We start from the raw sequence: 57671 nt of genomic DNA, 5'->3' as shown, positions 1-57671 counted from the left end.
AAAAGTAATACTTTAAATTTAGAATTTTTTCTGAAATTACCTGTTATATTCTCAAAATTTTGAGTTATAGTATACTTCTCATCGAAAGTATCATAAATAAAATTCCCAAAATGAATCACTCAGTATCCCCGTTTACATGAGACATCATAAAAGTAATGTTATATTCAATATATGATTAATATAAAAAATAAGAATTCCATGTCGTATGACATGTATTTTCTTATATATTTTTAACAATATAAAATACATAATACTTACTAACTTATACAGAAAATAATCGAAGTTCTGCATATGCTCGAAATATCTTCATCTATAGTATATTTAAATAAAGCCTTTTCACTCATCATGTTCGTGTTATTATGAATAGCATGATTGCTTATCTAGACCTCATCTCATAGCAAAAAGCTGCAACTATTTTATTTAAAAATTGCTCTATCACCGCTAATTTCTATGTTATCTTCCGCCTTTATTGCGAAGCGATCTTTATTAGGAAAGGTAATAAAACACCCCTTCATGCAAATTGTAGCAACTTGATGTGCATCTAATGAAATATTAAAAGGTACACTCCCTTCAACAATAATGAGAGATTGTACCTTTAAATCAGTATTTTTTATAGTCGCTGCAAAAGATGACACGGTCCCAATATTCCATAAAGCTGCTATTATAACAGCGTGAATACACCTTAACATTCCAAGATTCCTTCTTCAGAAAAGCGTTTATATAATACAAAGCGAAGAGCATTGGTCACCTTAGAAGGTGAAGTAATATCAGATACATAAATAGCCAAATTAAATGAAAATTTTTTACTATCAAACGCAGTAAAACTGACTTGTGGTGCGGGATTCTTTAAAACCCCCTCTGTTGTAGAAGCAATCTCTAACAAAATTTCAACGACACGCTCTGGAGCAAGACTCGAGGTAACAATCACAGGGACATCAACCCGCCCCATTTTATTACGTCGTGTCCAATTACTAACATTGTTATTAATGAGGCTTGAATTGGGAATAATAATCGTTTTACGCTGAAGTGTTTCAAGTTCTGTTGCACGCACACTGATACGTTTAACAATACCGCCTACAGCTCCAGATTCCACATAATCCCCAAGTTTAAACGGTCTCCCGATCAAAATAATCAGCCCAGATACAAAGTTTTGAACAATATTTTGCAATCCAAAACCAATACCAAGTGAAAGTCCACCAGCAATAAGTGCGAAATTTTTGAGATCCAAGCCAGCCATTGACATTCCTAGCAAAGCCGACATAACAATGCCACCATAACCTATAACAGTTTTAATAGAATTACGGACACCAGAATCAAACTCTCCATGCAGCAACACCGTTTCATCTAGCCAACCAATAAATCGACGAATAAGAAGCCAGCAAACACAAAAAGCAACAATTCCAGTTACAAGAGAAGTCAAAGAAATAAAGACATTTCCAATTTGAAAACCAGTGACAAACTGCCATAACATTGCCCGTAAGTCAGCATAAGAAAACCCAAAGCGTACTGCAATTGGCATTGCACAAAATACAACCACAGTTACATTGAGGAAAATGCTCAAAAGAGCCCCCAACTGATTCATGGTTTTCTCTTCCAAGCGTAACCATTGCATCAAAGAATGACCAATGATTGTTTTCATAAATTGTCCTTTAGTTCCAATTGCTTGTGCGCTTTTTATCCCTAAGTACATTAAAGTTAAAAATGCCCCACCAATCATAACTTGCTGCACAATAAAGCGTGCCAGACCAACATAGCCCCAAAAATTAATCACAATCAGAAATAGTCCCAATGTGATAAGAGAAATGCGTATATACAGTGGCCAGAAGGCCTTCTCTTGATCTTCGCGTCCAGAAACACCGCCTCTAAAATGCAAAGGCACAAATGATATAATCAATAACAGAATCGCAACCAACAAAACAGCAATAAAGCTTTTAGCAATGGTTAAAGAAAGAGAAGCCGAAACGATTTGATAAATACTATCGAAAACAGTATCAACAGCTAAAACGCCACCTAGAGCGGTTATCAAAAAAACCAACTGATATGCTGTAGACGATGTAATATTGAGAAGGCGCCCACGCGCCATATTTGATGGTAAAAGCACAACAGCCAAACGATTCATCAAAAAGACGAAAACAATTTGATATCCAATCATCTCAAATACTGTTGTAAGTTTGCCTAGATCTAAATGAAAACGACGAAATAAAAACAACACGAGATAGATGCAAACAGCACATACGAATGAAGGAAGAAGAACCGAAATAAAAGCAACTAATAAGCTTTGTAAATAAGATATCTCTTCATGATCTTTGGTAAAATGACCACGCACATGTACCAAAATCTTTCGAGAAAAATAAAAAAGGATGAGAGCAGTAAAAAGTGGAATCAAAAAGGCAAGAAAAAACTGTAACAATTTGAAATAGAAGATAAAATCCCACCAAGACTTTAACAATAAAAGAAAATCAGACGAAGCTTCTTTCGTTTTCTGGGCAAGATTTAGAACCAAAGGTACGGAAAACTCAAGCCTATGTGTCAATGTAAGTTTAAAAAGCTCTCGAGACTGAGAAAGCGCAAGCTCAGCTATTCTATTTGCTGTTAAAAAGATTGCTTCAAACTGAAGCACCACACTATTAATCTTCGCTTTTTGCTCTATCAAGAGCGCACGCTCCTCACTTATTTTTTTTAAACTTTTCAGGTCACTATGGATTTCAGTTAACTGGTCAAGAACTGCATTAATATCATTGAGAGGCGCACGCAAAACCAATGCCTCTTCTATAGCCTGCTTACTAATATCCTGTGCACGTACCCTCAGCTCTACCAAAGCACGTTCATCGTCCGGTTTATTTTCAAAGTCTTTTTCTAAAGTTCTTGTACTTTGTTCAAGCTTTTCAATAATGACCTGTTGTTTTTGGATAATTTCATCAATTAAGTAAGGGGTTATTGATTGTCCAATGATGACATTTTGTGATCCAATGTGCCCCCATGCCCAAGAGCTGAATACAGTGATAATCAAAAAAATAAAGAAAACGATGCGTAATTTTTTTCTAAAAAATGCGTACATATTTACCTTATATGTAAAAGAGGAATCTACCCCCTCTGTAAAATATGGTATAAAATAAACATTTTCAACTTTTATAGAATAATCTTATAATAGCTTTTCCTTAAACAATAATATTGATAATAAGGAAAAAGATAAAGTATAAGCTGTGAACTGAATAAGATTAAAACAAAGGCGCTCTGGCATGTTTTTTTTGCACCTCTATTGCAAAAAAGAAAATTTTCTCTTCCTTACGACTTGGCTGCTCCTGTCCAGCCTTGGTGTATGGCTGACCAATAGTCTACAAGCACGAGCTTCTTGGAGCAAACAAGTACAAACAAGCCATATTGCTAAAATGAAGAGACTTAATCCAGAAAAAAAGTGTGACCAATTAAGTCTTACAATAACTGAAGATAAAAAGTTTTTAAAACACGACATAGATCCTATTCTGTCCCTCAATACTTTTCGCAACATTATAAGATTAAAGAAGTTTTTAATCAAAAGCACAGCCGTTTGTATACAAATTGAAAATCTGAAAACACAATATTTTTCCAATAAACGCGCTCCTCCTTTTTTTTGAATTATGCAATATTCATCTTCTCTTACCCTTGCCTTTAATAACGATTAAATTATCTATTAGCGGGATATATCATGCGCACACCTGGTTGGTTAACAGCTTTTTATTGTTTCATTCTTTTAAGCAGCATTTACATTGCTTTGCCTAATTTATTTTCGCAAGAACAGGTTAAAAACTCACCATTCTTGCCCGATAGCCGTGTAACACTTGGTCTTGATCTTCAAGGCGGATCTTCTCTCCTTCTTGAAGTTGATAGCAAAACATTAAAACGCGATCAATTACGCCTCGTTTTAGGAAACGTTCGTAATATACTGCGTGAAAAACAAATCCGCACCTCTAGTGTTCGTATTATCGAAGACAGTGTTGTTGTACTTGTTTCAGATCCATTAGAAAGTGAAAAAGCACTTTCTGCTCTAAAGACATTAATAACTCCTATACACAGCAGCTTTGGTGCAACAAACAATGATATAGCAATCAATGCTCAAAATAACACGATCCGTATAACCTTAACAGAAGCGGCAATTAAGGATCGTATAAGCAATGCTATTGAACAGAGCTTAGAAATCATCCGTCGCCGTATAGATCAAGTTGGTGTTACAGAACCAGCTATCCAAAAGGTCGGAGCGGATCGCATTATGGTTCAATTACCGGGGTTACAAGATCCAAAGCAATTACGTGACCTTTTAGGGACAACCGCTAAGATGAGCTTTCATCTAGTGCCCTCTAACGTTGATATAAATAATCCACCTGCAGGCGTTTCAATCCTCCCAGGATATAATGATGAAACACAACGCTACGCAATTTATGATCAAATTGCCTTAGATGGAAATGTTTTGAAAGATGCTCGTGCGGGTTTTGACCCACAAATACCAGGACGCTCTCTCATTTCATTCACGATGAATTCTGCTGGTGCAAAAATATTTGCAGAAATAACGCGACAAAATATTAACCGCCCTTTTGCAATTGTTCTTGATAATAAAGTCCTCACTGCTCCCACCATCAATAGCGTTATCCCCAACGGACAAGGTCAAATTACAGGAAATTTTGATCCTAAAGAAGCCTCAACTCTCGCTGCTCTCCTACGTGCTGGTTCTTTGCCTGCACCATTGACCGTAATTGAAGAGAGAACCGTAGGCCCCAATCTTGGTGCTGATGCCATTCAAATGGGACTTTACACCGGTATCATCGGCTTTATTCTTGTTGCTGTTTTTATTTTTCTTCTCTACAGAGTTTGGGGGGCGATTACAAATATAGCACTTGCATTCCACACTATTTTAACATTTGCTGCGCTTAGTCTTCTCGGTGCAACACTCACATTACCAGGTATTGCTGGCATTATTTTAGGTATCGGTATCGCTGTTGATGCCAATATCCTTATCAATGAACGTATCCGTGAAGAAAGCCGAAAAGGTGTCAGTGCCTTTGCAGCCTTAGATCGTGGCTTCAAACATGCTTTTGCAACCATTGTTGATGCCAATGTCACTGCAGTCATTGCAACTATTTTACTGTTTTTGTTTGGCACTGGTCCTGTTCGTGGTTTTGCTGTAACAATGTTACTTGGGATTATCATCTCTATGTTCACCAATATCACCATTGTGCGCATTATGATGATCGGGACCATTCGTAAATGGAAAATTAAAACACTCCATATTCAATCAATTTTCAACATCATTCCACAAAGCCCCTCTTTTCACTTCATGAAAGCGCGCTTCGTTGGTATTGGTGTATCCATTATTTTATCTATCGCTTCTATCGTCCTATTTTTAAAACCTGGATTAAATTTTGGAATTGACTTCATTGGCGGTAGTCAAATGAGCATTACCTCCAAAGAACCAGCAAATTTAGCAAACTTACGTTCTAAGCTTTCCTCTCTGAACATTGGTGAAATTACGCTGCAAAATATGGATAATGCAAACACTGTGTTAATTCGTATGCAAAAACAAAGTGGCAGTGAAGCACAGCAAAGCATCGCCATTGATAAAGTTAAAACAGCAGTACAAAATATTTACCCAGATGTTACATTCGACCAAACAGAGGTTGTTGGTCCCAAAGTTTCAGGCGAACTTGCCACCGCTGCTTTTACAGCTGTTATTCTTGCAGCAATTGCCATGTCACTCTACATATGGTTTCGTTTTGAATGGTTCTTTGCAGTTGGTGCAATTGTAACGCTTATCTTAGACACCACTAAAATGATTGGTTTTTTTGCTTTATTTCAATTTGATTTCAATTTGACAGCTATAGCTGCTCTCTTAACAATTGTTGGTTATTCTATAAATGATAAGGTTGTCGTCTATGATCGAATGCGTGAAAATATGCGCCTGTATAAAAACATGCCATTACGCGAACTCATTGATCTCTCAATTAACCAAGTCTTTGTACGCTGCCTCTTTACATCAGCAACCACAGTTCTTGCTATGTTGCCTATGGCGATATGGGGTGGAAGTGCTGTTCATAATTTTGCCATACCTATGGTTGTTGGAATTATTATTGCAACATCATCCTCTATTTTTATTGCCGCTCCCATTTTACTCCTTCTCGGAGATTGGTGGCGTAAACGAACTCATCGTATAAAAGCTGAACAGAAATGAACATGCTATACTCATCATATAATATCCTCTTCTCTCCACATAAAAAGGTTATAGTTATTTTCATAATATGATAAAAAGCCATAAATAATCCATGATTCATGATACACCACTAATTACAACGATTGTTGCAGGTTTATGTTTAGCATTTCTTTTAGGAATGATTGCCAGTCGTTTGCGCATATCACCCCTTGTGGGATACTTGTTAGCTGGTGTTATTGTGGGGCCTAACACAGGTGGTTTCAAAATAGATTCCGCTATTATTAACCAGCTCGCTGAAATTGGTATCATTTTGCTCATGTTTGGTGTTGGTCTGCATTTTTCGTTAAAAGATCTTTTATCCGTCAGAGCGATCGCAATCCCTGCTGCCATTGGACAGATGGCATTTTCTACTTTTTTAGGCCTATGTCTTGGTTTGATTATGGGATGGGGGTTTAGTGGTAGTATGATCTTCGGATTAGCTTTATCGATAGCCAGCACAGTTATTTTACTACGTGCTTTGCAAGAACGCCATCTGATTGAAACAGAAAAAGGACGTATTGCTGTTGGATGGTTGATTATTGAAGATTTAGCAATGATCCTTATACTGGTTCTCATACCATCATTAGCAAACATTCTCAGCAATACAAAAGAAGAAGCACTTGATCCTCTTGTTCAATGGTTAGACTTAAATATTTGGGGAATTTTTGGTCTAACGATTCTCAAAGTTCTTATATTTATTGCACTTATGCTCATTGTTGGGCGACGCATTATTCCGTGGTTACTAAAAATGAGTGCACAATCAGGATCACGTGAACTGTTTCGTCTTAGTGTCTTTGCTATTGCATTAGGCGTTGCTTTCGGAGCCGCCCATTTATTTGGCGTTTCTCTTTCTCTTGGTGCTTTTTTTGCAGGTATGGTTATGAGTGAATCAGAATTAAGCCACCATGCAGCCGAAGAATCCTTACCACTACGAGATGCATTTTCTGTGCTCTTTTTCGTTTCTGTAGGTATGTTATTTGACCCTGGGAAATTATTGACTCATTTTTTCCCTCTCCTCGCAACATTATCCATTATTATTTTTGGAAAATCTGTTTCTGCTTTCTTCATCGTTAAAGCTTTTCGCTATTCTAATGCAACAGCTTTAACCATTTCTGCAAGCCTTTCCCAAATCGGAGAGTTTTCTTTTATCCTTGCAGGCTTAAGTTTAAGTTTAGGACTTTTAAACAATGATGCTCATGATTTAATTCTTGGAGGTGCAATTCTTTCTATTTTGCTCAATCCCCTTGTTTTTATGATCTGTAGCAAAATTAAAAAACGTCTAGAAAAGACTCCTGCAAATTTACGAAATGCGCCAACAGTCATTGATATTGATCCGCAAGACCCTGATCAAGAAATTTTACCAACGACCTTAAAAATAAACCATATTGTGATTATTGGCTATGGTCGCATTGGTAAATCTATAGCATTATCATTGATAAATAAAGGAGCCTCTATAGTGATAGTGGAAGAATCAAAGCGCCTCACTGATCAAGCAATTATAGATGGATTTGAGGTCATTTGTGGCAATATCATTCAACAAGAGACAATGCACGCAGCGAATATAAGTAATGCATACAAAGTTGTTATTACAATGCGAAGCACCATTGAAGTCGGAGAATGTATAGTAAATATACGTGACATGAAGAAAGACATTCAGATAATCACGCATGCACTATCCCATGTAGAAACAACTTATCTCATTGAGATAGGTGCAAATGTTGTAGTAACTGACGATGAGGAAATTGCTAATAGTATTATTGAGCATATAACAGAACCAAAATCTGTACAGAATGTGCGCAACCATGAATTGAATTTACAGAAAACATAGAGTGGATAAAGAAGCGTGAAAATAAAGCAGTTCATATGGCCGTTCGTTGGTATTTTAGCAATGCTGGTATCTATCCGCATTCTTTATATAAAACTCTCTGCTATTTCTTTTAGTGATGTATTAGAGCGCTTGAGTAATTTAAGTTCTCAACACTGGTTATTAGCCTGTTTATGTTCTCTTTTAGCTTATGCTGCACTTGCTGGATATGACCGAATTGCTTTACAACATCTCGGCCATAAAATTTCTTGGTTTTTTATCGCTATATGCTCTTTCACAACCTATGCTCTTTCACACAATATCGGTGCTTCAGTCTTTTCTGGTGCAGTAGTGCGTTATCGTGCCTATAAACTGAAGGGATTAAATGGTACAGAAATTGCAATACTGGTGGGCTTTTGCTCTTTTACTTTTGTCGTAGGTACAATCTTACTTTTTGGAATCGTTTTGATTCTACAGCCAGAAATTATCACTCTTATCCATAGTGAACTTCCTGAATGGCTTGGAACAACAGTTGGTATCATTTTGCTCGGCTGCATAGCGCTCTACACTTTTGGCAGCTGGCTGCAATTAAAACCTTTACGCTTGAGCAAAAAAGTTCAGCTTTCTTACCCTCGACTAAGGATTGTTATTCAACAACTTCTCATTAGCCCTTTAGAACTCTTAGGTGCAGCTGGAATTATATACGCGGTTCTCCCCCATAATGCAGATATTCATTTTATATCTGTACTCGGTGTTTTCCTAGCCTCCTTCACAATAACCCTTCTCTCCAACGCCCCCGCCGGAGGAATTGGCGTTTTAGAGGCATTATTCATAACAGGTATGCCGAGTGTGAACCCAGCCGATGTCGTTGCAGCACTTATTGTATTTAGAATGCTTTATTTAATTATACCATTTATTATTTCATTGTTTGTCGTCGCCATTTTTGAAACTCAACAATATCGGAAACGCCCACCCAAAGTACCAACAAAGTAAATAAGAAATCAATTTTTTGCTATCTTAAGGCACAGCAACAATAACCATGTAGATTTTGATTTCATAGACCAATCAATACAAGGTTAATTTCAGTTATGTTTATTCTTAAAGTGCCTCTCTTTTCTTGCCAATCTCATAATATAAAAAAATATTGCTATATAAAAAAATATTGCTCCGTCTTCCTTAGAAGAAAACTAATCTCCTTATATGACTCATCAATGATCGTTTAGATTATGCGGTGAAATTTTCTCGAATTTGCAATGCCATGATTATCCCTTTATGGATTTATGAGCATTATAGATGAGCAGCCATAAGGCGTTTCAACGTTTTTCTCTATATTCCTAGAAACTTAGAGAAAGCTTTGATTTTATCTCTACAGCATCTGAGTTTTAGTAGACAAACGGCACAGCAAACGTTTAGCATCGTTTTTTACCGTAAAGCACAATTTCATCGTTCAAAACTTGAAACTTTATGAAAGCTTATTTACCAGTGTTTAGCAGATTAAACCATTGAACATTGAGACTGATCTAAGTTTATCAGAGGCTCTGATCAAGCAAAGGCTTTTTTATCTTGATCCACCTTATGAGATGTTAAAGATTACTATGAATTTTTTAAGCGGGAGAATTATCAGACGACCAAGATAATTATTTCCAAATCAAAAGGGAAAAATTCTTCTATCTCTCAATGATGTACATCATATTTCAAAAGTCTGTAGTCAGTTTCCTTTAAAAAAGACCGATATATCTTAACCATATCATTCAAGGAATTCGAATCCTACTCGAGAATTCACTCGCTTAAATTACGACTTGTAGCAGACAAGAAAAAGATTTCTTTAAAAGAAGGTGAAACATCTTTTGAAAATTAAAAATTTTTTGAGATCCGTTTGAAAAAATAAATAAACGCAAAACCTAGAAAAAACTAAAGTAATCTACAATTCATTCACGGCACAAAACGCAATGGTGGGTGATGAGGGGATCGAACCCACGACCCGCTGATTAAGAGTCAGCTGCTCTACCGACTGAGCTAATCACCCACTGTTTCTCAAAAATGAGAATAAGTAGGTTCTATAATGCTCTTGAAGAAGGATGTCCAGATAGTTTTCTGTTTTTTACGTAAAAACAGTAAACTATGTAGCTAAATTGGATGTACAGTTAAAAATATAATTCGTCCCCTTGATCTTATATAAAAATAGAACCATTATTAAGGATCTTTGTGAAAAATATTCTAACATAGAAGAAGTTGTGGGTTGGAGGATTGTCACACATAATGCCTGAGAAAAATCCAGAGGAACCTTCTTGTGATTGCAAGTGGTATGAGGTACTGTTCCGTTTTATAAATTTTATCACCAATCATGTGCGTTTATGCAACTCTTTGCAATTTTTTACTTTGAACGCAAACGATTCATGTTCAATATTTTGTATTCATTATGATGATAAAAACTCATGAATATATTTTTTCGATTGTATATTTTTCAATTTTTAAAGGATGAACTATGATGGAGTGGATCGCTGATCCCCATGCGTGGTTTGGCTTGATCACGTTGATTTTTCTCGAAATTGTCTTAGGAATAGATAACCTTGTCTTTATTGCAATTTTAGCTGAAAAATTACCACTGCATTTGCGTAATCGTGCACGCTTTATAGGTTTGACTTTAGCATTAGTTATGCGGCTTTTTCTCCTTACCATTATTGGTTGGGTGATGAATCTTGATACAACCATTTTTTCATTCTCATCTTTTGTGTTTAGTTGGCATAGCCTCATTTTAATTTTTGGTGGCGCTTTTTTACTCGCAAAAGCAACGCTCGAATTACATGAAAGATTAGAAGGGGTATCGCATGAAAGAAAAACAGGAATTGCTTATGCGGTTTTCTGGCAAGTCATTGTTCAAGTCGTGGTGTTGGATGCTGTTTTTTCCTTAGATAGTATTATTACCGCAACAGGCATGATTGTAAAAGAACAAGCTATGGTTATGTATATAGCAGTTATTTTTGCTATGGGAGTGATGATGTGGGGATCTGGCATCCTTATGCGTTTTATTAATCGTCATTCTACCATTGTGATCCTTTGTCTTGGTTTTTTGATGATGATTGGCTTTTCCCTCATTGTTGAAGGATTTGGTTTTCATATTCCAAAAGGGTATTTATATGCTGCTATTGGTTTTTCTGTCCTCATTGAAGCCTTTAATCAAATTGGACGTCGTAATCGTGAAAAGATGATTACGACAAATGATTTACGAGGTCGGACAGCGGATGCTGTTTTAAGACTCTTAGGTGGAGGGAATAAAGACAGTAACCTTTCAGAGACTGTTGATGTAATTGCTGAACAGGCAGCAGCTTCTGAGTTATTTCGCCCCGAAGAAAAAGAGATGATTCGTGGTGTTCTTGATTTAGCTGATCGCCCTGTGCGTTCTATTATGTCACCACGAAATGAGATTGAGTGGCTAGATTTAAATGGTGATGAGAATGAAATGCGTGAAGAATTACAACAGGTTAAACATAGTCGCCTTATTCTTGCACGTGAAAAAGTGGACGAATTTGTTGGTGTTGCTTTGACAAAAGATCTTCTTTTAAATTTGGCTGAAGGAAAAAAGATTAATTGGAAAAAAGCGATGCGAGAACCGCTTGTTGTTCATGAAAATACAAGTGTTTTACGGTTAATGGAGCAATTACGTCATTCATCGATTCAACTTGCCATTATTGTGGATGAGCATGGATCTTTTGAAGGAATTGCAACACCAACCGATATTCTTGAAGCCATTGCAGGTGATTTTCCTGATGATGATGAAGAACCCATGATCGCAGAACAACTTGAAAATGGTAGTCTTCTTGTTGAAGGATATGCCGATATTCGTCGTTTAAGTGGTTATCTTGGGCGTAATCTTGTTGATGAAGCAGACCGTTACACCACTCTAGCAGGATTTATGCTTTGGCAGTTTGGTCATTTGCCGAATGAAGGAGAAAGCTTTGAAACTGATGGCTTACGTTTTAAAGTAATCGAAATGGATCGGCGAAATGTATCTAAAGTCCTTATTTCTCCAATCGTACAGTCCTAAAAAGTATATTATTCGATAGAAAGGAAATGAGAAAGTTCTTTTTTTATTTATAGAAAATAGAGAATTCTTAATATTAACAATATGAAAAAAAATCTTTATTAATGATCTTCTAAGAACAATAGGTAACAACAAAATAAATGTTGCATTTCACCTGTGAGGCTTGCCGAATGCTTAATACAAAACTATCGTCATTTAAGCGATTAAAACAGCTGGCTTCCAAGCTTCCACATTGCGTGTAGGGATCGAAGATAAAACCTTAACTGAAACAATCATACTTATGAAGGTTAAGTGAGAATAAACCATCATGCCCTAAAAATAAAAATTTATAATATGATCAGACACAACATTGATTTATCATTATAAATCGTCGTTTTCAACTTGGGATACAGCCCCGAATATTACGAAGCTACTCTCATCATAACTCTTCTCACATTAAATCAATCAAAACCATATCCTGACACAGGACAAATAGAACTGGTGCAGAAATAAAAGAATTAAAAACTGTACAAGATAAGTAAAAATGCCTCTTATCAGTCGTATCAGTACAAAAACTTTTGCAATACCCATAAGCTGACAAATAGAATGATGATGTAATCCTGTACCTTCACAAGCGTAAATATAGAGGACTCAATAGCTTCATCTCTATAACATTCATACGTACTCTCACAAAATAGGTTTGAGTGCTAAAGATTTCTCTAAAAAAGTATGTGAATTAAGAATAGAATAGCGTCCTCTTTTGCATATGTTCATGCCCCTCTTAAGGAATGAGAAACATAAAAAAACATGAAATCATATTCTTCCCCTTAGATGAAAAATATCTTCAAAATACACAATAAAAAAATAACTACATATCTGCATGAGTTTTGTTCTCATTTACGGAATGAGTGAGCTTCATAATAGCTCATTATATTTTTAACGATAATATAAAAATCGTTAAAAATATATCTTTATGATTGACAATCTCAACATTTAAGCCAACCATACCTCTGCAAGTAAAAGTTTCTTACGTGGGGGAGTGCAAATATTATAATATTTCCATTAACTTTCTTGATTTTTATCTAAAGTGCGTTGGCATAAAGCAATAGTGGTACATATCACTTCATCCAAGTGCACATGATTGATCATTTGAATATATCCCCTCCAATATCGCAATATATTTTTGAACTATGTAATTATAAGGAAAAAGTTTATGCAGAAAAAGATTCCATCAATCAATTGCCATCCCTTTCCTGCCTCACGCAAAATCTACCAACAAAGTTCTCTCTTTTCTGATGTACGTGTCCCACTGCGTGAAATCTCATTGACCGATGGAAGTGGTGAAGAGCCTTTAAGCACCTACGATACCTCTGGGCCATACACCGATAAAGATATGATTATTGATATTACAAAGGGCTTGCCAAAAATTTGTTCACCTTGGCTCTCTAGACGTGCTGATACTGAATCTTACCCTGCACGACCGGTTAAACCTGAAGATAACGGACTGTCTCATGGAACCTCCCCTACACCAGCCTTTGAAAAAAAACATTCTGTTTTGCGCGCAAAAAATGGTAAAGCAGTTACACAAATGGCATATGCACGTGCAGGCATTATTACCGAAGAAATGGAATATGTGGCCATACGAGAAAATGAAGGCCTCACAATACAAGATCAAAACAAGGTGCCATCAAACGGACAGGTTAATGGATCTATGCCAGAAATTTATACTGCAGAATTTGTCCGCAATGAAATTGCCTGTGGACGCGCCATTATTCCCCAAAATATTAATCACCCAGAATGCGAACCAATGATTATTGGACGCAATTTCCGCGTTAAAATTAATGCCAATATAGGCAATTCAGCTGTCACATCATCCATGGCAGAAGAGGTTGATAAAATGGTTTGGGCCATTCGTTGGGGAGCAGATACTGTTATGGATCTCTCAACAGGACGGAATATTCACAATATTCGTGAGTGGATTATTAGAAACGCCCCTGTTCCCATCGGAACTGTTCCTCTTTACCAAGCACTCGAAAAAGTACAAGGTATTGCTGAAAATTTAACGTGGGATATTTTTCGTGATACCCTGATCGAACAAGCAGAACAAGGTGTCGACTATTTTACCATTCATGCAGGATTAAGATTACCATTTATTCCCTTAACCATTGATCGAGTAACAGGAATTGTTTCACGAGGTGGTTCAATTATGGCCAAGTGGTGTTTGCATCATCACAAAGAAAGTTTTCTCTATGAACATTTTGATGAAATTTGTGATATTGCACGCACCTATGATATCTCTCTTTCATTGGGAGACGGACTGCGCCCTGGCTCTATTGCCGATGCGAATGATGAAGCTCAATTTGCTGAACTTAAAACTTTAGGAGAATTGACAAAAATCGCTTGGGAAAAAGATGTGCAAGTGATGATTGAAGGGCCCGGACATGTTCCAATGCACAAAATTAAAGAAAATATGGAACAACAATTAGACCTCTGTCATGAAGCGCCTTTTTATACTTTAGGACCTCTTACCACTGACATTGCTCCAGGATATGACCATATTACATCTGCAATTGGCGCAGCGATGATTGGATGGTTTGGAACAGCTATGTTGTGTTATGTAACACCTAAAGAACACTTAGGGCTTCCCGATAAGAATGATGTTAAAACTGGTGTGATCACTTATAAAATTGCTGCCCATGCGGCTGACCTAGCAAAAGGCCTCCCCAGAGCACAATTGCGCGATAACGCCCTTTCACGTGCACGATTTGACTTTAGATGGCAAGACCAATTCAATCTTTCTCTTGACCCAGATACAGCCTGCGCTTTTCATGATGAAACAATGCCTAAAGAAGCGCATAAATTGGTGCATTTTTGTTCTATGTGTGGACCAAAGTTCTGTTCTATGCGTATTTCTCATGATATTCGTGAAGCTGCAGCAATGAAAAAAACAAAAAATGAAGGAATGGTTGCCATGGCGAAAGAATATCAAAAAAATGGTGATCTTTATGTCGACATGTTTCCTACTCAAAAAAAGAGAGTCAATAGTTGAAAAACATTCTTATCAAGGGTGCAGGGATAGGAGGGTTAACAGTTGCCTTTATGTTGCAACAAAAAGGTATCCCTGTTACGCTCTCGGCACCTCATAATTCTCCTATAGGGACAGCCAGCTGGTATGCAGGAGGAATGCTAGCACCTTATTGTGAAAGAGAAAGTGCTGAACAAATCGTTGAAGATCTTGGTATACAAGCCATACAATGGTGGCACAAAACATTTCCTAATCTTGTCATCCAAAGGGGGACTTTGGTCGTCACACCTGTACGTGATAGGGTAGAACTTGAACGATTTTCAGCGCGTACACATAATCACAAAACGATAAACAGTGCAGAGATAGCCCAACTTGAACCAGATCTTGCAGAACGTTTTAATTGTGCGCTTTTTTATGAAAAGGAAGCCCACCTTGATCCTCGTCAAGCACTTGTTTCTTTAAAAGAAAATCTGATCAAGAATGGAGCACGTTTTGTCGATGTAGACATATCTGAAACGAATTTTGATCTTGTCATTGATGCAACTGGAATAGCCCGTTTGGGACAAGATAAAAATATACGGGGCGTACGTGGTGAAATGCTTCTTCTACGCAGCACAGATATTAAAATCTCTCGCCCAGTTCGTCTTCTACACCCACGATTTCCTCTCTATATTGTTCCCCGAAAAGGTAATATTTTTATGATTGGTGCAACAATGATTGAAAGTAACTTTGATGGAACCATTTCGGCAAGGTCAATGATGGAGTTACTCAATGCAGCTTACACCTTGCATCCTGCTTTTGCCGAAGCAGAAATTGTTGAATCCGGCGTTGGTATACGACCAAGTTATCCTGATAACTTCCCTTCTGTGTACAAATATGGTAACCATATTTCTATTAATGGATTTTATAGACATGGTTTTCTTTTAGCTCCAGAAATGGCAAAACGAGCAATAAAATTGGCATTGGAGTAAAACATGCAAATATTTGTCAATGGTGAAACAATTAAAACAGAAGTCACAACTCTTCATCTTTTGCTTGAAGAACTAGGTTATGAAGGAGATTGGCTTGCTACCGCAGTTAATGCTGAAGTTATTCCCATAGGAAATCGAAGCCAATTTGTCTTGCATGAAGGAGATAAAATTGAAATTTTAACCCCAATGCAAGGAGGCTAAAACGATGCTGAATCTTTATGGACGCCAATTCTCTTCTCGTCTTATGTTAGGTACAGCACAATATCCTTCACCAGCAATTCTTCGTGATTCTATTCATAAATCCGGCACAAAAATTGTAACGGTTTCCTTACGCCGAGAAGCTATAGGTGGAAAACAAGGTGGACAATTTTGGCAATTTCTTCAAGAATTAGATGTAACGGTGCTTCCCAATACTGCTGGTTGCTACACCGTGAAAGAAGCTGTTACAACAGCAAAACTCGCACGCGATCTTTTTAAAACCTCTTGGATTAAACTCGAAGTTATTGGTAATCCTGATACCTTACAACCCAATGTTTTCTCCTTAATTGAAGCAGCAAAAATTTTAAACAGTGAAGATTTCAAAATTTTTGCTTATACAACAGATGATCTCATTGTTGCTGAAAAACTCTTCGAGGTTGGATGCCACGTCATCATGCCTTGGTGTGCTCCTATTGGATCTGCCAAAGGCCCTCATAATATTGATGGACTGCGTTCTATACGTGCTTACCTGCCCGATATTACACTTGTCATTGATGCCGGCATTGGACGCCCTTCTCATGCTGCTATTGCTATGGAGCTCGGTTATGATGCAGTCCTCCTCAATACTGCCGTTGCTAAAGCAAGTGACCCTGTCTTAATGGCAGAAGCATTTTCTAAAGCCGTTCAAGCCGGACGAATGGGATATAAGGCTGGAATACTCGAAGCACGTAATATTGCAGTTCCTTCAACACCTATTATTGGAAAAGCGGTATTTTCATGAATCTAGATCCATTTTATCTGATTGTTGACAGTGCGGATTGGATTGAACGTTTGGTTCCTCTTGGTGTCAAACTCGTGCAATTACGTATGAAAGATAAAAGCCCACAAATAATCCGTCAACATATTAAACGTGCAAAAAACATATGCGATACATTGGGAGCACAATTAATCATTAATGATTATTGGGAAATAGCCATTGATGAACAGTGTAACTTTATTCATCTTGGGCAAGAAGATTTAAGCCATGCTGATCTTTCTGCAATTCGTAAAAATGATATAAAGTTTGGTCTTAGCACACATAATGAACAGGAATTAGATATCGCATTATCTGTTCACCCTGACTATATTGCCCTTGGTCCTATTTATCCGACAATTTTAAAAAAAATGAAATGGAAGCCTCAAGGGTTAGAAAAAATTCAACAATGGAAAAAACGGATTGGCGCTTTACCTTTAGTCGGCATTGGTGGCCTCACACCAGAACGTGCAGTGGGTGTTTTAACTGCAGGGGCAAATAGTGCTGCTGTTGTCACTGATATTATCCTGCATCAAAAACCTGAAGAACGTATACAACAGTGGATAAAGATAACACAAGCATGGCGTTAATCCCCTCTATTCTTATTGTTGCTGGCACTGATCCGACAGGAGGTGCTGGTATTATCCGTGATATAGAAACAGCTGCTCATTTTCAAATAAAAGCCAGCTTAGCCATCACCTGTGTTAATGTACAAGATGATAACCACGTTGCGGAAATTTGTCCAATGAGTGAAAAACTCGTTGCCACACAAATGCGCACAGCTCTGAAGGCTAATTCAATAAGTGCCATAAAAATCGGTATGACAGGAACCCAAGCAATCATAACAGCAATCTCTGACGTTTTAGAAGAGTATCCTCATATTCCCGTTATTCTTGATCCTGTACTTGTTGCCTCATCAGGGGGCAAATTAACCACAGAAAAAATCATAGAGAAGATGACCAACAAACTCCTCCCTCACATTGATCTTTTAACACCCAATAGAGACGAGCTTGCTCTTCTTAGCCAAAGTCCACGCGCCTCTCATCATAAGCAAGCGATACAGCAAGCAAAAAAACTTTTGTCATTTGGACCGCGTTCTATCTTAATAAAAGGCGGACATGCAAATGATCCCCTTGCAACTGATAGCCTCATTGATAAAACCAACGTTATCGATATTTCTACTCCACGCCTAACGGGAACAATGCGTGGAACAGGTTGTATCCTCTCCAGTGCCATTGCAGCGCATTTGGCATTAAATAAATCGATGACAGAATCCGTAAAAAGTGCAAAAATATATATTCAAACACTGCTTTCAGATCACTGTAAAATAAGTAATTAAATATTGAATACTCTATTTTAAATCTATAAATACTTCATTTATACATAAATTAACCGTTTATAATATAAATATATTCTACAAAGTAGTTATATTTATTTTCACAATAACATTATTTTATTTTTATTAAAAATATAAAAATATTATAAATTCATATCGCTTGCATTCAATGAATTTTTTTTTTACTATGAAAGCAGTGTAATGCATTTTAATGGATAAAATGGTTCATTGGAAATGTGTGCATAATTGTAAAAAGTGCTGTTTTGGCTTTTTGGTAAAGGATAAGAGAACTGCCATTGTAATAATACATAAATTACAAACGAATACATTATTAAAGAAAGGACTTTTTTGTTTGATCTATTCGTTTTAGATAGATCATCAAAAACTAAGATGCTTCATCAAACGTCGTGCCCAATCTCATATGAAGAACTCTTGAGCTTTTATCAAGAAAGTGGCGCGGATGCTGTCCTCACAGACTTTCCTATTGATCGCTTTAGTCAATCTGCCCCTGTCGAGAAAAGATCAACACAAACAGTGTATGTTTCTCATAATACACAAACATCATCAGCCAAACTAGACAATCATCCCCCCCTCCCCCTTAGCGCCATGGGAGATGAGCTCACAGCGATAGAAAGTGCCAAAAGTGCCAATACACTTGATGAATTAAAATCCGCTCTTCTCGCATTTAATGGCTGCTCATTAAAGTTGACAGCAAAAAATACCTGTTTTTCAGATGGAATAGCTGGAAGCCCTCTCATGCTCATAGGAGAAGCACCAGGACGAGAGGAGGACATACAAGGAATTCCTTTTGTGGGCAAAGCGGGAAGATTGCTTAATAAGATCCTCGCATCAATTGGTTTAACAAGGAATAATGTTTATATAGCAAATACTATTCCTTGGCGTCCACCAGGAAATCGTACACCAACGCCAAGAGAAGTTGCATTATGTCGCCCTTTTATTGAACGACAAATTTATTTAGCAAATCCGCGTATCCTCATAGCACTTGGGGGAATTGCTACGCAGTTTCTCACAGGATCTCAAAACGGAATTATCAGAACACGGGGCAAATGGCTTACCTATGAGAGAGACGATAATATCAAAATACCTGTTATGCCAACCTTTCATCCTGCTTATCTGCTTCGAACGCCTAGCCAAAAAAAGCTTACATGGATAGACTTCTTGGAAGTCAAAAACCGCTTAGACAGCTTTTTATAGCCTCTTCATCTCATATTTCCTCAGAATGGAAATACTTCTTCAGTTTTTTTAACTTTTAAAATACGAATAGGAAAAATTATGAAACAATCAACAACCCCCATTTATCATTTAGAAGATTATCAGCAAACCCCTTACGATATCCCCAAAACACAACTCCATTTCCGTTTAGAGCCAACAAAAACCTCTGTTACAGCAACATTGTCTATTGAGCCTCGTCACAATACAAAAGAGTTAACACCTCTTGTTCTGTCTGGTGATGAGCTGACACTGGTTTCTGTCGCAATTAATGGTGAAAAACTATCTGAGAGTGCTTATAAAGCTACTCCTTCACGTTTAGAAATTACAGCACCACCGACAACTCCTTTTACATTACAATTGGTTACGGAAGTTAATCCTGAGAGCAATCGCAAGCTCATGGGACTTTATCTCTCAAATGGTATTTATTGCACACAATGCGAATCAGAAGGTTTTCGTCGTATTACCTATTTTTATGATCGCCCAGATATTCTTTCTACTTACAAAGTAAAAATTGAAGCAGACTCTCAAACAATTCCGATTTTGCTTTCCAATGGCAATCTCGTAGAAACAGGAACTTTGGAAAATAATCGTCATTTTGCCATTTGGGAGGATCCCTATCCCAAACCATCTTACCTCTTTGCTTTAGTTGGCGGCGATCTTGATAAACTAGAGGACCATTTTATCACCGTATCCGGACGACGCATTGAACTTGGTCTCTATGTAGAAAAAGGAAAAACGAAGCAAGCAACTTATGCAATGGATGCTCTCAAACGCTCCATGCGTTGGGATGAGCAACATTTTGGACGCGAATATGACCTTGATGTTTTCAATATCGTTGCTGTTTCTGACTTTAATATGGGAGCAATGGAAAACAAAGGACTTAACATTTTTAATGATAAATATGTTCTTGCCGATCCTGAAACAGCAACTGATCAAGATTATCGAGACGTCGAACGTGTCATTGCTCATGAATATTTCCATAATTGGACCGGTAATCGAATTACTTGCCGTGATTGGTTTCAACTCTGTTTAAAAGAAGGATTAACAGTCTATCGTGATCAAGAATTTTCTTCAGATCAAAATGTACGTAGTCTACAGCGAATTAAAAATATAAAAACATTAAAGTCTGCACAATTTTCCGAAGATTCTGGTCCTCTCGCTCATCCTGTAAGACCTCGCCAATACAGCCAAATAAATAATTTTTATACTACAACTGTCTATGAGAAAGGAGCAGAAGTAGTCCGTATGGTCCATACTATTTTAGGTCCCGATCTCTTTCGCAAAGGAATGGATCTCTATTTTCAGCGCCATGATGGACAAGCCTGCACAATTGAAGACTTTATCGCCTGTTTTGCTGAAGTATCTCAACGAGATTTTTCACAATTCATGTTGTGGTATGAACAGGCAGGCACTCCCAATGTAGAAATTGATCACCATTACAACGATGGTGTTTTAACAATTCATGCAAAACAACATATTTCAGCAACACCGAAACAAAACACAAAAAAACCTATGCTGATCCCTATCGCTTTTGGACTGTTAGGGCAGAATGGAGAATCTCTTAACTATGATGCTGATACAGATATTCAATCAGATGTAATGCTTTTATCCAAAGAAAACCAAACATTTACATTAAAGGGGCTGCGTGAAAAGCCTGTATTATCATTGCTGAGAGACTTCTCAGCACCTATTCATCTAAAAATGCCATTCAATGAAGACGAGCTTATCTTTCTTGCACAAAACGATAGCAATCACGTTAATCGCTGGCAATCGCTCAACCACTTGATGACAAAAGCGCTGGTTCAAGCAATTCAAGATAATACCCAAGCAAAAGGAGACATGCCTTCTACTTTACTAAACTTAATTGAAACCATCATTCAAGACGAAAGCCTTGAACCAGAATTTCGCGCCTTTTGTTTAAATTTACCAAGCGAAGCTGAACTTGCTCAAATAATCGGTGAAAATGTTGACCCAGAACGTATTCACCATATACGCGATCAGTTTTTAGCCTCACTCGCACATACACATCAAGAGCTTTTCACAGAAGTTTATACGAAAATACAAATCAATGAACCTTATTCTCCCAATACGGTCCAAACTGGAAAACGCGCATTACGGAACATTATGCTTGACTATCTTTCCATTGCGGAAGCACAACCAAATCGTGCATCTGCACAATATGCAACCGCCAATAATATGACTGATCGTATGGCAAGTATAAATATTTTAGTACGACACTTTAACAAAAGTGAGCAGGCACAAAGTGCCTTAAATGATTTTGAAAACCAATATCGGCATGATCCCTTAGTCATGGATAAATGGTTTTCTATTCAAGCAATGGTCGCAGGCGATTCAACACTTGGTCACGTTCAAAAGCTTATGCACCATCCGCTTTTTTCAAAAGACAACCCCAATCGTGTACGCGCCTTAATTGGTGTTTTTGCCTCTCAAAATCCAACGGGTTTTCATAGAACTGATGGTGCATCCTATCATTTTCTTTGCCAAATCATTTTGGAAATCGACAAAAAAAACCCGCAGCTCTCTTCACGGTTGTTAACAATGACGCGCTCTTGGCGACAATTAGAACCTATTCGGCGGAAAAAATTTGAAACTGCATTAAAAACAATTGCAGAAGCTCCAAATTTATCAAGCGATGTAGAGGATATCATCAATCGCTTACTCGATTAAAATAAAAATATTTATAATCAGTGTATCATGATATTTCTTATAGCATAATATCAGTGACCTACGCAGTTATAATAAGCCTATAAACAGAGAGTATAAACCTGTTTATAGGCTATTTGTATTTTCTTTTATAAGCGACATCATCATTATACTTGCCAACTTGTGGGTGTTACGACAGCCTTTGCATTGAGACGGTTCATAAGAGATATTTAAAATCCTTTCTGCTATCGTTTTTTCCATACACCAGTCCCCCTTGTGATGTGCAAGCAAATCACTTTGATTAATTCAAGATAAGCGGATTTGAAATGAGAGAATCTGACAATATTCGACACTCTTATTCAAGATGAATAAGGATAAATTATAATTATAAATCAATATGTTAATATTGTAATGTACAATATCCATAAAACTGAAGTATTTTTTTTAAAAAAAGACTGGACAGAAGACTCCTGTTTTGATTCATTGGCATCCTATGGAGTTGTTATGCGTGAGTACCGAAACAGTTTTTAGAATACATTATTCCATAATTAAAGGAACTAAAAATGGCTAAACTGGACGCATATAATGCACCAAAGGAGGTATATTCTGATTCACAGTCAAGCGCTCAAAATCGCAAAGCGCAGACAGGGCGCCTCAACCTTCTTTCTGGCTTAGCTTATCAAAAGCTTCTTTTTATCGAACCTTGGTTGCGACGCTCACTTCCACTGTTCATTATCGCATTTCTTGTAGTGCTCGCAACAATTCGTTTTGCAACAATGTACAATTTGCGTCATACCATTGATAAGAATACACGCTCAACCATCACTCTTTTAGCTTCTCATATTATCAATACAATTGATCGTGACTTACTTGCTACTCCTGAGAAAAGAAAAGCCTCGGCTCTTTCTCATGACCATTTGCAACAAATCCTTACAGACTTGAATCATAAGAACCTTATTAACCCTCATACATTTATTGCCATCGTTGATCAAAAAAGCAATGTCCTTGCCTCATCTGGTTCAGATACCATTTTAGGAAAGCCCTTACAGGATTTTCTCTCTCAAGACATCGATTTACAATCTTTCATGTCTCCTGCTGAAATCGTGAAAATTGCAGTCGGCAAAGATAATTCTGCTCTCGCCTTATTTCAGAAAACAAGAAATGAACAGTATGGTGTCTTTATAAGCGAAAAAACGCAACATATCTATACGCAGTGGCGCAAAATTTTCTCGTTAAATATGACTCTGTTCATAGGAACAACCGGTATTATTCTCGCTCTCCTCTACGCTTATTACAATCAAATTGTGCGAGCACGTAATATAGATTTAATGTCAGAGAAGACGCAAAACCGCATTGATATGGCAATGATGCGTGGGCGCTGTGGACTTTGGGATTGGAATATGGCAAGTGGCCGTGTTTACTGGTCACGAGCAATTTATGAAATGCTCGGTTATGTCCCTCAAGATTCCCTACTCTCAATTTCACAAATTACCGCTATCATTAATCCAAGTGATGCTAATTTTTTTGATCTTGCTCAAGAACTCATGAGTGGTAAAAAAGAGCATATCGATATTAATGTCCCCATGCGTCATGCTAATGGTCATTATGTATGGATGCGCATTCGTGCTGAAGTTATGAATGAAGAAGAGCCGCATTTGGTTGGCATTGTTTTTGACATTAGTGAACAACGCCAACTCGCAGAAGAAACGGCACAAGCTGATCTTCGTATCCGCGACGCGATTGAAAATATTTCAGAGTCTTTTGTCTTATGGGATTCTGAGGGGCGTCTCGTCATGTCCAACAGTAAATTTTGCGAATATGCCGCTATCCCTAAACAAGTTTTACAACCAGGTATCCAACGTGCCACAGTTGAAGCTATGGCACGCCCCGCTATGAATGAATATCCCCTTAAAGAAGATGGGACAGGGAACTTAACCAGTATTCGCCAAACTGCAGATGGTTATTGGCTCAAAATTAACGAACGCCGTACTCAAGATGGAGGGCTTGTTTGTATTGGTACGGATATTTCTGAGCTAAAACAACAACAAGAAAAATTTGAAGACAGCGAAAGACGCCTTTTTTCTTTTATTCAAGAACTCAAACGAGCTCGAGGAAATGCACAACAACGTGCAACAGAGGTAGAAAAACTGAATAAAAGTTTGAAAGCAGAAAAGGAGCGTGCTGAAAGTGCGAATAAAGCTAAATCAGAATTTTTAGCCAATATGTCCCATGAGTTGCGTACCCCGCTCAATGCTATTCTTGGTTTTTCAGATATTATGTTGCAGTCCACTTTTGGTCCTCTTGGCTCGCAACGCTATAAAGAATATATGCATGATATTTACAATTCAGGAACTCACCTTCTAACCCTTATCAATGATATCCTCGATATGTCCAAAATCGAAGCTGGAAGATTTACTCTCGATTATAAAAATATTGATCTTGAACCAATCATCAGTGAAGCAGCACGAACTCTTACACCACAAGCGCAAGAAAAAAACATTTCTATTACAACAAATATTTCTCCAGAACTCCATGCAGAAATTGACGGACGTGCCATGAAACAAATCTTCCTGAACCTCATCTCCAATGCTGTTAAATTTACACCTTCTGGTGGAAGCATTGATATCTATGCTTTTAAAAAGAAAAATAACCTTGTATGTAGCATTAAAGATACAGGCGTTGGCATTCCAAAATCAGCAATCAAAAAGCTTGGACAACCTTTTGAGCAAGTTGAAAATCAACTTACTAAAACCCATACTGGTTCAGGTCTTGGATTAGCCATTTCACGTTCCTTACTAGAACTCCATAAAGGAAAACTTGAAATTATTTCTGAGGAAATGAAAGGCACAACTGTCATTATTACAATGCCGATTCAACAAAATTAAATCCATTTTTAATATGCTTATTTTTTTCCCGTTGTAGTAAAATCTGTTTCCGCCAAATCCCCCAACGATATCCAGAAATCGAACCATTTTTGCGTATGACACGATGACAAGGAATGATTAATGCCAGTTCATTATGTGCACATGCATGAGCAACAGCACGAAAAGAATTCGGCATACCAATACGTCGCGCCAATGCCTCATATGAAATTGTCTCACCACATGGCACTTCACATAACGCTGTCCATACTTTCTTTTGAAAAACAGTGCCATGTATATCTAAAGAGAAATCATACTTTTCTACCAGTAGAGATGTTTCTATCATTTCCACAATATGTGCGACTTCCTTGTTAAAGGTTTTATCATGATCAACTTGTTTTACATCACAAAATCGACTCGTGAAGTCCTGTAATAATTGTTCCCTTATATCTCCCAACGCTATATTACAAATCCCTTTGCGGGACTTTGCAACCAAAAGCTCTCCTATTGAAGTGCTTTTCAGACAAAAGATTTTTTGTTCAAGAATATTCAACACTTTTTTGATATTTTCTAAAACGCTTAAGACTATAACTAAAATAAAAAGAGAAATTTTATCATTATACTTTCCATAAGATAAAAGAAAATCATACAACCCTATCTCTTTAGCAATAAGCTTGGAATAGTATTTTAACCATTTTATAGAGCAGAGTCATAACGAAAACAACAACACGTTAAACTATTTGCTATAGATGAATTATATCATTCTAACATATGAAAAAAATACCGCAGACATTTTGACTGAAAACTCAAAAAAATATTTATCTTTTTATAAGAAAAAATATCAACCTGCACGACATAAAAACACTCTGAAAAAACTTTGAAAATTCTAAAAAACTGAATCTCTCACATCACACTCACAGGATACTCTGTATAATAAGCATAAATTTTTTATAAACCATCATAAATCATACCTCCCATTAGAGAGAAGTTATTTCACAGACTTTTCTGAAATGTCTCTATAACAATATATTATTAAAATATAATATATTATCGTTATTTAAAAGAAAGGTTCTTTTGTATCATGTCTTATTACCTTGCCACTCCATATTACCCTTAATTATTTTATTCCTTTTATAGTTTAGCTTAAATTATATTTTTTAAAACAAGACTTAATATAAATGAATATGTTATATACTATTAGATTCTATGTATTCCATTATATAATAATATTGTGTATGCTTATATAAGCTATTTATAAATAACAGTATTATTTAAGATAATAATATAAAATAAGTTTCAATTATATAAACAATTTCAATTTTATATTTTTTACAATATTAATAATACTATTGTTAAAATATTAAATGTCATAATAATGAAAGTATAAAGTTTATAAAGAAGTCTATACACATTATTCATTCAAAAGTTGTCTTGAAGAGATAATTATTTTGCATATACCCTAAAAAACACGCGATTATACGTAATAATTGATTAATATTATAATTTTTTATATCTATAGAGTAATAAACCAATATTGTATTTTATTATCTAACATTTTTATTATCAGTTTTACATTAGAGTAATCTATAAAGCAATATTTAACTTATACTAAACCAGACTTTCATCCATATATCGATCTCTATCGTTACATATAAATAAACAATATTTTAGCCTTAATAAAAACTGACACAAGGAATGACTTATATGCGCTCATTCCATCTTCAAAATTATAGCCCCTGTTCTAGAGTAATCACTCATCATCGTTTTTTGTTTCGATTATTCTTGAATAACTCTTTATTTTTTATCAATTTTTTCATAAAATGATTGATATAATGAACTTTCATAAGGCTATCATCTATTCTATTATCAAATGTAAAATACTCAAACAGCATCTATTTGATAATCGCTTAAAATTATGATGTTGTTTTTTGTTCATTTAGCTCTGTAAATCATATGGAGTTATCTTATCTAGAGCATATATCATGAAGATAATTTTTTACCTCAAAATTCTCTGTATTTGCGCTTTTTTATTATTTAAATGAAAATATTGATGATATCATCAATAAAGTGAACTACCGACTAAAGTCATCAAAATAAGTGGAGTCCCCTCTTTTTAAAATACTCTCCAACACATATGTGAAAGAATAAAAGCCCTATTTTTAAAATAAGGCTTTTAAATTGATTGATCCTACAGTACATTAAAATTTGTATGCGACCCCAACACGGAAATCATTCGTTTTATAACGCATTTCAACTTTGTCATGTACAAATTTCTTCTTACCAAAATCCGAGTACCGATACTCTGCACGCATCATAATATGATCGGTCATGGCAAAATCAACCCCACCTCCAATGGTATAGCCAACCATTGTCTTTTTTTCATCTTGCAAAAATTCAGCAAAATCAATGTCCCGATTTTTTACACTCGCATCGTTTTTTACACTCGCATCGTCTGCACTTGCAAAAATATTTTGAATCTGCGTATAAGCAACACCTCCTGCAACATACGGCATCATGCGATCAACAGAAAAACCCATTTTTACCCGTGTCGCACCAAACCATTTTTGTTTTAAAGTATGCTTTACTTTTTTTAATTCTATAGTCGAAACGCCTTCGTCCCTTACTGAGTAACTCGGCCCCTCTCCCCCTCCAAAAGCCACTCTTTTTAACTTTGCTTCTGGTGCTTTTACTTCCGGTGGCTCTATATCTGATGAACTGATCTCTTTTGTATCCTTTTTATCGGACCACATAATGTCTGTATCAATACCTAGAATAAAACCACCATCGATATCAATATTGGAACCTGCGTAAATACCTCCAATAAAACCGGAGAGCTTAGGTAAAAACTCTTGTTGAATCGGAATCCATTTCTTTGTAGCCTCATCTGCTAAATAACTTGCACTTGTTTTACTTGAAAAACTACCAATTTGCCCTCCAAGATAAAATCCTGTCCAAGAAAAAGTAGGGGTAACAATAACAGGAGTCGGCTTTTCTGATATCTCTGATATAGAAGTATCCGCTGCCTGTACTACAGAAACTAAAGTTAAAGAAAGAATAGATGTTGTTATTAAGTATTTTATAGTCATAATTGCTCCATAAAAGCTAATTAATACATAATTAACAGAATATTTCATATTTTTATTAAAAAATCTATAGTAAAAATTATAAAAATGTATAAAAAATAAAATCTATATTTTAAAATAATAAAAATACCTCATAAATATTGTTATAATAAGTGATTAAAATTTCTATACCTTGCCTTTACTTCATATCATTAATCAGTATCATGGCAGACGTTTATACTGCATCTTAAAAAAGAAATAAAAATTTCTCATACCCTTCATAAGAAGGAATTTTTAGCTTATTTTTCTCAACATAGTGCTATTACCAATACTATAAAAATACATATCGATAATTTTATAATATTCCATCTAAATTTATGAAGTAAAGACGTTCTTCTTTATTATCTAATGATAAGAACTTGAATATTCTTATTTAGATAAGTTGTCTATATTGATATAATCAATATATTATACGCAATATTCTCCCATAGGATAAATACAATTATGGCTTAAAATTTTAAATGAAAGTAATATCTAGAATTAATTCATATGTTAAAATCATTTTGAATAACTATTCATCATAAGTTTTTCTACAAAACCGAAGTAAATACAAAAAAATAAACAACATATATATAAAATACATATAATCACGATTACAAATCGTTATTACAATAGTATAATAACTTTATAATCATAATATTAAAAAACGTAGGTAAAAAATATAATCAATATTTAACTAAAAATTTATATTTTAGCTCATAATAACATACAGTTTTTTGTAAGCTATACTCAAAATTTCATGACATGTTTAAAAATTGAACATACCGATTGCCTCGTTTCCTCAATTAATTGTTCAACACGAGGTAAATCAGGCTCTCCAACGCTATTAAACAAAAGATCGCTTAATCTAGGTGGCATATCATGAGGGTTGAGAGAATGATTTAAACACAATCGTATAACTTGGCTCAAATTCGTGTAGAGACTACAGGCACGATGTAAATCAGCGACTAACGACTGATTAAGAAAACGACTTGGTAATCGAGACAAAATATCTGCAGTCGTTGCTCCAATTTGAAACTCAGTTACATGTGTAATAAGCGCAAATTGAGCGATAAACTCCAAATCCACAATCCCCCCAAGCGTTGTTTTCAAATCCCATCGATTTTCCGGTGGTTTTTCTTTTTCAATCAAAGAACGCATTTCACATACTTCTTTTGCAACACACTTTTTATCACGAGGCAAAGCAATAATGGTACAAATTTCATTTTCTAATTTTTGCAAAAAATCGGGATCTCCAGTAATACCTCGCGCCCGTGTTAAAGCAAGATATTCCCATATCCATGCTTCCTTGTGATAATAGTTTCTTAAAAACTGAAAAGAAATAGCAACAGGCCCCTTATTGCCTAACGGCCGTAACCTTAAATCAACGGCATAAAGAACACCTTGACTTGTAAGAGTAGATAGAGCAGCAACCAAACGCTGTGTCAAACGCGTATAATACTGAGAGGGATAGAGAGGCTTTTCTCCATCCGATATTTCCGCATCCTCATCATGTTCATACAGTAAAATAAGATCAACATCTGAACCAGCCGTTAACTCATGGCTTCCAAGTTTCCCCATTCCCAATATACCAACACGCCCCCCTTTAATATTACCATGAAGACGGGAAAATTCCGTTTGAACCGTAGCAAATGTTTTTGTAATCATAAGATCAGCAAGTGCAGTAAAGGCAAAACCTGCTCTTTCACCTGTAATTGCACCATTCAAAATCCGAATACCAATCAAAAATCGTTGTTCATCAGCAAAAACTCTTAAGTTATCAAGAATTTCTTCATAAGAGGAAACACCTTCAAGAAAATATTCAAGCCGTTTTTCTAAATAAGCTTTTGTTGGCAATTCTGAAAAAATTTCTGGATCTAACATCCCATCAAAAACATGGGGTTTACGCGCAATAATTTCTGCAAGACGCGGAGCTGCCCCCATGATAAGAACCAACATATCCAAAAGAGAAGGATTAGACTGTAAAAGGCTAAAAAGCTGAATTCCTGAAGGCAACCCCTGTAAAAAACAATCAAAACACAACATAACTTCATCAGCACGTTTTGTTGCACCAAAAGCTTTCAAAAGTGCCGGAGTTAATTCTGTTAATCTTTCACGAGCCTCCGCAGATTGAGTCACTTTATAACGCCCACAATGAAGTGTGCGCATAATACGGCAAATATCACTTGCTCTTTCAAAACCCAGACGGTTGAGCGTTATCAATGTCTCCGGATCATCTTCTTCACCGGTAAAAACTAAATTGCCAATTTCTAAACCAAGCTCTTGCTCGTTTTCAAATAACGCTGCATAGTGCTTCTCAACAACCTTAAGCGTTTTTAATAAATCTTGTATAAACCTATCCGTTTCTTGATACCCCATCAAATATGCAACACTTGTAAATTGAGAAACATGATTAGGAAGAAGGTGTGTTTGTTGATCTGCAAGCATCTGGATACGATGTTCTACATTTCGTAAAAAAGCATAACTTTCTATCAGACTATCTCGCGTTTTCTCGCTAATCCAACCAAGTGCCTGCAATTCTTTTAGCATTGCAACTGTCTGACGCCCACGTAATTGGGGAAAGCGTCCCCCAGCAATAAGCTGTTGTGTCTGCACAAAAAACTCAATCTCACGAATACCACCACGCCCTAATTTGACATTATGACCATAAGCAGAAGTCTGACCATAATTTTTATGCGCATGGATTTGACGTTTAATCGAATGGATATCTGCAATAGCAGCATAATCTAAATATTTTCGCCACACATAAGGAAAAAGTTCTTTTAGAAAATTAAACCCTGCCTTTTTATCACCGGCGACTGGACGTGCCTTAATCATAGCAGCACGCTCCCAATTTTGTCCACGCCCTTCGTAATAACGCAGTGCAGCCCTTGCTGGTAAAGCCAAAGGAGTTGAACTTGGATCTGGTCGAAGCCTAAAATCGAGGCGAAAAACATAACCATCCACCGTTCTTTCTTGAATGATACGAATCAAACGACGAATTATTTTTGAAAATATATCGACACTCTCAGAAAGATTACAAATATGAGGTGAGGTTTCATCAATGAAAACAATAAGGTCAATATCAGAGGAATAATTTAGTTCTCCTGCCCCTAATTTTCCCATTCCTAAAATGATTAAACCACAATCCTTTTCCGGATCATCACGGTTTAACAAATTTATCTTACCGTGATCATGTGCTTCTCTTAAAAGAAAATGTAAAGCAACACTTAATGCGACTTCTCCCAAACGTGTCAACCAAGTGCATGAAACTTCATATGTAAAAACACCACTCAAATCAGCTAAAGCAATGAGAACATGTGCTTCCCGTTTTTTACGCCTTAAAACAGCCATTAATGCCGTTTCATTCATGCTCTCATTCTTTTTAAGAACGGCAATATCATCTATGATTTCACGCAACCTTGTTTCTATATCAACATGCAACAAAGGACTAAGATAGGATGGATTAGCAATTAAAGTTTCCCGCAGAAAAGGAGATAAAGTCATAATCGCGCTTATAAACTCAATCTGCTTTCCCTTCTCTAAAATAAAGGAAACAAGCGGTTCTAAATTTTCTTTCTTCGCTTGTTCTTGGAAGTCTTTTAACCATTGAGAACCGCTTTCATCAAGAGAGCATAAAGGAAGAAACTTTGTTTTTAAAAAAGCACTTTTCATTTATACTCCCCTGAAAACATTTCAGATTTTATCATTTTATACTTCAAGGAAAAATAACCATAGCGATCAAAATCACACAATGAAGCAAAGGACTTTAAGGAAACAATAAAACAGCTCTAAGCCCTGGATTTTCATCTTCAAGCAATAACTCACCTCCATGAAGCTTCATAACAGCTTTTGTTATGCTCAAACCAATACCAAAACCAGGCTGTGTACGGCTTTCTTCAAGGCGAAAGAAGCGCTCTGTTACTTTTTCACGTTTATCCGCTGCAATTCCTGGACCATTATCGCTAACGACCACTAATAAATGTTCACCACGATATTCCATCGACAAGCAAACCTTGGCTTTTCTTCCATCTTTAGGTGCATATTTAATCGCATTATCAATCAGATTAAAAATGGATTGTGCAATAAGCTCACGATTTAACTTCAATTCTTTATCAAATGTATCTCCCAATCGAAGTAAAACACCCGATTCTTCAGCAAAAGGCTCATACAATTCAACAGCATCTTCAAGGATCAGTTTCACATTCATAGGCTCAAGATGTTCAATTGCACTACTCGCTTCAATGCGTGAAATCATTAAAATTGCATTAAACGTACGAATAAGTTGGTCAGATTCACCAATAATCCCCTCAAGGGCCTGACGATATTCAAACTTTGTTTTTTGCCCAGAGAGCGCTTCTTCAGCACAATTTCTAAGACGTGTTAGCGGTGTTTTCAAATCATGAGCAATGTTATCAGATACTTGACGCAAACCAATATTTAATTCTTCAATACGATCTAACATCACATTAAGATTAGCAGATAATCGATCAAACTCATCGCCTACCCCAGAAACAGGTAAACGTCCACTGAAATCGCCATCCATTAAACGTTGTGATGCAGCGGTAACGTGATCAATTCTTTGCAACGCACGCCTACCGACAAAAAACCATATGAGTAAAGCTCCGCCAACCATTGCCGCAAGAGCAATCATGACGGCTTTACGGACAACGGTTGCAAAACGTTCTGGTTCATCCAAATCCCGCCCAATAAGGACCTTCATAGCATTGGGTAAATTAAAAACAATTGCCAACGCACGATGCTCGCTTGTTTTTCCATGTTCTCCAAAACGAGAATATAAAAATGAATTTGCAATAAAACCGTTATGATTCAAAAGACCTAGTTCAATGCGCGCAACATTGCCTGCTAAAACTCGTCCCATAGGATCAGTAACAAGATAAAGAAAAGCACCTGGTTGTCGTGAACGATAATCAATAGTCCGTATCAATAAAGGAAGACCACCATAACTATAAGCATTTTCGATATATTTTAACTCTTCATACAAAGCTTGCTCGGTTTGCTTCGTTAACAACGAAACAGAAAAAGCTGTCATATAAATAGAAAGCCCCATTGCCACAAGACCAAACAATAAAATATAAAGTGCTGAAAGTCTGAACGCAGTTGTGCGTATTATATTGATAAGACGATTCATTTTTGATTTTCTGGCGCTTTCAACATATACCCAGCTCCACGCACGGTATGAAGAAGTGGAACGTCAAAATCTTTTTCAATTTTTGCTCTCAAACGAGATATATGAACATCAATAACATTGGTTTGCGGATCAAAATGATAGTCCCAAACATTTTCCAAAAGCATTGTACGCGTTACCACCTGACCAGCATATCGCATCAAATATTCAAGTAAACGAAACTCCCGCGGCTGCAAGATGATATTCTTTTCTCCCCGTTTCACTGTATGCGCTAACCGATCAAGTTCAAGATTTCCTACGCAATAAACTGTTTCTGCCTCCTTAGGATTTTTACGCCGCTGCAACACTTCAACACGAGCGAGAAGCTCAGAAAAAGCATAAGGCTTTGTCAAATAATCATCCCCTCCTGCACGCAAACCTGTCACACGATCATTCACTTGCCCTAATGCTGAAAGGATAAGAACCGGTGTTTCATTGCCTTTAGCACGCAATTCAGAAATAATAGAAAGACCATCACGATGCAAAAGCATCCGATCAACAACCATAACATCATAATTTTCTGTATCGGCTAAAAGATACCCAGTATCCCCATCATAGGCAACATCAACTAAATGCCCTGCCTCTAAAAAAGCCTTTTCGAGATAGCGTCCTGTTTCATGATCATCTTCAATAACAAGTATCTTCATAAAACGCATCTCCGTTCTCTTATACAATCGCTTTATCTGTGAGGTAAAAGTTTAAACAACCTCTACCTCACCATCAACCAAATATTATTTTTTTAAAATCGGAAGAGCGACAAAACGATTTTGTCCATTTGTGCGTATTTGTAGAAGAATAACCTTTCGTCCAAGTTTTTGAGCACTCTTGATTGTGTCTGTAACATCCGACACCTTTTTAACAGATTTATTATTAACTGTCACAATCACATCACCAGGACGGATTCCCTTATCTGCAGCATCTGAATCGGAATCAACATCTGTGACAACCAACCCTAAACCATCCTCAGAAGGCGCAACAATCAGACCATAATCTTCCAATGTTTCGTCTATACCACCCCGTTCAATTGAAGATTTCGCGCCCTCTTTCTTAGACTCATTTTCAGGCATTGCATCAAGCTTAACCTTTACACTTTCCTCTTTACCAGATCTCCAAACACCCAACGTCACCGTTTCACCCGGCTTAATATTTGCAATACGCTTTGCCAAGTCACGAGAATCATTAATCTTTTCACTATTAACTGAAATAATCACATCACCTGTCTTGAGACCTGCTTTTTCCGCGGGCCCCTTTGAAGCATCAGCAATTAAAGCCCCCTTAGCTTCTTTCAAACCAATTGCATCAGAAATTTCTTGTGTTACAGGTTGAATGACAACACCAAGCCAGCCACGTTGTACTGAGCCTTTTTCAATAAGCTGTTGCACAACCTGTTTTGCTGTTGCGGCCGGAATAGCAAAAGCAATCCCCACATTTCCGCCAGAAGGAGAAAAAATTGCCGTATTCACTCCTACAACTTTTCCATTCAAATCAAAAGTTGGACCACCGGAGTTTCCCCTATTAACAGCCGCATCAATCTGAATAAAGTCATCATAAACACCTGTACCGATGTCGCGTCCACGTGCAGAAACAATCCCTGCTGTTACAGTACCACCAAGACCAAAGGGATTACCAATAGCAACAACCCAATCACCAACACGAAGTTTTGAATCATCACCAAAATCAACATACGAAAATTTTCTCTTGTCATTTACTTTCAACACTGCAAGGTCTGTCCGTGGATCTGTTCCAATAAGCTTTGCACTCAATTCTGTACCATCATCAAGAACAACCGAATAACTTGTACCACCAGAAATCACATGATCATTGGTGACAATATAACCATCAGATGAAGTAAAAAAACCTGATCCAAAAGCCACCGGACGGAGCCTATTGGCATGGGGTGAAAATTTATTTTTAGGTTTATCAAAATCAAAAAATTCTTTAAAAAGCCTTTTCATAGGATGTTGATCCGGTAATTGATCAATCCCCGGACCACTAAAGAAATCACTAAAGAACCAATTTTCTCTCTTTTTACTGCTTTTTACTTGCACCGAAACAACTGCGGATTTTACTTGAGAAACAAGGTCAGCAAATCCCTGCTGTTGCATAAATGAACTAAATACAGAATTTGCCTGAGCCGTTGTCGTCCACAAACTTGCTCCACACCCACCAAAAAACACTGCACTTTCCAACATAGCAGACATACCCACTGCAACGAATGTTTTAAAGAAAGTTTTTTTTACCATTTGATATATGCTCCTATTCAATCACATTTCATCCAGACTATAACATATTATAAAGTAACAGACCTTACCGTTTTCTGTCTAAATTGTTAAAGTTTTGTAAGGTTAATCACCCAACAAAACACCATGATTAATAAGGTTGACAGACCTAATTTCAAGGACCTCAGTTTTTTACGTCATACCTCTTCAAGCAACGGTGCTGCTAATTACCACCCCTTATCATATTCAAAATGGTTGTTTTTTTCATGCTTGTGTCGTTTAATTCGAAAAAATATGAAGCTTGCACCAACAACGAGAATGATCAAAGGCGAAAACCATAAAAACCAAGTTGTTTTATTGAATAGTGGTTTCAAGAGAATGAATTCACCATATCGCTCAACAAGAAAATCAATAACTTGTTTATCGGTATCACCCATTTTTAACCTTTCCCTAATCAAAAGGCGTAAATCATGCGCTAGGGGGGCATCTGAATCATCAATTGATTGACTTTGGCACACCGGACAACGTAAATATGATGAAATGTTTCGTGCCCGCGTTTCAAGAGCTGTATCACTGAGCATTTCATCTGGCTCTACCGCTATCGCTAACGGCAAAGGAAAAGCCTCGATTAAAAATAACAAAGCCCAAAACAATATATTTTTCATCTCAATGCCTTTTCAGAAAGTTTGAGGCAAAAAGTACCCTTCTGCTATGTCTCTCAATGTGGAACCGATATCCCAAAAGGGAAAAACATCCCCCCATAGCCATCATCAAGGCTCCTAACCAAACACATATTATGTAAGGCTTCCACCATATATGTAAAACAAGTCCTCGTATATCTATACGTCCTGGTGCAATATATAACTGAGATAAGCCATGCGTTTTAATACCGACTTCTGTTGTTAACGTATTTTGACTTGAATAAAACCGCTTTGATGCTGTGACACGATACATAACGTTTTTATCTTCATATATTGTGAAATAAAATCTCGTTTCAGAATAATTTGGACCAGCACCATCGCGTATTTCATCCAAATGGAGAGTTTTTCCCGCTATCGTTACCATATCTCCTATACGCATGGTGAGAATACGCTCTTGCCCAAAAGTTGCCCCACAGACAATACCAAATAATGTAATGCCTACTCCCATATGAGCCATTGCCGTACCAAAAACAGACCATGGTAACCCAATAAATCTTTGAATCCGCCGCCTAAAAGCAATTTTTTTGTGTCCACTCTTTTCCCAAAGATCAGCTAAACTGCCAAAGAAAACAAAAACCGAAACCCCAATGCCCAAAATGGCAAAAATATTACGCACAGATACCACGTAAAATGTGATAAAACAGACCGCACAAACCAACACAAGAACAAATCCTAGCCGTTCAATAACGGCTAGAAAATCACCCTGCTTCCACGCTATCATGGGTCCCAATGGAACCAATAACAACAATAGTACCATTAAAGGTCCACAGGTAAGATTAAAAAAAGCGGCACCGACAGAGATTTTTTGCCCTGTAAATGTCTCGATCAAATAAGGATAAAGAGTCCCAATCAATACCGTTGCTGTTATTGTTGTGAGTAATAAATTATTTAAAATAATAAAACTTTCACGTGAAATTGGCTGAAATAATTTGCCTGTTTGAAAAGCAGGAGTGCGCAAAGCAAAAAGCAAAAAAGCTCCTCCTGTGAAGAAGAATAAAAGTGCAAGAATTGCTCGTCCGCGCGCTGGATCAACAGCAAAACTATGAACCGATATCAAAAGACCAGAACGAACAAGAAAAGTCCCCATAAGAGAAAGAGAAAAAGTCAGAATAGCTAAAAATAAAGTCCAGCTTTTTAATGTCTCTCGCTTTTCAAGAACAAGTGCAGAATGCAAAAAAGCCGTTCCCGAAAGCCAAGGCATAAAAGAAACATTTTCAACGGGATCCCAAAACCAATAGCCACCCCATCCTAACTCATAATAAGCCCAATAGGATCCAACCATAATACCCAATGTCAAAAAACACCAAGAAAGTAGAAGCCAAGGACGAACCCAATACGCCCAAAGTCTATCAACATGCCCTACAATCAATGCAGCGATTGCAAAAGAAAAACAAAGTGAAAAACCAACATAACCTAAATAAAGAAGTGGTGGATGAATTGCTAATGCCATGTCCTGTAAAAGGGGATTAAGATCTTTTCCCTGCAATGCCGGTGGATTAACACGCAAAAATGGGTTGGACATAAAAAGAATAAATAAAAGAAAAGCGCTTGTAATCCAACTTTGGCAACTTAAAATAAGTGCCTTAAACTGTCCCGGTAAGTTTTGGCCAAACAATGCCATCAATGTACTAAAAAAAGCAAGACTTAAGACCCATAACAGCATAGACCCTTCATGATTGCCCCAAACACCAGTAATTTTATACAGCATCGGTTTTTCTGAATGAGAGTTTTCAACAACATTCAAAACCGAAAAGTCAGATACAACATAAGCATGAACGATAATCAAAAAAGATAAGAATAATAATATAAAATTAATATATGTGAGAGGAACAACTGTTTGCATTAACGATTGCTCTCTCCGTAAAAAACCGAAAACAGGTAAAAAAGCCGCTAATAAACTCACGGAAAAAGCTGCAGATAAAAAAATATGACCCAGTTCTACAAGCACAATTGCGTTATTTCTCCAAATCATGATGTTTGTTCAAACGATCAGCTGTTTCTTTAGACATATAGGTCTCATCATGTTTCGCTAAAATACGTGTAGCTATAAAAAGACCTTGTTTATCGAAATATCCTTCTACAATAACTCCCTGACCTGCACGAAAAAGATCTGGTAAGACACCACGATAAATCACTTTTTCATGTTTTTTGTTATCCGTTACAAAAAAAATAACCCCCATTTCTCCGATATATTCAACTGTTCCTTTTTCAACAAAACCACCTAAACGCAAAGGACGTCCCGTTAAAATATCCTCTCTTGTAATTTCAGAAGGCATCCGAAAAAAACTGATTGCATGACGCATTGCATACATAATAAGGCTTATTGCAATTGCTATAATGAAAAAACACCATATAACGATCAACAGCCGCTTTTTTCTTCTCTGCTTTGAAATGACTCTCAATGAAGGAGGATTATAGAGTGATTGTTTCTTCATAGACACTCGATAGAAGCTCTCTTATAAATTGTGGTATATAAATATTTATTATTCACATCCCTTCCCCTTCAAAAAGCTTGGCATATCTCGCATAAGGGTGCAACTTTTTATCTAATATTTTAGCCACTCTCCAATACCACTTTTTATTTAATAATCTAAATTGGCTAAAATCACTTTTCTTAAGATTCTAATCGGATGCATCACGTAACTGAGTGATCATGGTTTCAATACGTGATCGTCCTGTAAAGTTCTCCGGCATTATATCAAGAAAGTTTTTTAAAAACTGTATTGCCTTCCTAGTCTCTCCCGCCTGATGAAACGCTTCAGCGAGTAATAAACGAGGATAAAAATCATTGGGTGCTAAATCGACAGCTTTCTGAAAAGCATTTTGTGCTTCTTGTGTTATCATCCCCTCCTCATAACCAATCAGTGCCAACCCATATCCGACAAGCCTTGGAGCTGTTTCTCCATTTAAACGCAATGCATCTAAATACACGTTCACAGCATCCTGAAAATAGCCTTCTTCAAGATATCCTACTGCCAGTGCATCCGCTAACTTTCCATCATAAGGTGAACGAAAAAAAAGCACTTGCAAACGAACAAGCTGTTCACGTTTACTGAGCATCTTTGGATTCTTATCCATTAATTCGCTAAAAAAATAGCTTTTAACTTCTGGACTGCCTGTCACACCATAAATACTCCAAGTCATAAGAGGGACAAACAAAATACTTAAAGCTTTTAAAATATGCCTACTTTTATAATGCTTGTATGTCTCATCCCACCCAGTCGCATACATACAACTCCTATGATCACAAATAGTATGAGCTTTCCAATTTTTTTCTGCTCCATAGTTACAGAGCGAAAGAAAGAGAATACGCACCAGAAAAATGAAAAAAAATATTACCAAAATCAAAAATAGCATATCATTTTCATATCAATATGGACATCAAAAAACACAGCTCATTTACTCTTTTCTCGAAAACAAGAAAACCCTATTCTCGTCACAGACAGTTCTATAAAATTTATCATTCATCTTCCTATAGCTAACACAAGAATAAAAACTTTACTTCCATCTTTCAATTAACCTAAAATATATATCTCTACCAAAATGTTGAAACAACCATGACCTTCTATAGTGTGTAAAAATACCGCCAAATGCTTACAAGTTTCAAAAAATATGTCTAAAAAAGAGAGCGATTGGTCTTAGAATAAGAAATTACAGCGCCTTTACTATATTTTTATCAAATCTTTCTGCGTGCAACACAACCTTTTTAAAAATGTACTATCTTTAATCGCTTCATGTCTCTCATATAAAACAGTACGTCGTAGTGTTGTAAATTTCTACACTTATTAAAAAAAACATCCCATCATGATTCCCAAGCTATTCCACGACATTCCCTATAAATAATAGACCGTAAAAATCATTAAGTACCGCCCTTACTTATGCAAGACACAAATCAGCGTCATTATGACATTTTCTAACTTATCGTATTACCCTAATTCTTACAATGAAACAGCCTCATAAGAAGTATTTTGAGCTTTTTCTAAAACATTTTTACCTCACATGCCATCCCGTCTGTAGTGTGTAAGAAAACAATTTTATTGGCTACAATATAAATAAAACTTCTAATATCTTTAGATAGCACTCAACGTAAAACATGATAACTTATTATAAATCAGTTTATTATTCTAAGAGATATCATCTTTCCATTAACGAGCTCAGCATCAAAAATCATTGCCCTTTTTTCGAAATATGCATCAAAATACCTCATAAATATCCCTTTAATAAGCATAATCTTCATATCTTGAAGTGTATAATGAATACACGCATTTTTTACATATTTTCTCAATTAGATAGTAAGAGTAATCTCTTTTCATGATAAAATTGCCTTAACAAAGCGCATTAAGTTATCAACGATAAACTTAATCTTAGAAAAGATCGAAACTCAAAGATTTTTATAAAGTTGTGCACTTTATCTTGGCAAGATAATTTTTGCACATACCCCACCCAATTTAGAACGCGATAAAAAAAGATCTCCACCATATTCGTGAACCGTATCTGAAACAATCGCTAACCCTAAACCTGTTCCCGGCTTACTTTCATCAAACCGGCGCCCTCTTTTTAATGCTTCAGCAATTTTATCCTCTGTTAAACCAGGTCCATCATCTTCTATAAAAATACTAAAAAATCCTGTCTTTTTAAGAGATGCATCTAAATCACAAGAAATGAGAACTTTTGTACGTGCCCATTGAGCAGCATTTTCAATCAAATTCCCTAAAGCTTCCTCTAAATCTTCTCTCTCGCCAGAAAAAATAATATCATCAACATTCATAGCAAATTGAAACTGCTTTTCAGGGGTCAACTTTTGCATAACGCGGACTAAACGCTCAACCACTTTGCGAACAGATGTATGATAAACGACACTATCGCGTTGTGCTGCAATCCGCGCACGTTGAAGATAATGATTGATTTGAGCTTGCATTGTTTGTGTTTGCTCTTTTAATAAAAGAGCCTGTTCTCCATACATTTTATCAACCTCATTTATAATGACTGACAAGGGAGTCTTTAATGAATGAGCAAGATTACCAACCTGTGTGCGAAACCGTTCAATAATACGCTGATTATTATTGATAAGAGCATTCATTTCTTGTGCTAGCGGCATAACCTCACTTACCAAATCGGTCTTCACGTAATGAACTCTGCCTTCTCGAATGTCATTCAATGCGCGTCGAATAAGCTTCAAGGGTTGAAAACTAAAGAAAATGATAGCAATATTAACCAGAACACTCCCTACACCAAAACTCCAAAGAAAAATTTGTAAAGTCTGTGTAAATTCCCGCACTTGTGCATGTGCTTCATCAATATTTCCAATAAGACGAAACCGTGCAACGTGATTTTGATTATCAAGAACCACATCACTTTCAATCACTTGTAATGCCTGACCACCATTCCCCTTTATCCGATAAGAGCGAAAGAATTTATTATCAAAAGGTATATCGACATCACTTGGTGAAAATATTTTCCCTGTTCCCAATGATGGAGATGTTAATCTTCCTTTTAGATTGTCTGATAGAGCAACAACTTCCCAATACCACCCCGTTGCTGGATCTGAATATCGAATATCATCAATCCCAACACTTTCCTTCAAACGTCCCTCTGGTGACACTGTTACTGTTGCAATAAGACTATAAAGCTGAGTAGAAAGGATACGTTCTAAATTTTGTTCACTTGAGCGCCTATAAAATAAGATACTTACTGCAGAAATTGAGGAAAGAGAAATAACAACCCATAAGGTTGATAAAATTATAACACGTAAACTGAGAGACCGCCTAACGAAAAAAAACAGTCTCTTAAATCCGCCACTCCTTTTTAAAACACTCATTCATCACCCAGTGCTCTCAAGCGATAGCCCATTCCTCGAATAGTCTCAATCAAATCTACCCCGAGCTTTTTACGCAACCGACCGACAAAGACCTCAACCGTATTCGAATCCTTGTCAAAATCCTGATCATAAAGATGTTCAGTGAGCTCCGTCTTTGAAATGACCCTATCACGATGATGCATGAGATATGAAAGAAGTCTAAATTCATAAGATGTTAACTTAATCAGTTGATCATCAACAAAAACACGAGAAGTTTTAGTATCCAACAAAACAGGCCCACAGGATAACGTGCTTGTCGCATGGCCAGAAGCTCGCCGAATTAATGCCCGCAACCGCGCCATCACTTCTTCCAAATGAAATGGCTTCACGACATAATCATCAGCACCTGCATCAATACCACGCACCCTATCAGACCAACGATCCCGTGCTGTTAGGATCAAAACAGGCACACTGTATCCTTCTTGACGCCACTTTTCAACAACGCGAATTCCATCTATATGTGGCAAACCAATATCAAGTATCACAGCATCATAAGATTCTGTGCTCCCTAAAAAATAAGCCTCTTCACCATCAAAAGCACTATCTGAAATATACCCTGCACTCTTTACAGCTTCTGCCAATTGGCGATTGAGATTGCGATCATCTTCAACAATTAAAATACGCATCCAACATCACCCCCCCTAATCAGCAGGCATCAAAACCTCCACACGGCGCAGCTTTTCACCATTACGGGCTGGCACAACAACCACAATCATACACATATCCCGCCCGTCCTGAACAATGGATTTAGAATTTACGAAGACCCCATTCTCTTGCGCAGCAACCTCTTTTCCTACTTTAGCACAGCCAGCGGCTAAAACGGAATCTACCCACCCAAAACTTGCTATTATCAAAAACAAAAAAACGCTCTTCACCATAGATATCCCATTTCATACAAAATGAACCATGTTTTTTGGTTTTTTTCAAAAGTCATGCATAGAAAATAACATATTTCCTTTAAATATAGAGTAACAAGCGAATAATACCCCTAAGTTTAGAAATTTCAAAATAAAATATTTTTCAACAATTGAAAGAGAACTTTTTAAGCATAAAAACTCTATCTATGATAACAAAGTGACTATCATCCTAAAGAAACTCTTTTCTTTTTGCTCTGGCAAAAAACTACTTTCGCTCCATATAGTGATTATAAATTTGTTTGGTTGCATTTTCCTTTGCCATAGACTCTCTTGAAATGTTTCATTTTTTAAAAAAAAAGAAAATACAACGTCATAAGCCATTTCACAGTCCAGCACTCATTGAATTAGATGCACTGTTTGACACGGCACTTTATCGTATTCGCTCAGCCAATAGCTTCTTCTGGAACAAAGCAAAAATTATCTCACAATATTTTCATGTCCAAGGATGGAAACGCTTTATAGTCGAAATTCTTGATGAGACCCTGACATTAGGATTAATTGGCTTTACCATTTTTACCATTATTGGTATTTCCGTTTTTCAATTAACCAAAAAAGATTGGTATCTGTCTAAAAATTTTGCCATTCTTTTTTTAGATCGTTATGGAAACCCTATCGGCCACCGCGGTGCACTACCAGCTGTATCCGTCCCAGTTGAAGAAATGCCTGATTATGTTATTAAAGCTGTTCTCGCGACAGAAGACCGTCGTTTCTTTGATCACTGGGGGATTGACTTACAAGGGCTCACGCGAGCGATCTCACAGAATATGCAAGCCAAGAGTGTAGTTCAAGGTGGCTCAACTCTCACACAACAATTGGCTAAAAATTTGTTCTTAACAAACGAGAGAACCATAACACGCAAAATAAAAGAAGCTTATCTTGCCCTTTGGCTCGAGGCAAACTTCAGCAAAAAACAAATTTTACAGCTTTATCTTGACCGTGCCTATATGGGAGGCAATAATTTTGGAATTGCAGCAGCTGCAAAGTTTTATTTTGGAAAAAACATACGTCATATATCGCTGAGCGAATCTGCTATGTTAGCAGGGCTTTTCAAAGCCCCAACCAAATATGCTCCTCATCGTCACCTATTTTCTGCCCAAACACGCGCTAATGTGGTGCTGGCTAATCTTGTTAACAGCGGCTTTATGACTGAAAGCCAAATTATCAACGCGCATCGTCATCCTGCTAAGGCACTTCCACAAATCAAAAATACTCAACCTAACTATTTTCTAGATTGGGCATTTAATGAAATTAAAAAAATGGGTGACCAACTTCCAAGTCATAATTTAATTATTCAAACAACTCTCGATCCAGACATTCAAAAAGTAGCAGAAGAATCAATCGCATATTACTTACAGCAATATGGTCAACAATACCGTGTTACACAAGCTGCAACTGTCATACTCGACAATAATGGCGCTGTGCGTGCAATTGTTGGAGGCGTAGATTATAACAAAAGCCAATTTAATAGAGCAACACAAGGCGGCAGACAACCTGGCTCTTCATTCAAACCTTATGTTTACGCAGCCGCAATGGAACATGGGCTGTCTCCCTCAACAGTCGTCTTAGATGCTCCCATCAATTGGGGAGGTTGGTCACCTAAAAATAACTCTGGTCGCTATCTTGGTAAAATTGATCTAGCAACAGCTTTGGCTTTTTCCATCAATACCGTACCTGTCTATCTTACCTATCAATATCTTCACCGTGATACGCAACCCATCATAGATCTGATCAAAAATATGGGCATCAACGCACATATCTTATCACACAAAACTATGGTTCTTGGCACATCCAATATGACACCTATGGATCAAGCAACTGGTTTTAATGTCTTTGCCAATGGGGGGATAGCTGGAAATCGCCATGGTTTCACGCAAATACGAACCATAGATGGACATATCGTGTGGGGCTTTGAACATAGCGATCATAAACTCCATCGAGTCCTCAGTGAACAATCAGCTGCTTATATGAACCAAATGATGGTTGGCGTTACAACAAGAGGATCCGGCAAACGTGCAGCTCTACCCATGACGCTTGTTGCTGGAAAAACGGGAACATCACAATCCTATCGCGATGCATGGTTTGTAGGCTTTACAGGTAATTATACTGGAGCCGTATGGATGGGAAATGATGATTTTTCTCCAATGAATCGTGCCTTTGGTGGCGGCGTTCCTGCCATGATATGGCACAGCATCATGCTTTCTGCCCATCAGAATATCATGCTCAAACAACTCTATGGTGTTGAAAATTCTCTCCTTCCTTATCAACCACCCACGCCCCCCTCCCACAATGACTCTGAACTTGTATCTGAAATACGTTATACCCCATCACCTGAAACATTGAATATTATTCGTATGATTAATAGCGATCTGAAAAAAACATCTGCAATCTCCTTGAAGCTAAAAACTATGGAAGCTTTAAAACATTGAACTCGAGAATATTCTATTATGTTTGTTAACATTATGATCTCTTTTTTTATTTTTGCTTTTTCCATTTTATGTGGAACACTCAGCGTCAATTATGTACTCAGTTCCTTTAATCATTTTGGAAGCTTCACAATTGGAGAGTGGAAAGCTTTCCCTCAAATAGGAACATCCAACACGGATCCCTACACGCGCGCGCGTGCTGCCAAACAAGGTGATATTTCAATTGGACGTACAGAAGGTCTCATTTTCCAAATTTGGAAAGATAAAAACGGGCATCCACTACGCCCCCATTGCCGTTATTTACTTAAAGGTCACATCCCTGAAGCTCGTCTTTTTACCCTTTATACAGCTGACAAATCACTCAAACAGTATACTTCATCTAAAGAAATACCTTTCGAACTCTACACCGATAATATAATCTATGAAAGTGATGGCTCATTACGCATCCACATCTCACCAACGCCGCAAACCGGTAATTGGCTTGCAACAATTAGCCAAAAAGAATTCGGGCTCATTCTTACCCTCTATGATACCTCAATCATCTCTGCAACGGCATTGCAAAAACTTACGATGCCATCGGTAGAACAAATTTCATCAGGACAAATAAACTGTGATTAGATTCATTCACGTTGCACTTCTTGCAATCATTGGCACTATTATTGTTCATATTTGCGTTCTATTTCTCATACCCTATTGGACGCAAAATAATATATGGACAGAACTTAAAAAATCAGGTGTCCCTTATCAATTTGTTGATTTAGATGCCCATAACCCTATTCAGCAAACGACTGATCCGCTCTTTCTTCTTAAAGTTTGCAGATTTGACCTTGAAAATGGCCCTGTTCATTTAAGGGCTTTGAAAACAACACAATTTTGGTCACTCGCAGCCTACACACACGACGGAATAATTTTCTACAACCTTAATGACCGAACAGCTCCTCATTCCACACTTAATCTTATCATCGGAAAACCAATACAAATCATAGAGCTTAAGAAATCAAAGTTTAAAAGAAATGCCAATTCAGTTTTAGTCGCTAAAAATCTGGATAAAGGTTTTGCACTCTTACGTGTCTTCGCCCCTTCTTACCTTGCAAAGAAAGAAAGTGAAGCTTTCTTTTTATCTGCAAGCTGTCGCATATTGAATGAATAAAAATATACTGATTGGCAATTGTATAAATGCTTTTTCTCTATAAAAGTGAATAAAACAGATCAAAATGGTTATTTTCAATGTTCATCCAATATCAAAATAAGCAATGCCATTATAACTTTTAAACAACCCCATTTTTTATTGAGATCAAAAATCATTTATCATGATCCCCACAACAATCTCCTATTGAACGATAAACCTAAAAAATACATAAAAATCAGCCTATTCATTATAAATGTGATAGAGAATACAATCTCTATCCGTATAATCATATCATATTCACTAAGAAAACCTCCCGATAAACAGACTTACAGTCACTCTAGAGCTTTCTATCTGGATCTATTTTTATGAGATGACTCTGCTCATAAAATTGAATTTATTATATGATAAACTATAAAAATAGTGATAATTGCTACTCAATAAACAAGCTCAATAATTATTGTAAATTGATGCCTAACAAGCATCCTTGACCTCAAAAATAAGTGCTTTACTTTTGTTGTATAACGAGGAGCTTCTTTTAAGAAGAAAATCTGAAAAAAGCTGTCTTAGAGAACACATTTGAGAGGAAAAAGTTGATGAGAAAACAATATGCTCGTTTAATCTCAAGGGCAGCAGTGTGGTCCCCTCGTTTTGGCGGATTAGCATTTTTGATTTTATTATTTTCAATAATTTTGCAACGCTTTTCTGTAATTAATGTTGTAGATTTCATCATTTTAATAATCATTTCGTCCTGCTGTGTTGCCATTTCTCTTTTTTTCGCACTCAAAGCACTCTATAATTTGTGGGTATATGGTGCTCTGGGTGGAATGAAAGCTTTAAAAGGCATTATTTATTCGTTAATCACTGCCACACCATTATTGTTCTTTTGGGGAAAATGGTTTTCTTTACCCGCTCTTCATGATGTTTCTACTGATACCAAAAGACCACCAGCTTTTTTTCGCACAATACGTCCCCATGATGCTTTACCGCTTAAGAGTGTTTTGATGACGCAATCAACATTACAAATGTCAGTATGGCCGGAAATGTCAGGTCGTCGTTATGATGGTTCACCTGAACTTATTCGTGATTCAGTTCTCAATGTTTTAGCGGCTTATGGTTGGCCTGTTGTCGCTCAAAGAGAATTTAAAAATGAAGAAAATGAGATTTATATTGAAACGATAGCAAAAACGTTTTACCTCGGCTTTATTTCAGACATTGTGATACGCTTAACTGATGAAGGTGAAACAACTTTCGTTGATATGCGTTCTGCTTCCCGCTATTTATCAAGAGATTTAGGGTCTAATGCTGCATTTATTATTGATTTTATGGAAGCACTGGATACAGAAGTTTCTTCCCTCCCTCTTCCGCAAGATGATGAATAACAATCAAGAGAGATAATGTATTTTATTTCATAAAAATTGCTTATTGCTCAAAAACTATACACCAACAATTCTCATCCCCGAGTTAACAACTTCTTAACACATAGGGTGTAATGAAATATTGTACTAGAGCTTATATAGCATAAAAATTAATTTTACTTGCATTCTTATTTTTAAAATCCTCTCCATAAGCTGAGGAGCTATAGCATCAAGTAAAAAATTCTCTACAGTTTTGTTTTTTTATAATAAAAGTAAAACTCAACCCAAAGAAATGATAAAAAATACTTTATAATTTTGAGCACTTTTTATGGATCGATAACAATAAAACAATCTTTACACAAAATATAATAATCTAAAAACGACTCACTCATGAAGCAATGAAAAAGCTTAAAAAACAAAAAATAGAACTCTTGATGCTAATGCTGATATTAAAGACACAATCTCACTGCAATCAGTAAACATTTTTAAAGATATGTAATTTTACAAATAATATATTAACAATTAAAATAGTTTAATATTTCATTTAATACACTATTAAATAACTTAAATATTATAGAATACACTCATAAAAAATATAATAAAAATTATTATCAATACAAAACTTATTACAAATAATAATATATTTTTCTTATATTCTGTTGTATTATAATTTTTATATTTATTTTTACAAAATAAATAATATATAATTGTAATTACACTTATTATTAAAAGTAAAAAATTTACAATAAAATTAATAAAATCTCTCCATATTAACAATAATTACCAAAATAACTAGTAAAAAATATATTATTTTATTAAATAATAATATTATTTACAATAATATCAAAATATGAAATGTTAAAATTTGTTTTTATGAGCAAAATCATAAAATTAAATAACTCATTTATCTTAAAAATTTGTCCCCTCCTCTTAGTTTACGAAAACCACCAAGAAATATATTTATTATGTTATTAACTTAGTCTTGTTTCTACTGTTTTACGCTTACTTGGCTTTGTAAACTCCTTTATTTTTCAAGCGATTATTAACCGTATGCTTCCATTCCAGCGCATTGAAAGTCTCTATGCTATTGTTATCCTTATGATTGCTATCATGCTGTTTAGCACAGCTCTTAGTGCTCTCTCAGGTTACCTAGGAGCTTATTGAATCAATCGGCTTACACTGGAATTTGGGAGTTGCATTTATAACCATCTTTTAAGTCTTTCCTTGCCTGTTTTGCGCCATTGGCAAGTGGGCGAGTTGTTTACGCATACTAGAGAAGTTGATATAATTCGCGGTTTTTTAACGGGAACCATTGCAACAACCGTACTGAACGTTCTCTTCGTCATTATTTACCTCACCGCACTCTTTTCCATCAGTCCACAACTCACCTTCATTGTTCTCATTATTTTACCATTACAAATGAGCTCTTTAGCATTGGTCATCCCCTTTTTGCGCCGCCAATTACGCCATGCTTTCACCCTACGAGCAGCCCATCAATCACGCCTTATTGAAAGTTTTACCAATCTTGAAGCCATCAAAGCACATGTAAAGGAGCCAGCCCATACAATACGTATGCAAGAAACTTTAGCGCGCAGTCTCAATCAAAGCCTCACAACCAGTAAATTTCATCTCTTAAGTGGAGCTTTAAGCCATATTTTTGGCGATCTTTTCACCATTTTTATTATCTTTTTTGGTACTCAAGCAGTACTGCAAAATCAGATCACGCTCGGGCAACTTATTGCCTTTCATCTCCTTGCCAGCAATGTTTCTGGTCCTATCTTAAGCCTTGCATCCTTATGGGAAGAATGGCAACACCTAAAAATCTCTCGCCTTCGTTTGGGTGATATTCTTAACTCTCCATCGGAATGGAAAGAAAAAAGCCCCCTCTTCAACTCACCGAAGTTCTCCATCTTGAAGCAAAGGATATCTGTTTTTTTATGGAGAAAAATCAATTATCAACCATTTTGATCTCTATTTGCAACCGGATCAGCCTATTATGTTGCTTGGTCCTTCGAGTTGTGGAAAGTCAACTCTTGCCAAACTCCTTTGTAGTCTCTACCCTCCGACAAGTGGGCAGATATTGATTAACAACCAATCTCCACAGAATTTTGATATCCGCAGCGTGCGTGAAACAATCGCATATTTTCCCCAAAGCCCCTGCCTTTTTTCCGGAACCATCCTTGAAAATATGCTTCTTGCCAAACCAGATGCGACCAAAGATGAAATCAACGATGCACTTCATGCGAGTGCCTGTTGTGATCTCATTGCTCACTTGCCCCAAGGGCTTCATACCCAAGTGGGCGAACAAGGTCACTTTTTATCAGGTGGACAACGCCAATGCTTGGCATTGGCTTGTTTTTTTCTGATAAAACCGCAACTTATTATCTTGGATGAGCTCACTTCCGCATTGGATGACACTGTCAGCGCACAAATTGTTGAGCATTTATATAAACTTTCACAAGAGCACATCGTTCTTGTCATTACCCACAAACGCGATCTCTTTCCTCAGAACGCAACCATATTAAACTTCACTGATTTAGAGGCAAAAAATGGCTGATAAGACACCCCACTTGCGCCCCTTGTCACTAACCCTTCATATGGTGATTGCTGTCTTGATTGCTTTATTTCTCTTTATTGTGGTTGGTAGCTTCATCACAAAAACAGAAATTGTCGCCCGTGGACAAGGATCGATTATTCCCACCACCTATATCCAGCTAGTTCAAACACAAAACACAGGTCGTATTGAGAAAGTTCTCGTGAAAGAAGGGCAATTCGTTCATCAAGGTGATCTTCTTATTCAATTAGATCAACGTGAAACCCTCAATGAACGCGCTCGTATTCAAGCAGATATAGCACAACGAACTCTTCAAGCACAAATTGCTGCAGCTATTTTAACAGCATTGAGTGAAAGTGATCCTTTGGATAAGGATTTTGTGACCAAAGGACTCGCCTATCTGCAAGTCCCTGATTCCAGCAGAAAAACAGCAAAAATGGAAGGGGAAAAACGCATCCGCGCAACGCTTCAATCACTACAAGATAAAGTAAAAACATTGAAAGCACAGGCTGACCGCGTCATGCGTAGTGGTGCTATTCAATATGCGCAATTGGATAAATGACAAGATGATCAGCAACGAAGCCAAGAAAAACGAAAAGCTGCAAAAAGCCTGATGGAAACAAAAGTCATGAGCCATTCTCTTTATCTAGAGCGTTTACATGACTTTAAAAATGGAGAACATGAAATTTTAGCCAATAAAAGACGCTTAGAAGAAAATAATGCTGAAATAGAAGCTCTCCACCAACAACGACAAAGCCTTATTTCTGATGAAATTGCCCGATATCGACAACTTTCTCGTGAAACACAACTCTCTCTTCAAGGGTTAAAAGCCAAACTTGATAGCAGTCAATATCGTCTTGACCATCTATCACTTTATGCACCCGTTGATGGACGCATAGATGACTTAAGCATCCATACTCTGGGTGGCTTTGTAGAAGCTGGTAGAACTCTAATGCAGATTGTCCCTGACACAAGTGGACTCATTGTTGAAGCATTTTTCGATAATCGAGATATTGGTTTTTTAGAAAAACGCCAACATGCTTACATAAAATTTTCTGCCTTTCCATCTGAACGCTATGGCGTTATCTACGGTACCGTTATAAACGTAGGTGCAACAACCCGCCATGCTCAAGAAATTAATGGCGTTTATGCTGTTTTAATCAAAATCGACCAAGGCCACATCAATTTTAATCACAAAGAGCTTAAATTTACCCTGGCATGACTGTAACAGCAGATGTCATTACTTCAAAACGTCATCTCATTTCTTATTTCTTTGAGCCTATCACAAAAATTTTAGAACAATCTTTAAAGGAACGATAATGTGTATAAATGAAAATTCGGCACCCTCTTAGATCCAATGACAGCTTTGGGCGCTAAGGTCGTTTTAATGCTTCAATCCCCCTTACACCGCCGCTGGCACATCTGGGATATTGAACGAAATTTAGGACCAGCCTTACGAACTGGACAATACAAACTCTATAAAAATAAACGTGGAGAATTTTACACCTTTACGACTTGAGCTTTTTTAGATGAGAAAAACCACCAATCTATGCTTAAAACAGGAGAGCTCCTATCTGATGCCTATTGGCAAGGTGGAAAGTATCTGTAGTTTATTGATTATGTAGCCCCATACGGTCATACTGCTCGTATTGTACGCGACATACAGAGACACATATTTCCTAATCAACGTCATGGTTATGTGGTCCGCCGCAATAAAGACGGCGAAATACGAAAAATTACCCGATAGCGTTAGTTATAATACACAAAATTCATTCGAATAACTTTTATAAACCAAGTGAGCATAATCCACTAAGCCCCCCTCTTACATATGCCCTTGATGATGAAGATTTTCGAAATGAATCATTTGAGATTCCTTATAGTAAAGTGTTGAGTCTTCTATTTTTCAGCTCGTGGGTGTTGCAACAGCCCTTGCTAAGATAAGTTCATAAGAACCATTTTTAATCCTTTCTTGTACAAATTTTATCCACACACTCATCCCACTTGTCATGTACAAGTGAGCGATTTTGATTGATTCATGATAAACAAGTTTGAAATAATCTTACGATTATTCAGGAGGCTAATTCAATATAAACAACACTAAATTATCATTATAAATCAACGTATTGAACTAAAACTCAAACCACCCTATCAACGGTATTTCTTAACGCACCAGATCTAGTGCGAACGATTATAGATAGCTCAGAAGACAACCCCACTCGCTAGAGCTTTCTAAAAACGCTGCTCTTAAAAAATTCCACTTTATTATCATTAGATTGGCTGGGGTACCTGGATTCGAACCAGGGAATGCCGGTACCAAAAACCGGTGCCTTACCGCTTGGCTATACCCCAAAAGAAAAAATATCTACAGTATCTTTCGCATCTTATAGCGATTCCCGCGAATATGCGCAATATCTGAAAATCAAAGCTTCTATTTTTTTACTATAAAGCTGTTAAAGAGCATCCGTTTGCACATACACAAAGTTTGTAACAAAAGTTTGCCTATCTTTGCAACCTTAATACAAATAAAAGCACTTTGCCCATTCATTATTTTATATTTTAGATATTATTCTTTTATAGCAACATAAAATATAAATTTTGTGCTTTATAGCTTATCATAAAGAGTGATTTTGAATCCATATGTGTAACAGCGAGTCGCATCTGCAAAAAATAACCGCTAAACTCTTACTGACGATGATAAAAGCAATGGTATATTGGTAGATTACAAAACACTTTACAATAATTGAAAATGCTTAGTGCGATTTTTCGAAAAGCATCTCAATGAATAAGAACAAAAATTTATCTCTATATAAAAATACCTATCAATAAGGTAGCACATCATTAAAAGTAACCATTATATTTGTTATGAATCCTAAAATATAATAAATTTAAAAATATTCCATAAACCAATGATATTGCGATCTATTAAGCCACACATTTTTCAAAAATACCTTGACAAAGAAGCAATCATTAAAATTAATTTAATATAAATAGATATTCAACATTTGCTTTTAGATGCTGTAAGTGTCAAATTAGATTTGTAAAATAAGCTCAACAATTAGAATCGAGGAGATTTTTAAATGGCTTTTGAATTGGCTCCACTGCCTTATGATTATGATGCCCTTTCGCCTTATATGTCACGAGAAACACTTGAATATCATCATGATAAGCATCACCTTGCTTATCTTACCAACACGAATAATTTTGTGAAAGATTTAGGCTTAGAAAATGAAAGCCTTGAAGACATTATTAAAAAAAGTTTTGGGAAAAATACTAGTTTATTTAATAATGCAGCGCAATATTATAATCACAACCAATTTTGGTTTTGGATGAAAAAAAACGGTGGTGGTCAAAAGCTGCCTGAAAAATTAGCAAAGGCTATTGAAGCTGACTTGGGTGGTTATGACAAATTTCGCGCCGATTTCATTGCGACTTCCACAGCACAATTTGGCTCTGGATGGGCATGGTTAGCTGTTAAAAATGGTAAACTTGAGATTATGAAAACACCTAATGGCGAAAACCCTTTAGTTCATGACGCTCAACCTATTCTAGGTGTCGATGTGTGGGAGCATTCCTATTACATTGACTATCGCAATGCACGCCCAAAATATCTCGAAGCTTTTGTAGATCATTTAGTTAACTGGGACTATGTTTTGAAACTTTATGAAGATTGTGGACTTTAAATTTAATCTTCTATTTTTTATGAAAGGCTCTAAAATCTCATGAATTATTAGAGCCTTTAAAATAATAAACATTTCAATTAGCAGTGGTTTTTTCCCACGACTTTTAAGATATATGCATAGATATATGCAACCTCTTCTAACTTTGAAAAACGTCCAGCCGCACCTGCATGACCTGAATCCATATTAATGCGCAAAAGAATCGCATTATCATCTGTTTTTAAGTCTCGTAATTTTGCTACCCACTTTGCAGGCTCCCAATAGGTTACACGAGGATCTGTTAATCCTGCAAGCACAAGTATAGGAGGATATTTTTGAGCTTTAACGTTTTCATAGGGTGAGTAAGAAGCGATTAAGTTATAATCTTCTTTTGATTCAATAGGATTCCCCCACTCAGGCCATTCCGGTGGTGTAAGTGGCAATGATGCATCCAACATAGTTGTGAGAACATCAACAAAGGGCACATTCGCCACGATTCCAGCAAAGTCCTGTGGAGCTATATTAACAACAGCCCCCATCAACATCCCCCCTGCTGAACCACCATATGCAATAAGGCGATCATGAGAAGTGAATTGATTATTTACAAGATAGCGTCCACAAGCAATAAAATCTGTAAATGTATTGTATTTAAAAAGATGTTTTCCTTTCTCATACCATTCAACTCCTTTTTCTTTTCCCCCACGAATATGAGCAATGGCGTAAATAAAACCCCTGTTAACCAAAGAAAGTACATTGCTATTAAAACTAGCAGGGATGGAAATTCCGTAGGCACCATAACCGTAAAGCAGACAGGGAGCCGAACCATTAAGGTTGGTTGTTTTATGATAAAAAAGTGAAATAGGAATTTCCTCGCCATCATCCGCTATTGCTATGACGCGTCGTGTTACATAATCATCTTTATTATGTCCAGAGGGAATTATTTGTGTTTTTAAAAGAGTGCGTTTACGATTTTTCATCTCATAGTCGAACACTTGATCCGGCGTCGTCATAGATGAATAGGAAAACCGGATGCTTTCACTGTCATATTCCGCTGCTCCTTGTAATCCCAAAGCATAGGCTTCTTCAGTAAAAGCGATAGAATGGATTTGTTTTGTGGTACGCTCCATGACTTTTATACGAGGCAGCCCTTCAAAACGCTCAAGCCATATAAGAAAATCTTGATAAGCATCATGAGATAATATCAGACACCCAAGCTGATGCGATACAAGCTCAGACCAGTTTTCTGATTGTGGAGATGAGTATGGCGCTACCATAATTTTGAAATCTTTTGCATTATCCAGATTAGTCAGAATATAAAAAACATCACCACCTTCTGTAAGTGAATATTCAACACCTTTTTGTCGCTTCCGCACACATTGCGGAACGGTGAGCGGCGCTTTAGCAGAAATCAACCACACCTCTGATGTTTCATGATCATGAATATTAATATAAATAACATCATGAAGCTTAGAGCCAGTTACATATAAGAAAAATCCTGGATTATCTTCACGAAAAATAAGCCTATCTTGTGATTGATCTGTATTTAAGCGATGATAATAAAGCTCTGAAGGTCGATGATTTTCATCCATTTTAGTATAGAAAAAACCCTCAGAGTTTGCATCCCACACAATCTGCCCCGATGTATCAGTGATGATATCCAGACAATCAGACAATGTTTCCAAATTACAAATTTTAGCTGTATAAAACTCTGATCCTTTATCATCATAGGTCCATACAACATATTTATGATCCGGTGATTCTTGAACAGAACCAAAATTGAAATATTTTTTACCTTCAGCTAAACAGTCACCATTAAGATAAACATTTTTTTCTCCCCCATTTCTTGGTGTCCGAAAATAATGTGGTTGCTGTCCTCCGGTAACATAAGAAAATCCGTAAGAAAAAGGACCATGTTTTATTGGAACAGAACTATCATTCTCTTGAATGCGACTCTTCATTTCAGTAAAAAGTAAATCCTGTAATGATTTGGTATCAGCCATTTGTTCTGTCTGATAAGCATTTTCATTTTCGAGATAATGTCTGATACTTGCATCAAGACAATGAGGCTTCTTTAAAACATCTTGCCAATTACTTGCACGCAACCAATGATAGGGATCGACACGAGAAATGCCATGATGCATTTCTTTGTAAATGATTTTAGACGCTTTTGGTGGAATAACAGACATACACAATCCTATATTAAAGATGTTAATGATTTTGTTCATATGTTTAGAATCATACTATTTATGCAAATACATAAACCTGTAAATTTTCATGATTTGAAAAAATAGGGCTGTAATCATTTCTACACTGAAACTCTATCATATACTAGAGAGAGTATCTTTTATGAGTGTAATGCTACTTTTATAGAAAGTGATAAACTCAGAAAGCAAGGTTATGTGGCCGAAAAATTGAATTTATCTTTCAATAGTAAAAAATGATTAGTTATATATACAAGAATTATATTTTAAAATATATCCAAAAGTAATTATTGTTATAGCTTAATAATAAGCATGTACTTATATGATAAGTAAAATATAAAAATTAAAATATAAATTAAAATAATTTTTTACATATATTTTATTTATATAAAATAGTTTTAATATTTTACTATTAAAAAAAATAACTTTATTTTAAATTAAATTTATTAAATGATTAATAATAAATTATAAATTTAAAAATTAAAAAATATGAGTTTAAGTATTTAATTAAATTAATTTAATGGAAATATTCTATAAAAGTAAATAAAATTATGCTACAATATTTTACATATATATTATATAAAATATTTTTTATATGTTATTTTTTAGAATAAGTTCATACTGTAACAAGAAGTCAATGAATTTTTCTTATTGTATATTATGACCAAAAAGAGGTATTTATTTGATTTTTTTGTGTTTTGGCAATTTTATAAAATAATTGAATTGACAAAAAAGATTTTTGTACAATATGAAACTTGTGTGCATAGTATCTCTGTGTCATGAGTATACGTGCTACTCTCGATTTTAAGTTACTCTATTTTAGACTAAAGGAAACAAGAATGGAACATCGTCCAGTCTTAGAGACTGAAAGCAATTTAGTTATTACATTGGTTGCTGATATTGTTGCTGCCTACGTAAGTAATAATTCTATCCGACCGACTGAAGTACCAAGTTTAATTGCTGATGTCCATGCCGCTTTTCGTAAAGCGGGGAACGTAGAATTGACAGAAGCTGAAGTTGAAAAACAAAGACCTGCTGTTAATCCAAAGCGTTCTATCTTTCCCGATTATCTGATTTGCCTTGAGGATGGAAAGAAGTTTAAATCTTTAAAACGTCATCTGATGACGCATTATGGAATGTTACCAGAGGAATATCGTGAAAAGTGGCAACTAGATAGTTCTTACCCTATGGTTGCACCTAATTATGCAAAAGCGCGCTCAGCTTTAGCAAAAGAAATGGGACTAGGT

Annotated in this window: 40 protein-coding genes, 2 tRNA genes and 1 pseudogene (1 of these 43 only partly in view); 25 read left to right on the top strand and 18 right to left on the bottom strand. The window is 36.4% G+C overall.

Annotation, left to right across the window (positions count from 1 at the left end):
• Positions 1-416 precede the first annotated feature (416 nt).
• Positions 417-689, bottom strand: coding sequence for a hypothetical protein (locus tag ABID23_RS02400; protein ID WP_354188957.1), 273 nt, complete (start codon positions 687-689; stop codon positions 417-419).
• Positions 683-3058, bottom strand: coding sequence for a mechanosensitive ion channel domain-containing protein (locus ABID23_RS02395; protein WP_354188955.1), 2376 nt, complete (start codon positions 3056-3058; stop codon positions 683-685). The genes ABID23_RS02400 and ABID23_RS02395 overlap by 7 nt, the downstream gene beginning before the upstream one ends.
• A 181-nt stretch (positions 3059-3239) precedes the next feature.
• On the opposite strand from ABID23_RS02395, the gene ABID23_RS02390 reads away from it, so the two are divergent.
• From ABID23_RS02390 to ABID23_RS02375, 4 genes are all read left to right on the top strand, one after another.
• On the top strand, positions 3240-3614 hold the full coding sequence (locus ABID23_RS02390; protein WP_354188953.1) for a hypothetical protein: 375 nt from the start codon (positions 3240-3242) through the stop codon (positions 3612-3614).
• Between the two features lie 71 nt (positions 3615-3685).
• A complete protein-coding gene (secD, locus tag ABID23_RS02385; RefSeq protein ID WP_354188951.1) occupies positions 3686-6199 on the top strand; it encodes a protein translocase subunit SecD in 2514 nt (837 codons plus the stop codon).
• 91 nt (positions 6200-6290) lie between these two features.
• Complete coding sequence (locus ABID23_RS02380; RefSeq protein WP_354188949.1) at positions 6291-8045, top strand: cation:proton antiporter domain-containing protein; 1755 nt, start codon at positions 6291-6293, stop codon at positions 8043-8045.
• Between the two features lie 15 nt (positions 8046-8060).
• Positions 8061-9014 carry a lysylphosphatidylglycerol synthase transmembrane domain-containing protein gene (locus ABID23_RS02375; protein WP_354188947.1) on the top strand — a complete coding sequence of 318 codons (954 nt, stop codon included), beginning with the start codon at positions 8061-8063 and terminating at the stop codon, positions 9012-9014.
• A gap of 957 nt (positions 9015-9971) precedes the next feature.
• Here the strand turns inward: ABID23_RS02375 and ABID23_RS02370 are convergent.
• Positions 9972-10047 (bottom strand) — tRNA-Lys (locus tag ABID23_RS02370).
• 459 nt (positions 10048-10506) lie between these two features.
• On the opposite strand from ABID23_RS02370, the gene ABID23_RS02365 reads away from it, so the two are divergent.
• The 10 genes from ABID23_RS02365 (at position 10507) to ABID23_RS02320 (ending at position 25147) form a co-directional block, all read left to right on the top strand.
• Complete coding sequence (locus tag ABID23_RS02365) at positions 10507-12066, top strand: TerC family protein (protein ID WP_354188945.1); 1560 nt, start codon at positions 10507-10509, stop codon at positions 12064-12066.
• 1189 nt (positions 12067-13255) lie between these two features.
• Entirely contained in the window at positions 13256-15091 is a 1836-nt protein-coding gene (gene thiC, locus ABID23_RS02360; protein ID WP_354188943.1) for a phosphomethylpyrimidine synthase ThiC, read from the top strand.
• Positions 15088-16038 (top strand): FAD-dependent oxidoreductase, encoded by a 951-nt coding sequence (locus ABID23_RS02355; RefSeq protein ID WP_354188941.1) that lies wholly within the window; start codon positions 15088-15090, stop codon positions 16036-16038. The genes thiC and ABID23_RS02355 overlap by 4 nt, the downstream gene beginning before the upstream one ends.
• A 3-nt stretch (positions 16039-16041) precedes the next feature.
• Positions 16042-16239: a sulfur carrier protein ThiS gene (gene thiS, locus ABID23_RS02350; protein ID WP_354188939.1), complete on the top strand. Its 198-nt coding sequence runs from the start codon at positions 16042-16044 to the stop codon at positions 16237-16239.
• A gap of 4 nt (positions 16240-16243) precedes the next feature.
• Positions 16244-17017, top strand: a complete 774-nt coding sequence (locus tag ABID23_RS02345; RefSeq protein WP_354188937.1) for a thiazole synthase — start codon at positions 16244-16246, stop codon at positions 17015-17017.
• Complete coding sequence (locus ABID23_RS02340) at positions 17014-17619, top strand: thiamine phosphate synthase (RefSeq protein ID WP_354188935.1); 606 nt, start codon at positions 17014-17016, stop codon at positions 17617-17619. Before ABID23_RS02345 ends, ABID23_RS02340 begins: the two co-directional genes overlap by 4 nt.
• Positions 17610-18368, top strand: coding sequence for a hydroxymethylpyrimidine/phosphomethylpyrimidine kinase (locus tag ABID23_RS02335; protein ID WP_354188933.1), 759 nt, complete (start codon positions 17610-17612; stop codon positions 18366-18368). Before ABID23_RS02340 ends, ABID23_RS02335 begins: the two co-directional genes overlap by 10 nt.
• A 387-nt stretch (positions 18369-18755) precedes the next feature.
• Positions 18756-19580: a uracil-DNA glycosylase gene (locus ABID23_RS02330; protein ID WP_354188931.1), complete on the top strand. Its 825-nt coding sequence runs from the start codon at positions 18756-18758 to the stop codon at positions 19578-19580.
• Between the two features lie 78 nt (positions 19581-19658).
• Positions 19659-22286, top strand: a complete 2628-nt coding sequence (pepN, locus tag ABID23_RS02325) for an aminopeptidase N (RefSeq protein WP_354188929.1) — start codon at positions 19659-19661, stop codon at positions 22284-22286.
• Positions 22287-22825: 539 nt separating this feature from the next.
• The gene (locus tag ABID23_RS02320; protein WP_354188927.1) at positions 22826-25147 is read left to right on the top strand and encodes a sensor histidine kinase; all 2322 of its coding nucleotides are present in this window, start codon (positions 22826-22828) and stop codon (positions 25145-25147) included.
• Here the strand turns inward: ABID23_RS02320 and ABID23_RS02315 are convergent.
• From ABID23_RS02315 to ABID23_RS02255, 13 genes are all read right to left on the bottom strand, one after another.
• Positions 25122-25679, bottom strand: coding sequence for a methylated-DNA--[protein]-cysteine S-methyltransferase (locus ABID23_RS02315; protein WP_354188976.1), 558 nt, complete (start codon positions 25677-25679; stop codon positions 25122-25124). The genes ABID23_RS02320 and ABID23_RS02315 overlap by 26 nt on opposite strands.
• A 1642-nt stretch (positions 25680-27321) precedes the next feature.
• Positions 27322-28209, bottom strand: a complete 888-nt coding sequence (locus ABID23_RS02310) for an outer membrane protein (RefSeq protein ID WP_354188925.1) — start codon at positions 28207-28209, stop codon at positions 27322-27324.
• Positions 28210-28974: 765 nt separating this feature from the next.
• Positions 28975-31899 (bottom strand): bifunctional [glutamine synthetase] adenylyltransferase/[glutamine synthetase]-adenylyl-L-tyrosine phosphorylase, encoded by a 2925-nt coding sequence (locus tag ABID23_RS02305; protein ID WP_354188923.1) that lies wholly within the window; start codon positions 31897-31899, stop codon positions 28975-28977.
• 94 nt (positions 31900-31993) lie between these two features.
• Positions 31994-33376, bottom strand: a complete 1383-nt coding sequence (locus ABID23_RS02300) for a sensor histidine kinase (RefSeq protein WP_354188921.1) — start codon at positions 33374-33376, stop codon at positions 31994-31996.
• The gene (locus ABID23_RS02295; protein WP_354188919.1) at positions 33373-34059 is read right to left on the bottom strand and encodes a winged helix-turn-helix domain-containing protein; all 687 of its coding nucleotides are present in this window, start codon (positions 34057-34059) and stop codon (positions 33373-33375) included. The genes ABID23_RS02300 and ABID23_RS02295 overlap by 4 nt, the downstream gene beginning before the upstream one ends.
• An 84-nt stretch (positions 34060-34143) precedes the next feature.
• Positions 34144-35655, bottom strand: a complete 1512-nt coding sequence (locus tag ABID23_RS02290; RefSeq protein ID WP_354188917.1) for a Do family serine endopeptidase — start codon at positions 35653-35655, stop codon at positions 34144-34146.
• Positions 35656-35858: 203 nt separating this feature from the next.
• Positions 35859-36296 (bottom strand): cytochrome c-type biogenesis protein, encoded by a 438-nt coding sequence (locus tag ABID23_RS02285; protein ID WP_354188915.1) that lies wholly within the window; start codon positions 36294-36296, stop codon positions 35859-35861.
• 1 nt (position 36297) lies between these two features.
• A complete protein-coding gene (locus tag ABID23_RS02280; protein ID WP_354188974.1) occupies positions 36298-38280 on the bottom strand; it encodes a heme lyase CcmF/NrfE family subunit in 1983 nt (660 codons plus the stop codon).
• Positions 38281-38287: 7 nt separating this feature from the next.
• Entirely contained in the window at positions 38288-38767 is a 480-nt protein-coding gene (gene ccmE / locus ABID23_RS02275) for a cytochrome c maturation protein CcmE (protein ID WP_354188913.1), read from the bottom strand.
• A gap of 187 nt (positions 38768-38954) precedes the next feature.
• On the bottom strand, positions 38955-39563 hold the full coding sequence (locus ABID23_RS02270; protein ID WP_435521242.1) for a tetratricopeptide repeat protein: 609 nt from the start codon (positions 39561-39563) through the stop codon (positions 38955-38957).
• Between the two features lie 1177 nt (positions 39564-40740).
• The gene (locus tag ABID23_RS02265; protein ID WP_354188909.1) at positions 40741-42150 is read right to left on the bottom strand and encodes a sensor histidine kinase; all 1410 of its coding nucleotides are present in this window, start codon (positions 42148-42150) and stop codon (positions 40741-40743) included.
• Positions 42147-42815 carry a response regulator transcription factor gene (locus ABID23_RS02260; RefSeq protein WP_354188907.1) on the bottom strand — a complete coding sequence of 223 codons (669 nt, stop codon included), beginning with the start codon at positions 42813-42815 and terminating at the stop codon, positions 42147-42149. Before ABID23_RS02260 ends, ABID23_RS02265 begins: the two co-directional genes overlap by 4 nt.
• Before the next feature lie 15 nt (positions 42816-42830).
• A complete protein-coding gene (locus ABID23_RS02255) occupies positions 42831-43067 on the bottom strand; it encodes a hypothetical protein (protein ID WP_354188905.1) in 237 nt (78 codons plus the stop codon).
• Between the two features lie 314 nt (positions 43068-43381).
• Here ABID23_RS02255 and ABID23_RS02250 point away from each other — a divergent pair, with 314 nt between their 5' ends.
• From ABID23_RS02250 to ABID23_RS02210, 9 genes and pseudogenes are all read left to right on the top strand, one after another.
• Positions 43382-45532: a transglycosylase domain-containing protein gene (locus tag ABID23_RS02250; protein WP_354188903.1), complete on the top strand. Its 2151-nt coding sequence runs from the start codon at positions 43382-43384 to the stop codon at positions 45530-45532.
• A gap of 18 nt (positions 45533-45550) precedes the next feature.
• Positions 45551-46147: a DUF1214 domain-containing protein gene (locus tag ABID23_RS02245; RefSeq protein ID WP_354188901.1), complete on the top strand. Its 597-nt coding sequence runs from the start codon at positions 45551-45553 to the stop codon at positions 46145-46147.
• Positions 46140-46679, top strand: coding sequence for a DUF1254 domain-containing protein (locus ABID23_RS02240; protein WP_354188899.1), 540 nt, complete (start codon positions 46140-46142; stop codon positions 46677-46679). The genes ABID23_RS02245 and ABID23_RS02240 overlap by 8 nt, the downstream gene beginning before the upstream one ends.
• A gap of 572 nt (positions 46680-47251) precedes the next feature.
• Complete coding sequence (locus ABID23_RS02235; protein WP_354188897.1) at positions 47252-48037, top strand: DUF1499 domain-containing protein; 786 nt, start codon at positions 47252-47254, stop codon at positions 48035-48037.
• 1200 nt (positions 48038-49237) lie between these two features.
• Positions 49238-49981 (top strand): ABC transporter transmembrane domain-containing protein, encoded by a 744-nt coding sequence (locus tag ABID23_RS02230; RefSeq protein ID WP_354188895.1) that lies wholly within the window; start codon positions 49238-49240, stop codon positions 49979-49981.
• Positions 49982-49988: 7 nt separating this feature from the next.
• Complete coding sequence (locus ABID23_RS02225) at positions 49989-50570, top strand: ATP-binding cassette domain-containing protein (protein ID WP_354188893.1); 582 nt, start codon at positions 49989-49991, stop codon at positions 50568-50570.
• Positions 50563-51129 carry an HlyD family secretion protein gene (locus ABID23_RS02220; protein WP_354188891.1) on the top strand — a complete coding sequence of 189 codons (567 nt, stop codon included), beginning with the start codon at positions 50563-50565 and terminating at the stop codon, positions 51127-51129. Before ABID23_RS02225 ends, ABID23_RS02220 begins: the two co-directional genes overlap by 8 nt.
• 66 nt (positions 51130-51195) lie before the next feature.
• Positions 51196-51789, top strand: a complete 594-nt coding sequence (locus ABID23_RS02215) for a beta-barrel domain-containing protein (RefSeq protein WP_354188889.1) — start codon at positions 51196-51198, stop codon at positions 51787-51789.
• 135 nt (positions 51790-51924) lie between these two features.
• A pseudogene (locus tag ABID23_RS02210) lies at positions 51925-52314 on the top strand (toxin-activating lysine-acyltransferase).
• Positions 52315-52841: 527 nt separating this feature from the next.
• On the opposite strand, the gene ABID23_RS02205 reads toward ABID23_RS02210, so the two are convergent.
• Positions 52842-52916 (bottom strand) — tRNA-Gln (locus ABID23_RS02205).
• Between the two features lie 728 nt (positions 52917-53644).
• Between ABID23_RS02205 and ABID23_RS02200 the strand changes: the two genes are divergently transcribed.
• Positions 53645-54247 (top strand): superoxide dismutase, encoded by a 603-nt coding sequence (locus ABID23_RS02200; protein WP_354188887.1) that lies wholly within the window; start codon positions 53645-53647, stop codon positions 54245-54247.
• A 77-nt stretch (positions 54248-54324) separates the two neighbouring features.
• On the opposite strand, the gene ABID23_RS02195 is transcribed toward ABID23_RS02200, so the two are convergent.
• On the bottom strand, positions 54325-56409 hold the full coding sequence (locus ABID23_RS02195) for a S9 family peptidase (RefSeq protein WP_354188885.1): 2085 nt from the start codon (positions 56407-56409) through the stop codon (positions 54325-54327).
• 854 nt (positions 56410-57263) lie between these two features.
• Between ABID23_RS02195 and ABID23_RS02190 the strand changes: the two genes are divergently transcribed.
• Positions 57264-57671, top strand: partial view of a Ros/MucR family transcriptional regulator gene (locus ABID23_RS02190; RefSeq protein WP_354188883.1) — the 5' portion only. It continues 30 nt past the right edge of the window; only the first 408 of its 438 coding nucleotides appear in the window; it begins with the start codon at positions 57264-57266; the stop codon falls past the right edge of the window.

Source organism: Bartonella silvatica, from assembly GCF_040545155.1.
In the GTDB taxonomy this organism is placed as follows: Bacteria; Pseudomonadota; Alphaproteobacteria; order Rhizobiales; family Rhizobiaceae; genus Bartonella; species Bartonella silvatica.
The sequence above is the reverse complement of the archived record's forward strand: the minus strand, read 5'-3'. Positions and strand labels throughout refer to the sequence as shown.

Excerpts from the sequence above, each read along its gene's own strand:
- ABID23_RS02285 (WP_354188915.1), bottom strand. The coding sequence starts at position 36,296 with ATGAAAAATATATTGTTTTGGGCTTTGTTATTTTTAATCGAGGCTTTT.
- ABID23_RS02260 (WP_354188907.1), bottom strand. The coding sequence starts at position 42,815 with ATGCGTATTTTAATTGTTGAAGATGATCGCAATCTCAATCGCCAATTG.
- ABID23_RS02250 (WP_354188903.1), top strand. The coding sequence starts at position 43,382 with ATGTTTCATTTTTTAAAAAAAAAGAAAATACAACGTCATAAGCCATTT.
- ABID23_RS02380 (WP_354188949.1), top strand. The coding sequence starts at position 6,291 with ATGATTCATGATACACCACTAATTACAACGATTGTTGCAGGTTTATGT.
- ABID23_RS02400 (WP_354188957.1), bottom strand. The coding sequence starts at position 689 with ATGTTAAGGTGTATTCACGCTGTTATAATAGCAGCTTTATGGAATATT.
- ABID23_RS02395 (WP_354188955.1), bottom strand. The coding sequence starts at position 3,058 with ATGTACGCATTTTTTAGAAAAAAATTACGCATCGTTTTCTTTATTTTT.
- ABID23_RS02310 (WP_354188925.1), bottom strand. The coding sequence starts at position 28,209 with ATGACTATAAAATACTTAATAACAACATCTATTCTTTCTTTAACTTTA.
- ABID23_RS02345 (WP_354188937.1), top strand. The coding sequence starts at position 16,244 with ATGCTGAATCTTTATGGACGCCAATTCTCTTCTCGTCTTATGTTAGGT.
- ABID23_RS02365 (WP_354188945.1), top strand. The coding sequence starts at position 10,507 with ATGATGGAGTGGATCGCTGATCCCCATGCGTGGTTTGGCTTGATCACG.
- ABID23_RS02305 (WP_354188923.1), bottom strand. The coding sequence starts at position 31,899 with ATGAAAAGTGCTTTTTTAAAAACAAAGTTTCTTCCTTTATGCTCTCTT.
- ABID23_RS02290 (WP_354188917.1), bottom strand. The coding sequence starts at position 35,655 with ATGGTAAAAAAAACTTTCTTTAAAACATTCGTTGCAGTGGGTATGTCT.
- ABID23_RS02390 (WP_354188953.1), top strand. The coding sequence starts at position 3,240 with ATGTTTTTTTTGCACCTCTATTGCAAAAAAGAAAATTTTCTCTTCCTT.
- ABID23_RS02195 (WP_354188885.1), bottom strand. The coding sequence starts at position 56,409 with ATGTCTGTTATTCCACCAAAAGCGTCTAAAATCATTTACAAAGAAATG.
- ABID23_RS02320 (WP_354188927.1), top strand. The coding sequence starts at position 22,826 with ATGGCTAAACTGGACGCATATAATGCACCAAAGGAGGTATATTCTGAT.
- ABID23_RS02220 (WP_354188891.1), top strand. The coding sequence starts at position 50,563 with ATGGCTGATAAGACACCCCACTTGCGCCCCTTGTCACTAACCCTTCAT.
- ABID23_RS02265 (WP_354188909.1), bottom strand. The coding sequence starts at position 42,150 with ATGAGTGTTTTAAAAAGGAGTGGCGGATTTAAGAGACTGTTTTTTTTC.
- ABID23_RS02330 (WP_354188931.1), top strand. The coding sequence starts at position 18,756 with ATGCTTCATCAAACGTCGTGCCCAATCTCATATGAAGAACTCTTGAGC.
- ABID23_RS02335 (WP_354188933.1), top strand. The coding sequence starts at position 17,610 with ATGGCGTTAATCCCCTCTATTCTTATTGTTGCTGGCACTGATCCGACA.
- thiC (WP_354188943.1), top strand. The coding sequence starts at position 13,256 with ATGCAGAAAAAGATTCCATCAATCAATTGCCATCCCTTTCCTGCCTCA.
- ABID23_RS02255 (WP_354188905.1), bottom strand. The coding sequence starts at position 43,067 with ATGGTGAAGAGCGTTTTTTTGTTTTTGATAATAGCAAGTTTTGGGTGG.
- secD (WP_354188951.1), top strand. The coding sequence starts at position 3,686 with ATGCGCACACCTGGTTGGTTAACAGCTTTTTATTGTTTCATTCTTTTA.
- ABID23_RS02215 (WP_354188889.1), top strand. The coding sequence starts at position 51,196 with ATGAGCCATTCTCTTTATCTAGAGCGTTTACATGACTTTAAAAATGGA.
- ABID23_RS02340 (WP_354188935.1), top strand. The coding sequence starts at position 17,014 with ATGAATCTAGATCCATTTTATCTGATTGTTGACAGTGCGGATTGGATT.
- pepN (WP_354188929.1), top strand. The coding sequence starts at position 19,659 with ATGAAACAATCAACAACCCCCATTTATCATTTAGAAGATTATCAGCAA.
- ABID23_RS02235 (WP_354188897.1), top strand. The coding sequence starts at position 47,252 with ATGAGAAAACAATATGCTCGTTTAATCTCAAGGGCAGCAGTGTGGTCC.
- ABID23_RS02300 (WP_354188921.1), bottom strand. The coding sequence starts at position 33,376 with ATGAATCGTCTTATCAATATAATACGCACAACTGCGTTCAGACTTTCA.
- ABID23_RS02200 (WP_354188887.1), top strand. The coding sequence starts at position 53,645 with ATGGCTTTTGAATTGGCTCCACTGCCTTATGATTATGATGCCCTTTCG.
- ABID23_RS02270 (WP_435521242.1), bottom strand. The coding sequence starts at position 39,563 with ATGTATGCGACTGGGTGGGATGAGACATACAAGCATTATAAAAGTAGG.
- thiS (WP_354188939.1), top strand. The coding sequence starts at position 16,042 with ATGCAAATATTTGTCAATGGTGAAACAATTAAAACAGAAGTCACAACT.
- ccmE (WP_354188913.1), bottom strand. The coding sequence starts at position 38,767 with ATGAAGAAACAATCACTCTATAATCCTCCTTCATTGAGAGTCATTTCA.
- ABID23_RS02245 (WP_354188901.1), top strand. The coding sequence starts at position 45,551 with ATGTTTGTTAACATTATGATCTCTTTTTTTATTTTTGCTTTTTCCATT.
- ABID23_RS02295 (WP_354188919.1), bottom strand. The coding sequence starts at position 34,059 with ATGAAGATACTTGTTATTGAAGATGATCATGAAACAGGACGCTATCTC.